This window comes from Blautia sp. KLE_1732_HM_1032 (assembly GCF_025147905.1).
Lineage (GTDB): Bacteria > Bacillota > Clostridia > Lachnospirales > Lachnospiraceae > Blautia_A > Blautia_A fusiformis.
In genome coordinates this window covers 152672-210342 of record NZ_CP102266.1, presented here as the reverse complement: position 1 = coordinate 210342, position 57671 = coordinate 152672, and the positions used below count along the sequence as shown (strand labels likewise).

Annotated in this window: 56 protein-coding genes, 1 rRNA gene, 5 pseudogenes and 1 riboswitch (2 of these 63 running past the window's edge); of the genes and pseudogenes, 15 read left to right on the top strand and 47 right to left on the bottom strand. The window is 43.3% G+C overall.

Annotated elements, in window-relative coordinates:
- Positions 1–794, bottom strand: a 16S ribosomal RNA gene (locus NQ489_RS00975) (it extends 736 nt beyond the left edge of the window).
- A 1499-nt stretch (positions 795–2293) separates the two neighbouring features.
- Between NQ489_RS00975 and NQ489_RS00970 the strand changes: the two genes are divergently transcribed.
- Positions 2294–2713 (top strand): PPC domain-containing DNA-binding protein, encoded by a 420-nt coding sequence (locus NQ489_RS00970; RefSeq protein WP_044962367.1) that lies wholly within the window; start codon positions 2294–2296, stop codon positions 2711–2713.
- Here the strand turns inward: NQ489_RS00970 and NQ489_RS00965 are convergent.
- Complete coding sequence (locus NQ489_RS00965) at positions 2703–3029, bottom strand: hypothetical protein (RefSeq protein ID WP_021652911.1); 327 nt, start codon at positions 3027–3029, stop codon at positions 2703–2705. The two genes, NQ489_RS00970 and NQ489_RS00965, sit on opposite strands and share 11 nt — an antisense overlap.
- 268 nt (positions 3030–3297) lie before the next feature.
- Here NQ489_RS00965 and NQ489_RS00960 point away from each other — a divergent pair, with 268 nt between their 5' ends.
- On the top strand, positions 3298–4377 hold the full coding sequence (locus NQ489_RS00960) for an NAD(P)H-dependent flavin oxidoreductase (RefSeq protein ID WP_021652910.1): 1080 nt from the start codon (positions 3298–3300) through the stop codon (positions 4375–4377).
- Between the two features lie 87 nt (positions 4378–4464).
- On the opposite strand, the gene queF is transcribed toward NQ489_RS00960, so the two are convergent.
- The 9 genes from queF to NQ489_RS00915 all read right to left on the bottom strand — a co-directional run bounded on the left by queF (position 4465) and on the right by NQ489_RS00915 (position 14092).
- The gene (gene queF / locus NQ489_RS00955; RefSeq protein WP_021652909.1) at positions 4465–4959 is read right to left on the bottom strand and encodes a preQ(1) synthase; all 495 of its coding nucleotides are present in this window, start codon (positions 4957–4959) and stop codon (positions 4465–4467) included.
- A gap of 42 nt (positions 4960–5001) precedes the next feature.
- Positions 5002–5685 (bottom strand): 7-cyano-7-deazaguanine synthase QueC, encoded by a 684-nt coding sequence (queC, locus tag NQ489_RS00950; RefSeq protein WP_021652908.1) that lies wholly within the window; start codon positions 5683–5685, stop codon positions 5002–5004.
- Positions 5686–5736: 51 nt separating this feature from the next.
- Entirely contained in the window at positions 5737–6405 is a 669-nt protein-coding gene (queE, locus tag NQ489_RS00945; RefSeq protein ID WP_044962365.1) for a putative 7-carboxy-7-deazaguanine synthase QueE, read from the bottom strand.
- Positions 6402–6851: a 6-carboxytetrahydropterin synthase QueD gene (gene queD, locus NQ489_RS00940; protein WP_021652906.1), complete on the bottom strand. Its 450-nt coding sequence runs from the start codon at positions 6849–6851 to the stop codon at positions 6402–6404. The genes queE and queD overlap by 4 nt, the downstream gene beginning before the upstream one ends.
- 338 nt (positions 6852–7189) lie before the next feature.
- Positions 7190–8845: a YecA family protein gene (locus tag NQ489_RS00935; RefSeq protein ID WP_021652905.1), complete on the bottom strand. Its 1656-nt coding sequence runs from the start codon at positions 8843–8845 to the stop codon at positions 7190–7192.
- A gap of 122 nt (positions 8846–8967) precedes the next feature.
- Positions 8968–10491 carry a glycoside hydrolase family 32 protein gene (locus NQ489_RS00930; RefSeq protein WP_021652904.1) on the bottom strand — a complete coding sequence of 508 codons (1524 nt, stop codon included), beginning with the start codon at positions 10489–10491 and terminating at the stop codon, positions 8968–8970.
- Positions 10492–10543: 52 nt separating this feature from the next.
- The gene (locus NQ489_RS00925) at positions 10544–12175 is read right to left on the bottom strand and encodes an ABC transporter substrate-binding protein (RefSeq protein ID WP_370817453.1); all 1632 of its coding nucleotides are present in this window, start codon (positions 12173–12175) and stop codon (positions 10544–10546) included.
- 70 nt (positions 12176–12245) lie between these two features.
- Positions 12246–13142, bottom strand: a complete 897-nt coding sequence (locus NQ489_RS00920; protein WP_015526648.1) for a carbohydrate ABC transporter permease — start codon at positions 13140–13142, stop codon at positions 12246–12248.
- 11 nt (positions 13143–13153) lie between these two features.
- Positions 13154–14092: an ABC transporter permease gene (locus tag NQ489_RS00915; RefSeq protein WP_015526649.1), complete on the bottom strand. Its 939-nt coding sequence runs from the start codon at positions 14090–14092 to the stop codon at positions 13154–13156.
- Positions 14093–14388: 296 nt separating this feature from the next.
- Here NQ489_RS00915 and NQ489_RS00910 point away from each other — a divergent pair, with 296 nt between their 5' ends.
- Complete coding sequence (locus NQ489_RS00910) at positions 14389–15417, top strand: LacI family DNA-binding transcriptional regulator (protein WP_015526650.1); 1029 nt, start codon at positions 14389–14391, stop codon at positions 15415–15417.
- A gap of 161 nt (positions 15418–15578) precedes the next feature.
- Positions 15579–17414, top strand: coding sequence for an amylosucrase (locus tag NQ489_RS00905; RefSeq protein ID WP_044962363.1), 1836 nt, complete (start codon positions 15579–15581; stop codon positions 17412–17414).
- Between the two features lie 101 nt (positions 17415–17515).
- Here the strand turns inward: NQ489_RS00905 and NQ489_RS00900 are convergent.
- Positions 17516–18670, bottom strand: a pseudogene (locus tag NQ489_RS00900) (FprA family A-type flavoprotein); the annotation flags it as partial.
- A gap of 238 nt (positions 18671–18908) precedes the next feature.
- Here NQ489_RS00900 and NQ489_RS00895 point away from each other — a divergent pair.
- Together NQ489_RS00895 and sstT are read left to right on the top strand one after the other, a co-directional pair.
- A complete protein-coding gene (locus NQ489_RS00895) occupies positions 18909–20264 on the top strand; it encodes an MATE family efflux transporter (RefSeq protein WP_021652900.1) in 1356 nt (451 codons plus the stop codon).
- A 234-nt stretch (positions 20265–20498) separates the two neighbouring features.
- A complete protein-coding gene (gene sstT / locus NQ489_RS00890; RefSeq protein WP_021652899.1) occupies positions 20499–21707 on the top strand; it encodes a serine/threonine transporter SstT in 1209 nt (402 codons plus the stop codon).
- On the opposite strand, the pseudogene NQ489_RS17785 reads toward sstT, so the two are convergent.
- Positions 21668–21913, bottom strand: a pseudogene (locus tag NQ489_RS17785) (DUF6783 domain-containing protein); the annotation flags it as partial. The gene sstT and the pseudogene NQ489_RS17785 overlap by 40 nt on opposite strands.
- On the opposite strand from NQ489_RS17785, the pseudogene NQ489_RS17780 reads away from it, so the two are divergent.
- Positions 21851–22039, top strand: a pseudogene (locus tag NQ489_RS17780) (DUF6783 domain-containing protein). The pseudogenes NQ489_RS17785 and NQ489_RS17780 sit on opposite strands and share 63 nt — an antisense overlap.
- A gap of 8 nt (positions 22040–22047) precedes the next feature.
- Here NQ489_RS17780 and NQ489_RS00885 read toward each other — a convergent pair.
- Together NQ489_RS00885 and malQ are read right to left on the bottom strand one after the other, a co-directional pair.
- Positions 22048–22677, bottom strand: a complete 630-nt coding sequence (locus NQ489_RS00885; RefSeq protein WP_021650232.1) for a metal-dependent hydrolase — start codon at positions 22675–22677, stop codon at positions 22048–22050.
- 276 nt (positions 22678–22953) lie between these two features.
- The gene (gene malQ, locus NQ489_RS00880) at positions 22954–24462 is read right to left on the bottom strand and encodes a 4-alpha-glucanotransferase (protein ID WP_021650234.1); all 1509 of its coding nucleotides are present in this window, start codon (positions 24460–24462) and stop codon (positions 22954–22956) included.
- Positions 24463–24855: 393 nt separating this feature from the next.
- On the opposite strand from malQ, the gene NQ489_RS00875 reads away from it, so the two are divergent.
- Entirely contained in the window at positions 24856–25875 is a 1020-nt protein-coding gene (locus tag NQ489_RS00875) for a LacI family DNA-binding transcriptional regulator (protein ID WP_044960522.1), read from the top strand.
- A 130-nt stretch (positions 25876–26005) separates the two neighbouring features.
- Here the strand turns inward: NQ489_RS00875 and NQ489_RS00870 are convergent, their stop codons facing one another.
- The 4 genes from NQ489_RS00870 to NQ489_RS00855 all read right to left on the bottom strand — a co-directional run bounded on the left by NQ489_RS00870 (position 26006) and on the right by NQ489_RS00855 (position 30165).
- Positions 26006–26488 carry a GNAT family N-acetyltransferase gene (locus tag NQ489_RS00870; RefSeq protein ID WP_021650238.1) on the bottom strand — a complete coding sequence of 161 codons (483 nt, stop codon included), beginning with the start codon at positions 26486–26488 and terminating at the stop codon, positions 26006–26008.
- 237 nt (positions 26489–26725) lie between these two features.
- Positions 26726–27730: a U32 family peptidase gene (locus NQ489_RS00865; protein ID WP_044960528.1), complete on the bottom strand. Its 1005-nt coding sequence runs from the start codon at positions 27728–27730 to the stop codon at positions 26726–26728.
- A 90-nt stretch (positions 27731–27820) separates the two neighbouring features.
- A complete protein-coding gene (locus tag NQ489_RS00860) occupies positions 27821–29203 on the bottom strand; it encodes a hypothetical protein (protein ID WP_021650241.1) in 1383 nt (460 codons plus the stop codon).
- A gap of 86 nt (positions 29204–29289) precedes the next feature.
- Complete coding sequence (locus NQ489_RS00855; RefSeq protein WP_021650242.1) at positions 29290–30165, bottom strand: NifB/NifX family molybdenum-iron cluster-binding protein; 876 nt, start codon at positions 30163–30165, stop codon at positions 29290–29292.
- 205 nt (positions 30166–30370) lie between these two features.
- Between NQ489_RS00855 and NQ489_RS00850 the strand changes: the two genes are divergently transcribed.
- Positions 30371–31144 carry an alpha/beta hydrolase gene (locus NQ489_RS00850; RefSeq protein WP_021650932.1) on the top strand — a complete coding sequence of 258 codons (774 nt, stop codon included), beginning with the start codon at positions 30371–30373 and terminating at the stop codon, positions 31142–31144.
- 11 nt (positions 31145–31155) lie between these two features.
- Here NQ489_RS00850 and NQ489_RS00845 read toward each other — a convergent pair whose 3' ends face one another.
- From NQ489_RS00845 to NQ489_RS00795, 11 genes are all read right to left on the bottom strand, one after another.
- Positions 31156–31902, bottom strand: a complete 747-nt coding sequence (locus tag NQ489_RS00845; RefSeq protein ID WP_021650931.1) for a class I SAM-dependent methyltransferase — start codon at positions 31900–31902, stop codon at positions 31156–31158.
- Position 31903: 1 nt separating this feature from the next.
- Positions 31904–32656 (bottom strand): class I SAM-dependent methyltransferase, encoded by a 753-nt coding sequence (locus NQ489_RS00840; RefSeq protein WP_021650930.1) that lies wholly within the window; start codon positions 32654–32656, stop codon positions 31904–31906.
- 3 nt (positions 32657–32659) lie between these two features.
- Positions 32660–34228, bottom strand: a complete 1569-nt coding sequence (locus NQ489_RS00835) for a nickel ABC transporter substrate-binding protein (protein ID WP_021650929.1) — start codon at positions 34226–34228, stop codon at positions 32660–32662.
- Between the two features lie 31 nt (positions 34229–34259).
- A complete protein-coding gene (locus NQ489_RS00830; protein WP_021650928.1) occupies positions 34260–35198 on the bottom strand; it encodes an oligopeptide/dipeptide ABC transporter ATP-binding protein in 939 nt (312 codons plus the stop codon).
- A gap of 9 nt (positions 35199–35207) precedes the next feature.
- Positions 35208–35999, bottom strand: a complete 792-nt coding sequence (locus NQ489_RS00825) for an ABC transporter ATP-binding protein (protein WP_021650927.1) — start codon at positions 35997–35999, stop codon at positions 35208–35210.
- Positions 35980–36843: a nickel transporter permease gene (gene nikC / locus NQ489_RS00820; protein ID WP_021650926.1), complete on the bottom strand. Its 864-nt coding sequence runs from the start codon at positions 36841–36843 to the stop codon at positions 35980–35982. The genes NQ489_RS00825 and nikC overlap by 20 nt, the downstream gene beginning before the upstream one ends.
- A gap of 15 nt (positions 36844–36858) precedes the next feature.
- Positions 36859–37788, bottom strand: coding sequence for an ABC transporter permease (locus NQ489_RS00815; protein ID WP_049946984.1), 930 nt, complete (start codon positions 37786–37788; stop codon positions 36859–36861).
- A gap of 136 nt (positions 37789–37924) precedes the next feature.
- A riboswitch (cobalamin riboswitch) is annotated at positions 37925–38098 on the bottom strand.
- Positions 38099–38166: 68 nt separating this feature from the next.
- Entirely contained in the window at positions 38167–39525 is a 1359-nt protein-coding gene (locus NQ489_RS00810; protein WP_021650923.1) for an MATE family efflux transporter, read from the bottom strand.
- Between the two features lie 155 nt (positions 39526–39680).
- Positions 39681–40355 carry an ABC-2 transporter permease gene (locus tag NQ489_RS00805; protein ID WP_021650922.1) on the bottom strand — a complete coding sequence of 225 codons (675 nt, stop codon included), beginning with the start codon at positions 40353–40355 and terminating at the stop codon, positions 39681–39683.
- Positions 40352–41200 carry an ABC transporter ATP-binding protein gene (locus NQ489_RS00800; RefSeq protein ID WP_044961130.1) on the bottom strand — a complete coding sequence of 283 codons (849 nt, stop codon included), beginning with the start codon at positions 41198–41200 and terminating at the stop codon, positions 40352–40354. The genes NQ489_RS00805 and NQ489_RS00800 overlap by 4 nt, the downstream gene beginning before the upstream one ends.
- Before the next feature lie 2 nt (positions 41201–41202).
- Positions 41203–41577 carry a GntR family transcriptional regulator gene (locus NQ489_RS00795; protein WP_015526677.1) on the bottom strand — a complete coding sequence of 125 codons (375 nt, stop codon included), beginning with the start codon at positions 41575–41577 and terminating at the stop codon, positions 41203–41205.
- A 226-nt stretch (positions 41578–41803) separates the two neighbouring features.
- Here NQ489_RS00795 and NQ489_RS00790 point away from each other — a divergent pair, with 226 nt between their 5' ends.
- Together NQ489_RS00790 and NQ489_RS00785 are read left to right on the top strand one after the other, a co-directional pair.
- The gene (locus tag NQ489_RS00790) at positions 41804–42454 is read left to right on the top strand and encodes a DUF3786 domain-containing protein (protein ID WP_156906908.1); all 651 of its coding nucleotides are present in this window, start codon (positions 41804–41806) and stop codon (positions 42452–42454) included.
- Positions 42441–43022 (top strand): TetR/AcrR family transcriptional regulator, encoded by a 582-nt coding sequence (locus NQ489_RS00785; protein WP_021650919.1) that lies wholly within the window; start codon positions 42441–42443, stop codon positions 43020–43022. Before NQ489_RS00790 ends, NQ489_RS00785 begins: the two co-directional genes overlap by 14 nt.
- 88 nt (positions 43023–43110) lie before the next feature.
- Here NQ489_RS00785 and NQ489_RS00780 read toward each other — a convergent pair whose 3' ends face one another.
- Both NQ489_RS00780 and NQ489_RS17925 read right to left on the bottom strand, forming a co-directional pair.
- Positions 43111–43380 carry a DUF6462 family protein gene (locus tag NQ489_RS00780; RefSeq protein ID WP_173758432.1) on the bottom strand — a complete coding sequence of 90 codons (270 nt, stop codon included), beginning with the start codon at positions 43378–43380 and terminating at the stop codon, positions 43111–43113.
- Positions 43381–43662: 282 nt separating this feature from the next.
- Positions 43663–43764 (bottom strand): annotated as a pseudogene (locus NQ489_RS17925) (methionine--tRNA ligase subunit beta); the annotation flags it as partial.
- Here NQ489_RS17925 and NQ489_RS00775 point away from each other — a divergent pair.
- The 4 genes from NQ489_RS00775 (at position 43738) to NQ489_RS00760 (ending at position 46699) form a co-directional block, all read left to right on the top strand.
- Positions 43738–44238 (top strand): S24 family peptidase, encoded by a 501-nt coding sequence (locus NQ489_RS00775; protein WP_114002689.1) that lies wholly within the window; start codon positions 43738–43740, stop codon positions 44236–44238. The pseudogene NQ489_RS17925 and the gene NQ489_RS00775 overlap by 27 nt on opposite strands.
- A gap of 84 nt (positions 44239–44322) precedes the next feature.
- Positions 44323–44523 (top strand): helix-turn-helix transcriptional regulator, encoded by a 201-nt coding sequence (locus NQ489_RS00770; protein WP_004611564.1) that lies wholly within the window; start codon positions 44323–44325, stop codon positions 44521–44523.
- A gap of 149 nt (positions 44524–44672) precedes the next feature.
- Positions 44673–45518 (top strand): MerR family transcriptional regulator, encoded by an 846-nt coding sequence (locus NQ489_RS00765; protein ID WP_021651169.1) that lies wholly within the window; start codon positions 44673–44675, stop codon positions 45516–45518.
- Positions 45519–46060: 542 nt separating this feature from the next.
- A complete protein-coding gene (locus tag NQ489_RS00760; RefSeq protein WP_044961330.1) occupies positions 46061–46699 on the top strand; it encodes a DUF1847 domain-containing protein in 639 nt (212 codons plus the stop codon).
- A gap of 124 nt (positions 46700–46823) precedes the next feature.
- Here the strand turns inward: NQ489_RS00760 and NQ489_RS00755 are convergent, their stop codons facing one another.
- The 15 genes and pseudogenes from NQ489_RS00755 to NQ489_RS00685 all read right to left on the bottom strand — a co-directional run.
- A complete protein-coding gene (locus NQ489_RS00755) occupies positions 46824–47846 on the bottom strand; it encodes a tyrosine-type recombinase/integrase (RefSeq protein ID WP_021651167.1) in 1023 nt (340 codons plus the stop codon).
- Positions 47847–48061: 215 nt separating this feature from the next.
- Positions 48062–48514, bottom strand: coding sequence for a VOC family protein (locus tag NQ489_RS00750; RefSeq protein ID WP_015517515.1), 453 nt, complete (start codon positions 48512–48514; stop codon positions 48062–48064).
- A 223-nt stretch (positions 48515–48737) separates the two neighbouring features.
- Positions 48738–49211, bottom strand: a pseudogene (locus NQ489_RS00745) (lysine--tRNA ligase); the annotation flags it as partial.
- A gap of 170 nt (positions 49212–49381) precedes the next feature.
- On the bottom strand, positions 49382–50617 hold the full coding sequence (locus tag NQ489_RS00740; protein WP_021651165.1) for a tyrosine-type recombinase/integrase: 1236 nt from the start codon (positions 50615–50617) through the stop codon (positions 49382–49384).
- A 35-nt stretch (positions 50618–50652) separates the two neighbouring features.
- Positions 50653–50823 carry a hypothetical protein gene (locus NQ489_RS00735; RefSeq protein ID WP_015526701.1) on the bottom strand — a complete coding sequence of 57 codons (171 nt, stop codon included), beginning with the start codon at positions 50821–50823 and terminating at the stop codon, positions 50653–50655.
- A 93-nt stretch (positions 50824–50916) separates the two neighbouring features.
- A complete protein-coding gene (locus NQ489_RS00730) occupies positions 50917–51126 on the bottom strand; it encodes a DUF6462 family protein (protein ID WP_005609464.1) in 210 nt (69 codons plus the stop codon).
- 92 nt (positions 51127–51218) lie between these two features.
- Positions 51219–51587 carry a hypothetical protein gene (locus tag NQ489_RS00725; RefSeq protein WP_015526702.1) on the bottom strand — a complete coding sequence of 123 codons (369 nt, stop codon included), beginning with the start codon at positions 51585–51587 and terminating at the stop codon, positions 51219–51221.
- Positions 51588–51599: 12 nt separating this feature from the next.
- Positions 51600–51839: a hypothetical protein gene (locus NQ489_RS00720; protein ID WP_005609451.1), complete on the bottom strand. Its 240-nt coding sequence runs from the start codon at positions 51837–51839 to the stop codon at positions 51600–51602.
- A 242-nt stretch (positions 51840–52081) separates the two neighbouring features.
- A complete protein-coding gene (locus NQ489_RS00715) occupies positions 52082–52456 on the bottom strand; it encodes a hypothetical protein (protein WP_044961323.1) in 375 nt (124 codons plus the stop codon).
- Entirely contained in the window at positions 52449–52916 is a 468-nt protein-coding gene (locus tag NQ489_RS00710; protein ID WP_044961321.1) for a helix-turn-helix domain-containing protein, read from the bottom strand. Before NQ489_RS00710 ends, NQ489_RS00715 begins: the two co-directional genes overlap by 8 nt.
- Positions 52917–53056: 140 nt before the next feature.
- Entirely contained in the window at positions 53057–54931 is a 1875-nt protein-coding gene (locus tag NQ489_RS00705; RefSeq protein ID WP_044961319.1) for an AAA family ATPase, read from the bottom strand.
- Between the two features lie 37 nt (positions 54932–54968).
- Entirely contained in the window at positions 54969–56612 is a 1644-nt protein-coding gene (mobQ, locus tag NQ489_RS00700; RefSeq protein WP_021651160.1) for a MobQ family relaxase, read from the bottom strand.
- A complete protein-coding gene (locus NQ489_RS00695) occupies positions 56612–56977 on the bottom strand; it encodes a DUF3847 domain-containing protein (protein ID WP_021651159.1) in 366 nt (121 codons plus the stop codon). Before NQ489_RS00695 ends, mobQ begins: the two co-directional genes overlap by 1 nt.
- Before the next feature lie 242 nt (positions 56978–57219).
- Entirely contained in the window at positions 57220–57447 is a 228-nt protein-coding gene (locus NQ489_RS00690) for a helix-turn-helix domain-containing protein (protein WP_021651158.1), read from the bottom strand.
- Between the two features lie 29 nt (positions 57448–57476).
- Positions 57477–57671, bottom strand: partial view of a single-stranded DNA-binding protein gene (locus NQ489_RS00685; RefSeq protein ID WP_015526710.1) — the end only. Its footprint extends 216 nt past the window's final position; 195 of the gene's 411 nt are visible here — the last part of the coding sequence; its start codon lies off the right edge, out of view — the gene reads right to left on this strand; the stop codon is at positions 57477–57479.

Genomic DNA, 57671 nt, shown 5'->3' with positions numbered 1-57671 from the left:
GGACTACCAGGGTATCTAATCCTGTTTGCTCCCCACGCTTTCGAGCCTCAACGTCAGTTACCGTCCAGTAAGCCGCCTTCGCCACTGGTGTTCCTCCTAATATCTACGCATTTCACCGCTACACTAGGAATTCCGCTTACCTCTCCGGCACTCAAGACGGGCAGTTTCCAATGCAGTCCCGGGGTTGAGCCCCAGCCTTTCACATCAGACTTGTCCATCCGTCTACGCTCCCTTTACACCCAGTAAATCCGGATAACGCTTGCCCCCTACGTATTACCGCGGCTGCTGGCACGTAGTTAGCCGGGGCTTCTTAGTCAGGTACCGTCATTTTCTTCCCTGCTGATAGAAGTTTACATACCGAGATACTTCTTCCTTCACGCGGCGTCGCTGCATCAGGGTTTCCCCCATTGTGCAATATTCCCCACTGCTGCCTCCCGTAGGAGTCTGGGCCGTGTCTCAGTCCCAATGTGGCCGTTCACCCTCTCAGGCCGGCTATGGATCGTCGCCTTGGTGGGCCGTTACCTCACCAACTAGCTAATCCAACGCGGGTCCATCTTATACCACCGGAGTTTTTCACACCGAGCCATGCAGCTCTGTGCGCTTATGCGGTATTAGCAGTCATTTCTGACTGTTATCCCCCTGTATAAGGCAGGTTACCCACGCGTTACTCACCCGTCCGCCACTAGAAACAATCTAAATCTGCCGAAGCTTCAATAAAAGGTTTCCCGTTCGACTTGCATGTGTTAAGCACGCCGCCAGCGTTCATCCTGAGCCAGGATCAAACTCTCTGATAAAATGTTTGATTCGTTTACTCAAGACAACCGTTTGGCTATCTCTCGTTTTTACTGCTTTTGGTTTGTTTAAACCGTTCTTTAAATGTAAAGAAATTTTCGAGAATCGTATGTGTTTCACTGTTTAGTTATCAAGGTTTGTTGTGTCTGTCTCTCAGACAGCTCGTTTATTTTATCTCATCTCTTTTTGTTTGTCAAGCACTTTTTTAAGTTTTTTTCAAACATTTTTGAGTTAAGATTTTGTTGTCGTTTCGTTGACGACTTGGATACTTTATCATATCTTCTGTCTTTTGTCAACTGTGAATTTCATTTTTCTGAAATTCTTTTTAATTGTTTGTTTTTTGAAAACAATTATTTGCGACAGCTCAGTTATAATACCACTGGGAGTTATGCTTGTCAACCATAAATTTCAATTTTTTTAGATTTTCCTGGAAGTTTATTTTTATAGGACAATTTCTTTTCTGCTATCATTCATCCATTATGCTATTATCTTCCTGTTTATTATTTTATATGTGTTGTTTTTTATAATAAGACTCTTCGCTGGATGGCGCTACGCCGGTCGCATTTTCAATGCGGGAATATGCAGGGGGAAGGCCATCTCAGAGTTCCGTAGCCCGAAGGCCCTCCCCCTGCACCCCCACCCTCTTGGGCACGGAAGGAGTTCTGCGTTGTTGTGTGTGCTGCGTTGTTGACTTTTGTCTGTATGCTGCGGTACTCAGAATGGAACGCTGTGCCGATCTGGTCCCTGTATTCTTCGGTACTTATAGTGGTACGCTGTGCCGATCTGGTCCCTGTATTCTTCGATACTTATAGGAATATTCTGTACCAGTCTGACATTTCAGGACAGGACGCCCAGTCCGCTTCCATCCCCCGCATGTTTTTTCCTGTCGGTTGGAAGCGTCAGCCAGAGGAAGGTGGCATCGGGCCGGGCTGCTGCGGAGGAGGGGTGATTACTACTTGGGCTGCGGGAGACGGCGTTATTGCGGCAGGGCCTGCTGTCTGAGCCGAAGGCGAGTTCTGGCCCTGCCGCAATGCTTTTAGCCGTCTCACGGAGCCCTAGTAGTATCCCCCGACGGAGTCCCTGCCCAGACCGATGCCACCTTCCTCTGGCGTCCCTCAACCACATCCACCTCTCAAAACCTCAAAAAAAATCCCCGACGGAGTCCCTGCCCGGAGCGATGCCTCCTTCCTCTGGCATCCCTCAACCACATCCACCTAACAAAACCTCAAAAACACCCCCAACTGCATCCACTCCCGGAGCAATGCCACCTTCCTCTGGCGTCCCTCGACCACATCCCCCCTAACGAAACCTCAAACGTATCCCCGCCTGCCTCCAATGCTAAGAGCAGACGTCAAAAAAATCTCTCGCACAGACATGAGACTCCGGCATTCTCTTTCCCAGGTCTTCCGAAAAAAAATAAAATGTATTATACTTATTGACAAGCGGATAAAAACATCCGCCTCTGTTTATGGCAAATATCACACAAAGGGAGGTTTTTATCATGGAATACAGACGTTTTGGAAACACGATCTATCTTCGTCTTGATCCGAAGGAAGAGATCCTGGAGGAGATCGGCAAGGTTGCAAAAAAAGAAAATATCCGCCTTGCACAGGTCACAGGCCTTGGCGCCATCAATGATTTCACTGCAGGCGTATACAACACAGTGACAAAGGAATACCACTCTATTCAGTTCCAGGGAGCGTTTGAAATCGTATCACTTACCGGTACCGTTACCCGCAAAGACGGTGACGTTTATCTTCATCTCCATATCGCAGCCGGTGACGAGGAAGGCCATGTACACGGCGGTCATCTGAACCGTGCCATCATCAGCGCTACTGCCGAGATCCAGATCCAGGTGATCGACGGAGAGATCGGCCGTGAGTTCAGTCAGGAGATCGGTCTGAATCTGTTTAAATTCTGATTTTGCCAGAGGGATTCCGGACACAGTCTACTGCTTTACAGTTTAAAAATTTCATCACACATAAAAAGGGTGAAACTACACAGCATAATGCTGTCAGCTCACCCTTTTCTTTAGCTTCAATATTGCCCTCTTCCGCAATATCTGCAATGCTGTCACTGCTGTCGCCAAACTCTTCCGCACTCTCTGTCACGGTTCCGGCTTCCGCCAGCGGCATTTCCTCCTGTGCATAGGCCGTCACGGTTCCCGCTGACAGAGATGTGACTGTCACGGACGCCGCAAGCAGCCAGGCCATGATGGTACTCGTCTTTTTTCGCATACCTGTTCCTCCCTTTTCCTCTAATTCACTTTACAGTTTTCTGTAAAGCTGATATCACTGTGAATTTGCCTGATATTTTCTGTTCTGTCAACAAAGTGGATTTTAACAGAATCTGGTCAAACAGCTATTCGCAATTGAAGCAGGGGACTTCCCTGATTCACCGACATTTACATTGACAAATTCCCCTGTTATGATATACTTTGATAATAAAACTATTTTATACTAAAATTATTTAGCGAAAGCAAATGAATGTGAGGATCTGATCATTATGAAGAATTTTAAAATCGGTGATAAACTTACGAGATTTCCCCTGATCCAGGGTGGAATGGGCGTTGGCATCAGCCTTGGCCGTCTGGCAGGCACCGTTGCAAAGGAAGGTGGGATCGGAATCATTTCCACCGCTCAGATCGGCTACCGGGAAAAGGATTTCGACCGGAATACCGAAGAAGCCAACCAGCGGGCTATCCTGTCCGAGATGAAAAAAGCACGCAGGATTTCTCCTGACGGTATCATCGGCTACAACATCATGGTTGCACTGAAGGAGTACGCATCTCATGTAAAAGCCGCTGTCCATGCCGGCGCTGACCTGATCATCTCCGGTGCAGGACTTCCTACAGAGCTCCCTGCTCTTGTCAGCGGAAGCAAAACAAAGATTGCCCCCATTGTCTCAACGGACAAATCTGCAAAGGTTATCCTGAAATACTGGGAAAGAAAGTACAAGCGCACTGCAGACCTTGTGGTGATCGAAGGTCCCCAGGCAGGCGGTCATCTGGGCTTCCACAAGGAAGAGCTGGATTCCTATACACCGGAAGCCTACGACAATGAGATCCGAAAGATCGTCCAGACTGTAAAAAGCTATGCCGCAAAATTCGGCACGGAAATCCCTGTAGTAGCTGCCGGCGGCATCGCCACGCACGAGGATGTAAAGCATGTCCTTGATCTTGGTGTGGACGGCGTTCAGGTCGCCACCCGTTTTATCCCAACGGAAGAATGTGACGCAGACATCCGGCTGAAAGAATCCCTGATCCACGCCGCAAAGGACGACATTGCCATTGTAAAAAGTCCGGTAGGTATGCCGGGACGTGCCATTATGAATCCCTTCATGCAGCACGTCATGGCCGGAGAAAAAATCCCGCACAGTCCCTGCCACCGCTGCCTTGCCAAATGTTCTCCCGGCGAGATCCCTTACTGCATTACAGACAAGCTGATCGCCGCCGTAAAGGGCGACGTGGAAAACGGCCTGCTGTTCTGCGGAGCAAAGGCTTATATGGCAGATAAGATCGAAACCGTGCACGATGTGATCGCTGATCTGTTTGGCACAGAATCGGAGTGCATCCGGCTGTCATAAAGATAAACCTGCGCGGTCAGGCACACCTAAACAAAAAGCCCCTGCTTTCATTGCTTTTCGCAGTGAAAACAGGGACTTTTTGTTTTTCTACCGGTTATCGATCTTTTCAGGGTACATGTCATGCTCTGTCAGACGTTTCCAGGCAATCTCCTCCCATCTGGTTCCGGTCTTTCCGTAATTGCAGTATGGATCAATGGAAATGCCGCCTCTCGGCGTAAATTTTCCCCAGACCTCAATGTATTTCGGGTCCATAAGCCGGATCAGATCCTTCATAATGATGTTCACGCAATCCTCATGAAAATCTCCGTGATTGCGGAAGCTGAAAAGGTACAGCTTCAGAGATTTGCTCTCCACCATTTTTTCACCGGGTACGTAGGATATCGTGATCGTTGCAAAATCCGGCTGTCCGGTAATGGGACAAAGGCTTGTAAATTCCGGGCAGTTAAATTTTACAAAATAATCGTTGTCCGGGTGCTTATTCAAAAATGTTTCCAGTACCTCCGGAGCATAATTGTCCGGATATTTTACTTTCTGATTTCCGAGAAGGGTGATCCCTTCTTTTTCCAGGTTTTCTCTGCTCATATTTTTTCCTTTCTATAGTCGGGCGGATATTTATGATCCGATCTATCTGTCAAGTGCCGGGTCCTTCACTCCATTGAGCCGGAATGCCTCTGCTCTGTCAATACAGGTTCCGCACACACCGCAGGGCTTTTCGCCGCCTTCGTAACAGCTCCAGGTCAGTTCATAAGGAACATTCAGCTCCAGGCCGGTTTTTACGACCTCTGCCTTTGTGCAGCTGACAAAAGGCGCCTCAACCTTCAGCTGGCCGCCGCTTCCCTGATAGATTGCCTCATTGATCGCATTGTGAAATGCACTGCTGCAGTCCGGATATGCATTTCCGGCAGCATCATCCGCATGTGCACCGTAATAGATCACACTACAGTTTTTTGACAGTGCAATACTTGCTGCCGAGGAAAGAAATAATCCGTTCCGGAACGGCACATAGGTTGAAACCGGTGAACCATCGGTTTCCTTCAGCTGCTCTGCATAGCTTTCGTGCGGGATCTCTCTGTCTGAATGCTTCAGAAGCGAACAGTCACTGTACCGGAAGATCGGCTCCAGATCCAGATAAAGATGCTCCACTCCGTAATATTCTGCTGTTTTTCTGGCAGCCTCGATTTCTTTTGTGTGCTTCTGTCCGTAAGCTACTGTTAATGCAATTACATTCTCTTTTCCATATTTGTTTACGGCAAGCCCCAGGCAGGTGGTGGAATCCACACCGCCGCTTGCAAGTACAAGTGCTTTCATAGCGTTCTCCTTTTCTGCGGTATTTCTGTTATATTGTGATATGTTTTCCTGTCATACTCCCCGCTTCTGCGGGTCCCAGATCACCTTATGAAGCTGGATCTGAAGCTTTACATCGTTGAGCTTTTTTTCCATAAGGAAATCCACGATCTCCACCGGCTGGATCCTGCCAAAAACAGGGCTGAAATAAACTGCCGTTTTTCCGACCAGTCTGTACTTTTCCAGGATTTCCAGGGCTTTTTCCATATCTCTGCGGCTGCTGACCACGAATTTCAGCGTATCCTCACTGCCCAGAAGCTCCAGATTGGAAAGGAGCATCTCTTTTTCCATGCCGCTGTCCGGTGTTTTGTAATCCATGGTAAAGGACGGACGTTTTTTTAATGTATGATAAGGTTTCAGATCCACACTTCCATTGGTCTCAATCTCCACCCGCTGGGATGGATCCTCCAGGATTGCCTCGATCAGCTCCTCCATGCCTTTCCGCAAAAGTGGTTCCCCGCCTGTAAGTGTCACATTTTTTACACCTGCCTCGCGGATCCAGGAAAGAATCTCTTCTTTTGTCAGCCTTTCACTCTCACACCCCGGCTCATTTGCCCAGCTGGTATCACAATAGCTGCACTGAAGATTGCAGCCCTTAAACCGGACAAAAGCGGCAAGCTCTCCTGCCCGTCTGCCCTCTCCGTTGATGCTGACAAATTTTTCTACAACCTGATAGGTACTCATAGCCATACCGCCTCCGTTTCTTCTTCCGTTTCCCGGTAAGCTGCACAGTTATTTGGTGTTTCGTAAACAACAGCTCTTTTTACAGGATAGCCCTTTTCTTCCATTTTTCTGAAAAAATACTCTGAAAAATTCTCTGCTGTAGGGCGAAAGGGAACCTTCACCAGATGAAAGCCTTCTTCATCCAGTGCTTCCAGCGTTTTCGGACGTAATGTATTTTCTTCATAGATCAGCGTGTGATCCATGGAATCTGCCAGCTCCCGAAGATCCTTTTTCAGGTCTCCGAAGTCTACCAGCATCCCGCGCTCCTGGCCGTTTTTCTCCAGCTTCCGGCTTTCGATCTCAATCTCCACATGCCAGCGATGACCATGGATATTGGAACATTTGCCGGTGTAACCGGACAGAAAGTGTGCCGAATCGAAATCTGCTTCTGTTTTTAACTGATACATAAATTTTTCCTCCTTCTGGATCTGTCACACCACCCGAATATTTCCATAAATAAAAAAAGCCGGGATTCCCGGCTGTGATCCAGTTAAAGTAAAAAAAGGGCAGCCCCGCCACGAGTCTGCCCTGATTCTCACATCTTCTTCAGCCCTGGTTTTATTTATAGACAGGATGGTACAAACGAACTGTCTTATATTTAATTTGTATGGTATTTCCGGAGATACTGCATCAAACGATAAATCGGACCAGATATCCGCGTTCGCTGCTCACTCATGAGCGCAGTCGCTCCGCAACGATCTATAGGAACTTTCAACTCCGGAATTACGGTAAATTTTCTGCAGAATTATCTTCTTCCGCAGCACTTCTTATATTTCTTACCGCTTCCGCACGGACACGGATCGTTCGGGTAGATTTTTCTTGCAGATGCCGGCTGCATCGGCATTGCTGTCGGCACAAAGCTGTTCGGCATTGCAGTGTGCGGCTTGCCTGTGGCAAACGGCCATACTGCTCCTGAGATCTCATTCGGTGTGTAACCGCGGAATTCCAGCATTCTTGTGTTATTGTTTGCCTCCATGATCAGCTTTGTAAATTTCTCAAGCTGCTCATCGTTAAACTGGATCCCCTTCTGGTTCAGGTTTTCCATGATCGCTGACATTCTGCCATCCATGGAGCATTCTTTGTAAATAAAGAACAGTACCTGATCCTTCACTGCATCGGAAACCTTCATCTCATCCAGCAGGAATCTGCCCAGTCTCTGGTAAGAAGCAGATTTTGTCGGATACCCGTTTTCGGAATAATCCAGGATCTCATCTACAGACGGAATATAGAATTTCCGTCCACCCTGACGTCTCTCGATATCCTTGTAGATGTTATTGACCAGTGCGGATTTCAGGATCAGCTGATCCCCCGCAAGCTCACAGATACAGGCCTTCTCCGGAATGGTATGATACAGCTCGATGAAGCTGTCATATCCGATGTCAAAGCCTTTTCTCTGCTTAAACATCTCATATACGGTCTTTGCCGGTGCAGATACATACAGATAGCTTACCATAATAAGGCAATCCTTCAGCCAGTTTACCTGGCTGCGAAGTGTCCGGAATTCCGGTGTATTGATTTGGTCGTAAACAGCTGCAACCTCTGCCGGAACTTCTGCGTAATCATCACTGTAGGAAACAAGGTAGCCCATATCGTTCAGCCACTCTAATGTATTCCACTCATCCTCTGCAACATGGAAGCATTTTCTCTGAATAGCCGCCTCAAAAGCCAGTACTTCCTGATCGTCTGCTACGAGGAAGCTTGCTTTCATAACCTCCGGTTTAAGAACCTCTGCGGCAACCTTTGCGGCGATCTCTTCCTGCTCCATTCCCCTGCAGTGAAGTCCAAGCTCACCTGCAATGCTGAGAAGGTCTTCTTTACGATAGGACATGAGGAAATCTTTTACTGTAGGATTTCTTCTGCTGCCTGTGGCTGCCTCATCTGCTTTTGCAGCTCTGGCTGCTGCCTCTACTGCTGCTACTGTTGCAGCAATGTCTTCCGATGCTTTGGCTGTTTCCGCCTCTGTCTCAACTGCTGCAGTGCATCCCAGCTCCGGTGCCTCTGTCCAGTACGGATCATCCTCACCCTTTACTTCTTTTATAATAGAAGGAGCTTCTGCTGTTCCCTCGTCTTTCTTCTCAATATCAACTCTGTATTCCGGAGCTTCCTTATCCGCGCCATACTGACGGAAGGTAAACCATTTCTCGGAATCCATAAGCTCTGCAGTCTCTGTCTCGCCTGCATTTAATAATGTGAAATTATTCTTCGCTTCTCCGTCACCGTTCTCACGGATCTGTACTTTTTTCTGAAAAAATTCAATCTCATATAGGCTGCCTGCCGGATACTGAACCAGTTTTTCAAGCATGGCTGCCATATTTGCAAATGTAATGTCAGCCGCAACAGTACAACGTCTCCATACCGGCGGTTTCGTTCCTTTTCTTGTGATTTTTAACTGATAAAACATTCCTGTGTTCCTCTCCTGTAAATATATGCCGGATCAGGAGATACGAATAACTCCTGATCCGGCGTAAGCAACTTCCCCTATGTTATACAAAAATAGAGAAATTGTCAATATTTGAGAGGCTTCTACAACACAATATCATATTTCTCAACCTGGATCACAGCATTTCCGTCACTGTGAAACAGGATCTCATCTGCTTCCACTGGTGTTGGGATCACGGTAGTCGCAGTTTTGCTTCCATCATTGATAAAAAGCTCTATGGAGCTTCGATCCAGGATAAAACGCAGCTTCAGATTTTGTCTGTCATCTGTGATCTGGAGCTTTCTTGTACATACAACATCACGCTGCACCCCGCTCCAGGTTCTGTCGATCTCCAGTATCTGTCTTTTTCGATCATAGGTAAAGACCGTTGTATATTCTTCATTGCGTGCAAGCTCGATCCGGAACTCATTATACACATCCAATGCTTCCTGATTTGGATTTCCGGAGTTCCTGCTTCCATCCATGATGCCATCTGCGTTCTGCAGTTCCACAGTCAGATCGATCATTCGGCCACGGACGCCTTCAAGGCTTAAGCTCTCACCCACTTTTACATTCTCATAACAGCAACGGTTTTTCCGATAATTCTCAATTTCTCGGACCGGCTTCTGCCAGATCTTTCCGTCACGATATTCCAGCTCTCTCGGAAGAGTCATCATTCCCTGCCATCTCTGCTTTTCCTTGATCACACAGCTATCCCAGGATTTCATCCAGGCGATCATCACTCTTCTTCCATCTGGAAGAAGGGTTGTCTGCGGCGCATAAAAATCAAGTCCGTAGTCCAGACTTACCGGTGCGTCTTTTTCAAATGTATGTTTTTCGCTGTCATAATCTCCCATAAAATACAGGGAATTATGTCCATTATGAAACTCATACCCTTTTGCACGCATATGCTGCGGAGAACAGATCAGCACATGTTTATCCCCGAGCGGAAAGAAATCGGGGCATTCCCACATAACACCGATTTCTCCTGTGGAGTTCTCCGCAAGAATTGTTTCAAATTTCCATTCTTTCAAATCTTTACTGGAAAACAGAACTACCTGTCCAGGAATTTCTTCGCTGCGGCATCCTACGAGCATATGGTATGTTCCGTTATCTTCCCATACCTTCGGATCACGGAAATCAACTCTGCTGCATTTCTCCGGAAGCATATCCCCGGTGACTACCGGATTTTTCTCTGCCTTTACATAATCTTTTCCGTCACCCCAGGCAATGCACTGATTCTGCCGGACTTCTTCTTTTCCATCCGGCAGCTTTTCTGTTGTAACTCCTGTGTAGATCAAAGCCTGTTTTCCATCCGCTTCAATAGCACTTCCGGAAAAGCATCCCTCTCGATCATATTCCTGATCCGGTGCAAGCGCTGCAGGAAGCTGCTCCCATCTGATCATATCCTCCGTCACACTGTGGCCCCAGTGCATAGGGCCCCAGTCACGGCTGTAAGGATGATACTGGTAAAAAAGATGTACCTTTCCTTTAAAAACAGAAAATCCATTGGGATCATTGATCCAGCCAACCGGTGCAGATACATGAAAGGCCGGTTTCTCTTCCTGCGGGATATTTTTTGCTTCCTCTATTTCATAAAGACGTGCTTTTTCAAGTTTTTCACTCATACTCTGCTCTCTCTTTCTTTTTTATGTTTCTGACCGGTATCTTTTTCTGTTTTTATTTCTCTGTCTCACTAAGAGACTTCTGATACTGGTCAAAATATTTCTGTTTGATTGCCAGATAATCAGACAGTCCATACTGCTCCATCTTTTTCAGATAGGAATCCCATTCTTTATCGATGCCGCCATTCAAGATCCAGTCTGCTTTTTTCTGTTCCGCATACTTCTTGATATCTGTGTCGTACTGAGATACCTTATTGGTATCATCAATACTCATAAATACATTCGGATACACATATTTACTGTTCATATCCTTAAGATATGTTTCATGCATATTGTCGAGACGCCATTTTGCATCTGCCGGCTCTGTTACATATACATCGTAATACTCGTTAAGTATTGCCAACGGTCCGTTTACAGACTGTGCTTCACGAACCTCTACCGGAGATGCATCTCCCAGATCCATATGTTTCAGCATCTGACCACCTTCTGCATTCTCGGACATCTCAAAGATATTAAATGAATCTTTTTCCCCGTAAGTACCCCAGTTATTCTGCGGAGACTGGATCGGTGCATACATCTGATCGATCCATGCTGCTGCCAGTGCCGTATTCCGACAGCTTGTAGTCAGAACGCAGCGTCCTCTGTCAAAGCCACTGGTTTCACTGTTATTCTGTCTTGTGATATTTACAAGACCATCCGGACCGGCCAGCGCCGGGAGCATTACATAATCTTCATTGTTATCAATATTTGCAATATCCCAGGTGAAACACAGACCATATCTGTGGTTTTTACCTTTTGCAACATAAGTTGACCATTCCTGGGTAAAAGCCTCCGGATCCACCAGCTTTTCTTCTACCAGCTGATGGAGCCACTGAATACCTTCTTTATAGCCTTCCTGTACAGTTGTATAAATAACGGTTCCATCATCTTTCACTGCAAAATGATCACCGGTGTCACCATATCCTTCTCCGAATCCGTTGATGAGAATTGCAGGATCCTGATCACCATTATTGATGATAAAGGACATCGGGATCACACCACCCTCAATGTTGAATTTCTTTTCCAGTTTATCTGCATTGTCGCGGAAAGCGATCAGAACCTGTTCCAGTTCCTCAGTTGTAGTCGGAACGTCCAGCTTCAGATAATCCAGCCATTTTTTATTAATGTAGGGAATATCTCCAATTGCCTGAATGGCTTCTTTCCCCGCACCAAGCTGCTCGATCCATGGGAAAGAATAAATATGTCCGTCCGGTGCTGTACACATTGTTCTGTATTCCGGGTATTTTTCAAATACAGCCTTAAGATTCGGCATGTATTTATCAATGAGATTTTCTACCGGAATAATGATTCCCTGTTTGGCATAACGAAGAAGATCATAATCACTCATCCCTGCGTTAAAAAGTCCATCCGGAAGATTTCCGAACTGTGCCAGCGCCAGATTTTTTTTGTCATCAAACTGATCCGATACAAAACAGGTCCAGTCAATGTGGACATTGGTCTGCTTTTCCAGTCTTTCAAAGATCGTTCTTTCATTAGGTTCCTGTGTAGATGTTGCAGGTGCACTGGTAATAAAAGACAGCTCTGCTTTTTCTTTCAGAGGAAAGGACACATCTTCCACCGGGGTATCCGGATCTGTTTCTGCTTTCATGTGTTCTTTTCCATTTCCACATCCGGCACTGCATACCATTATAATTGCAGAAAGCCCGATTGCCAATAATGCCTTCATTCTTTTTTTCATCATTATCAACCTCCTGTCATCAGCCTTTTACAGAACCAACCATAATGCCCTGGTCAAAATATTTCTGGAAGAATGGATACATGATCAGAAGCGGTAAACTTGATACAATGATCGTAGCATATTTCAGAAGTTCCGCTACCTTTGCCATCTGTGCAGTACTCTGGATATCTGCGATCATTCCGGGCTGCGGTGTATTCTGTACAAGGATGGAACGAAGTACCAGCTGCAATGGCTGCAGTTTCGCATCATTCAAATAAATCATAGCGTCAAAATAACTGTTCCACATTCCTACAAAGGACCACAGTGCAAGCACTGCGATGATCGGTTTGCATACCGGCATCATAATCTTGAAAAAATGCTCGATTTCCGTGGCACCGTCAATGGCAGATGCCTCTCTGAGTTCCTTGGGGATAGACTGATAATAGGTTCTGGCAAGGATCATGTTCCAGACATTAAACGCACCCGGAAGCAGGATTGCCCAGATTGTATTTACCAGATGCAACTGATTGATCAGGATAAAAGTCGGGATCATTCCTCCACCGAAAAACATGGTAATGAGAAAAATAACATTGAAGAAATTTCTTCCCACAAATTCTTTCTTGGACATTGGATATGCTGCCAGCAGAGTTACCAGAACTGAAATAATGGTAAACACCAGGGAATAAAAAAATGAGTTTGCAAAGCCTCTCCAGATCATATTATTTTCAAGAACTCTGCGGTACGCATCGATCGTCCACTTCCGCACATCAAAGCTGATTCCCTGGCTGTTCAGCACATTCGGATCCATAAAGGATGCGATCACAACATATAAAAGCGGAACCAGAATGGAAAGTACAAATGCACCCAGAAGTACGTATCCGATTCCTAAAATGGCTTTATCAGATGCCGAATATTTCTTTTTCTTTGCTTTTGCCATAACAGCACCTCCTATAATCCCTCTCCGTCATTCAGTTTCTTGACTACCCAGTTTACAAAGATCAAAAGAATTACATTGATCACTGAATTAAACAGCCCCACTGCTGTAGAATATCCATAATCTCCATTCAGAAGACCGATTCTGTATACATAAGTAGAAAGAATCTCAGATGCAGGAAGGTTCATATCTGTCTGCAGTGCATATGCTTTTTCAAAACCAATGCTCATAATATTTCCGGCCTGAAGGATAAACTGGATCACAATGATGTTTTTAATAGCCGGAAGCTGTACATACCAGATCTGCTGCAGGATATTTGCACCATCCACCACTGCTGCCTCTTCCAGATCCTTACTTGCATTGGCAAGTGCTGCAGTATACATAATGGATGCCCATCCGGCTGTCTGCCAGATTCCGCTGGCTATGTAAATGGTACGAAATGCTGCCGGCATAGTCATCCAGTTGGCATCGGAACCGATCAGTTTATTCAGCGGACCTACCGGTGAAAGAAACATACGAACCATACCACAGAGTACGATAACGGAAATAAAATTCGGCGCATAGATCAGAAGCTGAATTTTTTTCCTGATCCCAGCTCTCCGGATCTGATTCAGAAGAAGTGCCAGGATGATCGGAATCGGAAATCCCCACAGTAGTCCGTAAATACTCAGTTTCAGAGTGTTCACAAGATAATTCATAAAATCCGGTGATGCCAGAAATCTCCGGAAGTATTCCAGTCCTACCCATTTGCTTCCAAATACACCATCAATGACATTGTAGTCCTCAAAAGCGATCAGTACGCCACCCATGGGCACGTATTTGAAGATGATCGTCAGAAGAAGTGCAGGCAGCAGAAAAAACACATACAGCTGCCAGTTCTTTTTCACATACTGAAGCTTTTCTGCAGCAGTTCTTTTTCCTGCCGGAACAGCTTTCGCAGAACCTTTTTTCATTCTCTTTTCCTCCCTTTTTTGTTCTTTCGTTCTTGTTTAGTAACCGGTAAAGTAACCGGTTACTTTATAATTTGATACTACTATATGACATAGCTTCTGTCAACCTTTTTTGTTAATTTATTCAAGAAAAGTTACCGGTAACTTAACTGGTTATTTTTTTATTGCTATTTAACGTCTGTATTGTTATACTTATTATATCAATCCAATCATCCTGTACGGTCTGCAGCTTTCTCTTATATGATCACATCTGCATTCCGTATCATAACTTTCTGCTGTTAAAAGGAGAATATTTTTTTATGGCTAAAAAACAGGTAACATTTGCCGATATTGCAGAATACACTGGTTTTTCCAAGACTACGATCTCCAGATATTTCAATCATCCGGATTCTCTGACCCTGGAAAATCAGGAAAAGATCGCAAAAGCCCTTGATGAGCTCGGCTACAGAAAAAACAAGCTTGCCAGGGTTCTTGCCAATGGAAAAAGCGAATTTGTAGGGATCATTGTCCCGAACCTTTATCTTCATTATTATTCCGAAATGCTGACACAGCTTCTTCGAAGTTACTCCGATTATCATTACAAATTTCTGGTTTTTGTCAGTGATGGCGGCCCGGAGAAAGAAATGCAGTATCTGGACGAGCTGATGGCTTATAAGATTGAAGGACTTATTGTTCTCAGCCATACTCTTTCCTCTGAAAAACTGGCTTCCTATAATATTCCTGTGATCGCCATTGAACGTGAAGCAGAACATATATGCAGCGTTACAACAGACAATTACATGGGCAGCATGCAGGCTACTTCTCTGCTGATACGTAATCAGTGTGATGTACTGATCCACATCAATGTCCATGTACCTGAGAATATTCCGGCTTATGACCGTATCCGTGCCTTTGAGGAAACATGCCGGGAATATCATGTTCCTTATGAACTGAACCTTAATGTTTCCGGTGATTCCTATCAGGAGCTTTTTGAACAGATGCGTGTGATCTTTCAGGATATTGACAGTAAATATTCCGGTCAGAAAAAAGGCATATTTTTATCCAATGATACTTACGCAAATATATTTCTCAATCTGATCTTCCAGAAATACAACTGTCTGCCGGATGAATATCAGATCATCGGATTCGATAATTCACCCATTGCTGCGGAGTCCATCATCCCGATCACTACTATTGGACAGCAGATTGATGTGATCGCACAGACTACCATGGAACTGCTTGTGGAACAGATGAACGAAATGAAGAAAAGAAAACCGGCACCGCTTCAAAAACCGATCCACAAAAAGATCACTCCGGTTCTGATACGACGACAGACAACCGGAGACTGAAAATACTTACAACATTTTTCCATATTCCATAACAACCCGTATATTCATGTACTGGAAACTTCATGCTATAATTCTGTGGAAAAATGTCAGATAACCATTACCGCCGGGAAATATTTTACAGGTTTCCCGACATCTATAAATATCTATTCAGGGAGGAAATCATGAAAAAAGATCAGGAAATTTTTCAGGAACGTTTAAACCATCATCACGACGAACTTCGATGGCTGTACACAGAGCTTTATCACAATGACGATATGTTTGCAGAGCTCTGCGACCAGATGTACCAGTATTTTACAGCACGCCGCCGCGCGCTCAAAAACCGCGACCTGGAAAGAGAAAAAAATCCGGACTGGTTCCGCCAGAAGGATATGCTGGGCATGATGCTCTACATTGACAATTTTGCCGGCAACATCAAGGGAGTTTCTGCCAAGCTTCCATATCTTAAGGAATGCAACGTGAACTGCCTGCATCTGATGCCGTTCCTTGATACCCCGAAGGGCCGTTCCGACGGTGGTTACGCAGTAGCCGACTTCCGCAAAGTCCGCCCGGACCTTGGTTCCATGAAGGATCTGGCTGCCCTTGCAGATAAATGCCACAAAAACGGAATGAACCTGTGTATGGATTTTGTTATGAACCACACTTCCGAGGATCATGAGTGGGCCAAAAAAGCACGCCAGGGTGACGGCGAATATATGAGCCGTTACTTCTTCTACAACAACCGTGAGATCCCGGACGAGTACGAAAAGACCGTACCACAGGTATTCCCAACCACTGCTCCGGGGAACTTTACCTGGCTTCCGGATATCGGTCACTATGTCATGACTACCTTTTATCCGTACCAGTGGGATCTGAACTACGGCAATCCCCGTGTTTTCAATGAGATGATGTACAACTTCCTCTTCCTTGCAAACCAGGGAATGGACGTGATCCGTATCGATGCGGTTCCGTATATCTGGAAGGAACTGGGAACTCCCTGCCGTAACCTGAAGCAGGTGCATACGATCGTTCGTATGATGCGTATGATTGCCGAGATCGTCTGCCCAAGTGTCGTACTTCTGGGTGAGGTCGTTATGGAGCCGGAGAAGGTTGTTCCCTATTTCGGAACCGTAGAGAAGCCGGAATGCCATATGCTTTACAATGTAACAACCATGGCTACAACCTGGAACAGCATTGCCACTCGTGATATCCGCCTTCTGAAAAAACAGATGGATATTGTAAACAGCCTTCCGAAGCAGTACACCTTCCTGAATTATCTCCGCTGCCATGACGATATCGGCTGGGGACTTGATTTCGCCACCCTGAAAGAATGGGACATGGATGAGCCATCCCATAAGCGTTACCTGAATGATTTCTTTACAGGAAAGCATCCGGGAAGCGACAGCCGCGGAGAGCTCTATAATGATGACCCGGTAACTCAGGATGCCCGTTTCTGCGGAACTACTGCTTCCATGTGCGGGATCGAGGCTGCTCTTTTTGAAAAAGATGACGAGAAGCTGAAAAGGGGTATCCGCGAGGATCTGATGCTTCACGCATATATGCTTACCCAGTCCGGGATCCCGATGCTTTACAGCTCCGATGAAATCGGACGTCTCAATGATTATTCCTATAAAGAGGATCCGGATAAGGCTGCAGATTCCCGCTATATCCACCGTGGTGCTTTCCAGTGGGAGCTTGCCGAAAAAAGAAACTCCAAATCCTCCGTTGAGGGACAGATCTTCCAGACTCTTAGCCGCATGGAGCAGATCCGCAGCCAGGAATCTGTTTTTGATAAGGACTGTGATGTATATACATACGATGTTCATGATGACAGCATTCTCTGCATCCTCCGCCAGAAAGGAAACGAACGTTTCATCGGAATCTTCAATTTCAGTGACAGTGAAAAAACTGCCTGGATGCAGGAGGAAGGAACCTTCCGCGATCTGATCACTGACCAGACACTGGAGCTTAAGGACGTGGAGCTTCCGGCTTATGGATTTATGTGGTGTAAGAGGATGTAACTATTACTTGGTAAATAAAAAAGACGTGGCCTTACGGATCCACGTCTTTTTATTATGTTATATCTTTATTTTTTATAAGCTGTTCTGGTATTCAGAAATTACTTGCAGAGCTCCTCTGCCATTGCATCGATCTCTGCCACATTCTCATCGCTGAGGGAGGACATGATCTTTACATTGTTCTCAAGCCATGTGATATTTTTACTCTTCTCGAACATTCCTTTCATGACTTTAGCTGCAGTCGGTGCCCAGCTTCCGTTCTCAATGAGGCCGATGGTGCGGTTCTGGTAATTACGCTCTGTCAGGTTCTCGATGAATGTACGCATAAACGGGAATGCTTCTCCGTTGTATGTAATGCTGGCCAGTACCAGCTTGCCGTAGCGGAAAGCATCCTCCACTGCCTCTGCCATGTCTTCTCTTGCAAGATCGCAGACAACAACCTTCGGGCAGCCCTTTTCCTCCAGCTTCTGTGCAAGAAGCTCTGCTGCTTTCTTTGTATGTCCGTATACAGATGTGTAGGCGATCATTACTCCTTCACTCTCTACTTTATAAGAAGACCAGATATCATATTTCTCCAGATAATGTCCAAGATTTTCGGTAAGGATCGGTCCGTGAAGCGGGCAGATGGTCTGAATATCAAGAGTTGCTGCTGCCTTGAGAAGCTTCTGTACCTGCGGACCGTATTTTCCGACGATTCCGATATAGTAGCGACGTGCTTCGCAGTCCCAGTCCTCTTCTACATCAAGAGCTCCGAATTTGCCAAAGCCGTCTGCGGAAAACAGAACTTTGTCTGTGCTGTCATATGTAACCATAACCTCCGGCCAGTGAACCATCGGTGCAAATACGAAAGTAAGGACGTGTTTTCCAAGTGTCAGGGTGTCACCGTTGGCTACAATATGTTTCTTTCCTTCCAGATCCATTCCACGGAAGAAATTCTCCATCATGGTAAAGGTCTTTGTGTTGGCAACAACAGTTGTATCCGGGTATGCTTTCATGAAATTCTCAATATTTGCTGCATGGTCCGGCTCCATATGCTGGACTACAAGATAATCCGGTTTCGCACCATCCAGAACCTCTGCAACTTTTCCCAGCCACTCTTCTGTGAAGCCGGCATCTACAGTGTCCATAACTGCGATCTTCTCATCTTTGATCACATAGGAGTTGTAGGACATTCCGTTTGGCACTACATACTGTCCCTCAAACAGGTCTACCTGATGATCGTTTACTCCTACATAATAAATATCATTTCCGATTTTCATTGTATTGAGTTCCTCCTTAGTCTGCTGTATTTTATATTTCCAATATTTCTGAAAATACTTTCTTATTGCTCTCATTTATTATATCATTGTTCGTACTGAAATCAATGTAGAATCTATAAATAAAAACAAACCTCTGCGCCTGGTAAAAGAGCTATTTTCCCCTCTTTACAAACCTATTCCAACATAGTATTGTATACCTTGGATGAAGGAATTTTTTATAATTTTTATGAGGTAAACTATGTGTGAAAATGAAAAAAAGAAAACGTCTTCCATTGAGATGACCTCCGGCTCTCTCTGGAAAAATATCCTCCTCTTTAGCCTTCCCCTGATGGGGTCCCAGGTGTTGGAGGTTCTTTTTAATTTAAGTGATGTTGCGGTTGTAGGGCGATTTGCAGATTACATGGCACTTGGAGCTGTGGGTTCCACAACTCTGCTGGTCACTTTATTTACCGGAATCCTGATCGGCATGGGCGCCGGAGTCAATGTTCGTGTAGCACACGAGCTTGGTGCCGAAAACAGAAAAGGTACCGAAGAAACGATCCATACATCTCTTCTTCTCTGTGCCATCGCAGGACTTCTGGTCTGTGTCGTCTGTCTTCTGTTTTCCGGACAGATGCTGTCCATGATGAATACGAAACCGGAGCTGATGGACCAGGCTGTTTTATATATGAAGATTTATGCTCTGGGTATGCCGGCCATGGCTGTATACAATTTCGGTAACGGCGTATTAAGTGCCCGCGGCGATACGAAGCGACCACTGATCTATCTTTCCATTGCCGGAGTGATCAACGTTCTTCTGAACCTGTTTTTCGTTATCGTCTGTCATATGGCCGCCGCAGGTGTGGCAACTGCCAGCGCGATCGCACTGTATATCTCCGCAGCGCTGGTAATGATCCACCTCCTTCGGAGAAAAGACGAATGCAGGGTATCCCTGCGTAAGCTCCGTCTTCACCCGAAGGCCTGTAAAGCAGTACTGCTTCTTGGTATTCCCACAGGTCTGCAGAACGGAATTTTTGCCATTGCAAATCTGTTCGTACAGACCGGTGTCAACTCCTTCGATGCAGTCACGGTTTCCGGAAATGCCGCTGCCGCAAATGCAGACTCTCTGATCTACAACGTCATGTTTGCTTTCTATACTGCATGCGCAAGCTTCATCGGTCAGAACTGGGGTGCCGGAAATAAAAAACGTATGCTAAAAACTTATGGGATCAGCCTTACCTATGCCTTCATCGCAGGTGCGATCCTTGGTGGACTGCTTCTTGTTTTCGGTCCGCAGTTTCTGTCACTGTTTGCCACAGAACCGGCAGTCATCGATGCCGGCATGGAGAGGATCCGAATCATGGGCTTCAGCTATGCCTTCAGCTGTTTTATGGATTGCAGTATCGCCGCTTCCCGTGGCATCGGAAAAAGTATCCCACCGACCATCATCATCATTCTGGGATCCTGTGTATTCCGTGTCATCTGGTTCTATACGGTGTTTGCACACTTCCAGACCATTTCCTCACTTTATCTCCTGTATATTTTCTCATGGGGAATTACAGGCTTTGCGGAGGTTCTGTTCTTTGCTGTAAGCTTCCGGAAAATTCGGACCTGATACTTCAAATATATAGCGCCAGACGAAGCATTGATCTGGCGCTTTTTATATCTTTCTCGCGTTTTATGTACATTTGTCTTTACAAGGCGGACATAATTGTATATAATTATCCTGTTGTGCTTTTACGCGATGCAGTAATACCGGCTTAGAACGATCCGCCCTTTACACTGGATCGTTGCTTTGCGGCTCAGCATTTTTTAGCACACTCACACAATAGGAAAGAGGAAACTAGTTATGAAAAACCTGATTCAAAAATGGAACAGCATCAACCTGATCAAGCGTATCATCTGTGGTCTGATCGTTGGTATCATTCTCGGACTTGCAATCCCTCAGGCATCTGTGATCTCCATTCTCGGTGATCTGTTCGTCGGTGCTCTTCGTGGAATTGCTCCGCTTCTGGTGTTCTTCCTAGTAATGAGCTCTCTGTGCCACATGGGAAAAGGCCAGAAAACAAACATGAAATTCGTTGTTGTACTTTATCTTCTGGGAAATATACTCTCAGCACTGGCAGCTGTGATCTCCAGCCGCCTGTTCCCGATCATGCTGACTTTTTCCGAAAGTACAAATACTTCCGACGTCACTCCGCCAAGCGGTGTTGCAGAGGTCCTCAAAAACCTTCTGATGAACATTGTTTCCAACCCGGTTGACGCACTTGTCAACGCCAACTATATCGGTATCCTTGCATGGGCCATCATCTTCGGTATCGCACTGAAGGCCGCAAGTGAAACTACCAAGACTGTCATCGAAAACATTTCCGATGCAACCTCCACAGCCGTAAGATGGATCATCAGCCTTGCTCCATTTGGTATCATGGGCCTGATCTTCACAACCATCTCCGAGCAGGGGCTTGGCGTACTGTTAAGCTATGGCCGTCTGATCTGTATACTGGTGGGAACCATGCTCTTTGTTGCACTGGTGATCAACCCGATCATTACTTTCATCTGCACACGCCAGAATCCGTATCCGCTGGTTCTGCGCTGCCTGAAGGACAGTGGTATCACAGCATTCTTCACAAGAAGCTCTGCCGCCAACATTCCGGTAAACATGGAGCTGTGCAAGGATCTCGGACTTGATGAGGATACCTACTCCATCTCCATCCCTCTTGGTGCGACCATCAACATGGGTGGTGCAGCGATCACCATTTCCATCATGGCTCTGGCAGCTGCACATACACTCGGTATCAGCGTAGACTTCCCGACCGCTCTGATCCTCTGCATCCTGGCTGCTGCAAGCGCGGCTGGTGCTTCCGGAGTTGCCGGCGGTTCTCTTCTTCTGATCCCGATGGCCTGCAGCCTTTTCGGAATCCCCAATGATGTTGCCATGCAGGTAGTTGGTGTCGGTTTCATCGTAGGCGTGATCCAGGATTCCTGTGAGACAGCACTGAACTCTTCCACAGACGTACTTTACACAGCATGCGCCTGCAGGATCAGAAAGAATAAATGATCACACTTATAAACCGTCAGGCGGATATTCGTAATTGAAACAGGGAACTCCCTTGATTCGGTTAAAAGGAGCAGATCTTCCGTATTTGGAAAATCTGCTCCTTTTTTTGGCTTAGAGCGTGTTTGAAAAAGGCTTTCTGCAAGATGTGCGTCACAATTTGTGGGAGATTTTGTCCGGATGAGGGCGCCGTAGCGGGCTACGGCAACTGAATTCGGGTAAAATATACCGCAAAATGGGGCGTGCAGATTACGGGAATGATTTTTCAAACACGCTCTAACCTTCAGTTCCTGCAATATCTGCCCCATATAAAATTATCCGTAATCGGTAAATAAAACATCCTCTACATTCGAAAAAGCTTCCAGTTCTCTCCCATCTGCACAGCCAGATATACGATCTCAAAGATCACAGCTACAGATCCAAGCTTAAAAAGCAGGGAATCCACAAAGCCTCCTGCCTTACAGAAATCCAGCGCAATGCCTCCCGGCAGCGGATACAGGATCCGTACCCGTTTCCGGTTAAAGCAGTCCAGCACCAGATGTGATGCGAATCCAACCACAAAATAAAGGACCAGCTTCACGGACACCATGGATATGGCTGCACTTAAAATGGCCATAGCCATGATCGAATGCATAAATGACCGGTGCGGCTGATTTTTTCCAAAGGCGCAGACTGCAATAAAAATAATAACTCCCATGGCAACCGGCGCCATAGACTGGTTATTGCGGATCTTTTCCCAGATAGAAAAATCATAAAAATAATTCAATGCGATCTCTGCTGCCACAAGCAGTACCGCGATCAGCGTGATCCGGTTCGCATCCTTATGGGATTTGGAGGTTCCTACATCAATATCGCTGATCAATGCTCCAAGCATTCCTGTTCCTGCCGCAAGTACCAGACCGGAAACCGTAGAGGGCTGTGTAACTGCCAGCACTGTTCCGAGTCCGACTGCCGCGTGTGTTTTTCCTGTCATAATTCTCCCCTTATTGTAAAAAATCTTCCGTTATTCAGGATTATCCACTGCTACAGATCAGACACTCTCTTCTGATCTTCTGCATATATAAATGTATCACTTTATCATTTACCGCAGATCTGAAAATACAATAAGGCAGCTGTCAGCCTTACCTTTTACTGACAGCTGCCTCCACGAAACAGCATTATATCACATAAAAAATCACGATTCTATCTAAAATCTTTCTACTTTCTTTCACGTCCCGTTTAAATGGAATATGTCTCTTGGATCTCTCTTTTAATCAGACCAGTTCATACGTCCGTAGCGAAGTGCAAGACCTTGGATCTCTTTCTGAAGCTTCACAGTCAGCTCCCTTTTGCGGATCCTCCACTTCCAGTTCTTTCCTACTGTGGAAGGCTGGTTCATTCTGCAGCTGTTATCCAGGCCCATATAATCCTGCATAGGGATCACACAGAGCTTTGCACTGCTTCTCATAACCAGGCTGATAAAGCATTTATGCAGCTCTTTATCCGGTGTATAGTTATCACAGAGATAATCCCTGGCAAGCTTACGCTCTTTTGCCATAATGCTCTTCCACCATCCGGCGATGGTCTCATTATCATGGGTTCCTGTGTATGCCACACTGTTCTCCGGATAGTTGTGTGGAAGATAATCATTGGCACAGCCGGAATCTCTGGAATCAAACGCAAACTCCAGGACCTTCATTCCCGGGAATCCACTGTCATGGACAAGCTGACGCACAGAATCTGTCACATAGCCAAGATCCTCCGCAATGACCTGCTTCCAGCCAAGGGCCTGCTCCACTTTACGGAACAGATCGATCCCGGGACCTTTTTCCCAGTGACCGCCAATGGCATTTTCTGCACCGTACGGAATGGAAAAATACTCGTCAAAGCCACGGAAATGATCGATCCTTACCACGTCATAAAGGCGGAATACGTAGCTCAGTCTGGAGATCCACCACTGATATCCTGTATTTCTGTGGTAATCCCAGCGGTACAGTGGATTTCCCCAAAGCTGTCCTGTTGCGGAAAAACCGTCCGGCGGGCATCCGGCTACAGCCACCGGCACATTCTCCTCATCCAGCTGGAAAAGTTCCGGATGAGCCCAGGTATCTGCACTGTCCATAGCTACATAGATCGGGATATCTCCGATGATCTGAATGCCTTTTTCGTTGGCATATTTTTTCAGTTTCATCCACTGCTCATAGAATTTGAACTGCATATACTGCTGGAATTCAATATCAAAATATAATTCTCTGCGATAGTAGTCCATGGCATTTGCCCAGCGAAGGCGGATATCCTCTGCCCATTTTGTCCACTCAACACCGCCGAACTGATCCTTTACTGCCATAAAAAGTGCATAGTCGGAAAGCCACCAGCTGTTTTCTGCAACAAATTTCTGATAATCCGGATTCTCGCTGATGTTGCTGTTTTCGTAAGCTTTGCGGAGAAGCTTGTAACGGCCTTTGTAGATTTTTTCATAGTCTACGCTGTCTGCTCTTCTTCCCCAGCTGACCTTATCACAGTCCTCCTTTGTAAGGACGCCTTCCTCCACCAGTGCCTTCAGGCTGATAAAATACGGATTTCCCGCAAAAGTGGAGAAGGACTGGTACGGAGAATCTCCGTAACTGGTAGGTCCCAGTGGAAGGATCTGCCAGTAGCTCTGTCCCGCTTCCTTCAGCCAGTCCACAAAATCATAGGCACTCTTTGAAAAACATCCAATGCCGTACTCTGACGGCAGGCTTGTGATCGGCATCAGAATGCCAGCTGCTCTTTTATCCATATCTTTTCTCTCCTTATGTTGAGCCCTGCATCTCAGAGCATCTTATCTATTATCCTCTCACGGATGCATATTCATATAATCTACGCAACCGTTTGCGTAAATTATACGTCCATTTTGCATGAAGTGCAATGCGTTTTTGTCTTTTCTACCTTTCTTACAATTTTTACATCCTGATTTTGTGCAGTTTTTCATTATGTCAAACAGAATCTATCTGCATCTCACTACCTGATTTTCTGTGCATCTGTTTTTACGCAATTTCATGCAATTTTCCGTGCAATATGTTTGACAGTATCCTTGTTATGAACTACAATATCTCTATCAGACTGAGATAAAAAAAGCCGGATCAGAGGCATACTTCCGCTTTGATCCGGCATATCCGTGAGGAGGCAATTTATGGCAGTAACCATCAAAGATGTGGCAGCTCTGGCCGGGGTGTCCCCGTCCACCGTTTCCAGAACCTGCAAAAATAATCCATCTATCAGTAAAGAAACCAAGGAACGTGTACGCAGAGCCATGGCGGAGCTTGGCTATGAGCCGAATTTCCAGGCCAGCAACCTGGCAGCACAGATTTCCCGCTCCATCGGTATCATCCTGCCTCCGTCCCCAAAGGAGACATACGAGAATTCCTTTTACCTTGAGACGATCCGGGGGATCAGCCACTACTGTAACGCACATCAGTATATCAGCACCATTGTTACCGGTCAGAATGAAGAAGAGATCCTTAACGCAGTACGTTCCATGTCCAGAAGCGGTAAGGTTGACGGATTTATTGTTCTTTATTCCCGTGTGAATGATCCTGTTATTGATTTTCTTTTCAGTGAAGGACTTCTCTATATCCTGATCGGAAAACCGGCACAATACACCAATCATACAATCTATATCGATAATGACAACCTTCTGGCCGGACAGGAGGCAACGGAGTATCTTTATGCTCTGGGCCACCGGAAGATCGCTTATCTGGGTGTAGATAATTCCCTGGTCTTTTCCGCAGACCGCAAAACCGGCTATATGACTGCGCTGATCAGCCACGGATTAACCGTACAGCCCGAATACTGTATAGAGGTTCCTGCCGCTTCCCAGAATGAGTTTCAGGAGCTTCGAAAGCTGCTTTTAAGTGAGGAGCGCCCTACAGCTGTGCTTGTCAGTGATGATATTCTGGCACTTTCCCTGGAGCGGATCTGTATAGAAGCAGATATCTCCATACCGGAGGATCTGTCCATTCTTTCCTTTAACAACTCACTTTTTGCCAGACTGACTTCGCCTCAGCTGACCTCCATTGATATTAACTCCGGGCAGCTTGGAATGGAAGCAGCCACGCAGATGATCAGTCATATCGAAAATCCGAGCCTTCCGGCCACAAAGATCATTGTACCTCACCAGCTGATCGAAAGGAACAGCTGCCGGAGGATCTGATCTGCTTTCAAACAAAAAACAGGTATCTTCTCTGCTGACTGTGTATTGACCACCACTTATCGATCTGACATTGGTGGTCGATCTACCGCCCGGCAAAAAGATATCTGTTTTTCATTTTTTATAATACTTTTTATAATGCTTTCTCATAACACCAGTACATATGTCCCCAGAGTTCACACTCTCCCACGTTCTCAAAATTCAGCTTATCATAAGAACGGAGTGCTTTTACATTGTCCTTCGCAACAAGAAGATGTACAGCTTTATAGCCCCGCTTCTTCAGCTCTTCCATCACACCCTTAAGAAGTTTCCCGGCAATCCCCTGATTCTGGAATTCCTGACATACTCCCACCCGGGAGACCTCCGCTGACGGCACCATGGTTTCTGACCAGCATGTGAGACATTCCACATTTGGATCATCATCAATGGAGATCACACCTGCGATATTTCCCGCATCGTCCCGCATACAGAACAGCGCATCTCTGGAAAGATCAAATTCCACTTCTTTTTCTGAAGGATACTCCTCTGTCCACACACAATAGGGCGTCCCCAGCAATGAACGGTACAGCTTCAGAACTGTATCTGCTTCTTCTCTTTTTACACGCTCGAAATTCATTTTATATCCTTTCTCCTGAAAATACATTCTTTTTCCGCCCGGATCTCGCCAGTATCAGGATCACAGCAAATGTAATGATCTCTGAACTCAGGAAGGACACACGCCATTGATCCCAAATAATCCGGAAATAGCTTTTTCCCAGGACCGTCAAATCTGCAATCTGCACCATGTCTTTTCCTGATTCTGGTTTTCATCCCATTTATCATTTATTCTAACTCAAAAAAGCTTCCCTTTTTGTTACTGATAATAACATCTTCCGCTACACCCCGCCGGAAACACTGTCCGTTTTAATGTATACTGAAATTCCCTCTCATTTTCTGCAGCGTCCAGAATTTCCAACGCTTTTCGCAAATTCCGGATATCTTTTTCCATGTGATCCACATAGTTTCCCCGGCCAACCAGCTTCAGATGCGTGATCCCTGCCTGCTTCAGCTGATACAGTGCACACAGTCCACAGCCTGTCTCACCACAAAGATATCCGGATTCATCATATGCTTTCAGATCCGGTTCCTGATTCCACGCCTGCTCCTGAAGAGCCATTATTTTTTCCGGAACAGCATCACCATTCCGTACAGTTCCAAGCCAATAGGACACCCTGCAAAGATATCCCATCTCATCACAGTGAAGAGAATTACAGAATGCTCCCGTAAACTGGCACATTTCATTCAACACAAAGGCCTCGAACTCCATTTCCGCCTCCGGTCGGATCCCGGCCTGTTTTTCCACTTCTCTCTGAGATGCAATAACAGACTGCATATCCCGGAACGTGTTTTTCCGATGAAAGATCAATCTCTTCAGAGGAAAGCGCCGGAACATCTTCAGCATTTCGCTGTTCACTTCCCCTGTCTCTCCGCTGAGATGGATCTCACAGGAAATCCCCCTGTTTTTCAGATAAACAAGAAGCGCCGGATCTGCAATGATATAGCTTCGAAATCCAATTCCCATGCACTTTTCTATGATATCTCCGATCTCCGGATACTGTTCCGGAAGATAATACAGGGAATTGAAGGTGAGATGCACCGGCTTTTTATATTTTTTTACCATCCGGGAAAGAATTTCCAGCTCACTGTATGCTCCAAGCTGAACATTACAGCAGAGAACCTCCCTGCGATTTAACGGCATTACTGTGCCGTATTTTTCCGCCCAGGAAAAGGGTACATAGCCACAGAAAAATTCATCTGCTCCTGCCTGCACAAAACGTTCATATTCATCTATGGAGCCTAACCCGGCTGTTATTTTCATACTGTTCTCCATGTCCTGTTCCTTTTTTCCGCAATGTATTCTTGTCAAACAGATATTCGTACTCCACCTTCGAAGCCTGCTCATCACATGTCATATATTAACAACAATGCGATCCGGCTTTGTGCCTTTTATATTTTTCCACATTTCCGTTGACTCCGGAAGTGTTTTATCCACACCAAACAGGGAGTTATACCGCCCTGCCATGTGTAAATGTTCCGGATAAAGCAGTGCGTATTTTTCACAGAATTTCGGACAGTGCTCCGCAAGCTGCTGTGTACCGCGATCTCCGGTGGTGCACAAAGCATACAATGGGCAGTACTGCGAAGTGTTTGTCTGATAAAAAGGCAAATGCAGACTGTTTTTCCCCGGCGGAAACTCCTGTGGATATCCGCAGGACTCCCATTCGTATCTGTGGATATGAAATTCTTCAGCCAGAAAATCTCGATAAAACCCCGCATTCAGGCTGTTTTGCTGAAATAATAAAGTATCACCGGATTTATATTTCATTCGCGGATCCTTTTTTCGTTTATTGAGCAATGTGCCCAGAACAGAATGCAGGCGGGATGTTTTTCCACAGAGCATTTCCACCATGGCCCAGTCATTGACTACGATTTCCACATTCACCCCATGAATACAGCACCAGTTATCCACCTTTTCCAGAAGCTTTCCCACAAACGAAAGCATAAATTCCCGGATATAAGAAAATACCAGTGTGATCTCCGATCCCTCCGAATACATTTTATCCATGATAGAAAAAAGCTGCTCTTCTATCGGAAACAGGTTATGGCAGAACTGATTTCCAATATAAAATCTGTCCGGTATCCGGCCTGCAAAATAACTGTGAGTGAGATAATTCTTCTGCCAGTAAGACGCCAGAAAAGCCTGCAGCGGCTGGCACAGATATTCTTCATACAGGGAAGTGCAGTTTAATTCCAGGGCAAACTCTGCATTATCCAAAAGCCTTAATTCTTCTGCACCCATTGTATCCTGTGGATTTCCGGAAGCCTTTTCATTTTCTCTGAAAAACCACCGCTTCTTCTGTTCCTCCAGACTCCTGCAGTGCATCTCATCCAGCTCCGCAGGATAACCGGTCAGTGATTTCGCCAGCTCTCCATCGTCTCCTTCCAGCTTCAGACGGATATATCGGTTGTACTCTCCGGCCAGACGCCGAACCTCCTGTACATAATCCTTCTGTTCCACTCTCACAGAATATTCCCTGTAAAAATATTTTCCGGTTTTCTTTTCAACTGGCTGTTGATCCTGCAGGCATTGCTCCTCTGCTGCACTCATCCCAAACCTCCGGATCTCCACTCTCCTGTACCCGGCTTTTTTCATATCATAAAAACAGATCAGAAACTGCTCCGGTTCCGGGCATTCCTCTGCCAGCCGAAATCGAAATCCATCTTCACCCAGCTCTGTGATCCGGATTTCTTTGCCGTCCATAAAACCGGATAGTAATCCAAATGGTATCATAGAGATCCTCATCAGGAAAGCTTCCTCCCTTCAGACAAAAAAGGAGATGCCATATGCTCCCATACAGCACCTCCCACTGTTCCTTCTTATTTCACTTCTACTAATTCAATTCTGAAATTCAGCTCTTTACCTGCCATCTCATGATTAGCATCGAAAGTAATGGTTTTTTCATCTTTTGCGTTAACTTTAACCGGGAACGGCTGACCATACTGATTGGAGAGGTATACCTGCTGTCCTACAGTAAGATCCTCAGCACCCGGAAGCTGTTCGATCTCAAGTGTAAAAATCGCATCCGGATTCGGCATACCGTAAGCTTCCTCAGGCATCAGATGAACATCTACCACCTGGCCAACCTCCATGTTCGCAACTGCCGCATCAAAGCCTTTGATCATCTGGCCTGCTCCGCAGATGAATTCCAGTGGCTCGCCACGGTCATAGGAAGAATCGAACTGTGTTCCGTCATTAAAGGTTCCTCTGTAATGTGTACGGCAGGTTTTTCCGACATTAGGACCTGTGATAGATGGCTGGGAACCACATCCTCCGCCACAGCCTCCGCAGGAATGTCCGTCTTCATGACCGCCGCAGGAGTGTCCATCCTCATGGCTTCCGCAGGAATGTCCATCCTCATGATGGTGATGATCACAATTCACACCTGTGGATACCAGCTCGCCCTTCAGATAAGCATCCACAGCTGCATCTACGTCACCCTGTGCTCCGGAACATAACTCAACACCAGCCTCAGCAAGTGCTGTCTGAGCGCCGCCGCCGATTCCGCCACAGATCAGAACGCTGATTCCCTGATCTGCAAGAAGTCCGGCAAGTGCACCATGTCCGGTGCCATTGGAGCTGATCACTTCACTGGAAACAACCTTGTTATCCTCCACCTCATATACCTTGAAAAACTCTGTTTTTCCAAAGTGCTGAAAAATGTTTCCATTATCGTATGTTGCTGCAATTTTCATTTGTAAAACCCTCCATTAGTCAGATATGTATTATATTAGTATATCGTGCAGGCAGGATAAAAGCAAGGTTTAACTTCGCTCACAAAAAACACCTCGCGGGACATTGCCAGTGAACAGTAACCTCTTGCTGTCATTCAATGAATCCAGTATAATAGAAGAATCTGTAAAAATAAACGATTTTTTAAATAAGAGGGTTTGAATTAAAATGAAATCATACGAAGAATTACTTTCAGATATTGAAGAAGACATGGAACTCATGGGTTCCTCACACATTGTTTATTCCATGGAAGAGGACGGCATTGTTACCGATTATGATTATCTTCCATCCGATTCCTGTACGATCTCCATTACCTTAAAGGAGCTTCAGGAAAAGCTTCAGCTGCAGATGCTCTATGCAAAAGTTTCCTCTCATACAGCCGGAGCAGATAAAAATGCCCCGAAATTAGCTGTTGTTTTTCCGGGCATCGGATACACGGCTGACAAGCCGCTTCTGTACTATACCGGCCGCCTTGCCAGCAAGCACGGCTACCAGATCCGCACTGTATCCTATGACAACCTTCCGGAAAATGTCAAAGGAGACCCCGAAAAAATGAAACAGGCCTTTGACCTCGCCCTGGAACAGACAGAACGCTCCTTAAGCAGCATCGACTGGAATTCCTATGGCAGCATTCTGTTTATTTCCAAAAGCATTGGTACAGTCATCTCCTCTGCCTATACTTCCCGCCACGATCTGACTGTAAAAAGTATCCTGTTTACACCTCTTGCAGAGACCTTTTCCTTCCCACTTGCCGGAAGCATCGCCTTCCACGGCACCGCAGATCCCTGGGCCGAAACCGATTCCATCCGGGAACTGGCAGCGCAGAAAGATGTACCTCTCTTTCTCACCCAAAACGCCAACCATTCTCTGGAAACCGGTGATGTACTGACGGATATCTTTATTCTAAAAACCACAATGGAGCGGGTCCAGCGTTTTATTTAACGCCGGTCCGCTTATTTTTCTCCACCCACTAAAAACTGAGGTGTCAGCTTATTCAGCTCACGATCCATGGAAGTTCTGGAAATATCACTGATGTCCTTCAGGGCAAACACTTTGGAAAAGCCGATCTCCATCATGTGATCCAGATCCCATGCCGGACGCTTTTTATCACTCATAAACAGCTTACTGCTGAGCTCTTTCCCTGTTTCCGCATCTTCATGAGCATGGATACCTCTTCCGTATTTTTCCCACATGGCAGCATCATGTGCCTCATAAATCTTTTTCTTTTCTTCATCATAAAGATGCAGATACCAGCAGGCGTCCGATACCAGAAGGCGTCCGCCTTTTTTCAGTACACGCAGCCATTCCTTGTAAGCCTTCTGTGGATCATCCAGCGTCCATGTGATATTTCTGCAGATAATCATATCAAATGTCTCATCCGGGAAATTTAGATTGTGGCAGTCCATAGTCATCAGATCTGCGGATAAACCTGCTGCCTTTACATTTTCCTTTGCTTCATGGATCATATTTTCAGTAATATCGATCCCGGTCACATGATGTCCTTCTTTTCCCAGCATAATTTCAAAAAATCCCGGCCCGCAGCCTACATCCAGTACTTCCAGATGTTCTTTTTCCGGCGCATACTCCAGAATCAGATTCTTCCAGTTTTCTGCTGTTTCACTTTTCAATTCTGCCTTGATCCCTTCGCTGTAAATGCCAGCTTCTCCTTCCCAGTACTCTTTGATCTTATCATTTTGCATGTCACTTCTCCTTCTTTGTGGCTACTACAATAAATTTTTTTCCCTGATATCCGTATTTCCAGAAATCCATCGTCCATGGTCTGTTTAGCCAGCGGTTCTCTCTGATCTGAATCCTGGCAAAGCGTACCTTTTTTAATATCTGAAAGTCCGCTTCCGGACGCTTCTGCGATGTAAATGGCAGCTTTTCATAAATTCCGCTGTTTTCCTTCACGTCAGATCCATATGTTTTTCTTTCTGTAACATAAATAAGAAAATCAGCAATTTTCATATGGATCTTATTTTTTAATGTGGGTTCGACGGTCCGATAGTCCCCATCAAAATAAATGATCCTTCCACCTGGTTTTAATACAGCCTTCCAGCGCCTGAAAGCTTTTTCCGGATCATACAACGTCCATACCGCATCTCTGGAAAGTATCACATCATAGCTTTGTTCCTGTTCCAATGGCAAAGTTACACCATCTTCCTCACAGATTTCCACCTGCTGATGATACTGCCGCATATTCCTTCTGGCTTTTTCTACCATTCCTGATGAACCATCGATCGCTTTTACATCATGTCCCAGACGCGCTGCTATGATGCTCATAAAACCCGGGCCGCAGCCCACTTCTAAAATACGAAGGGGCTCAGGTCCAAGAAGTCTTTTTAATTCTTTTGTCCAGTGAGATACCGTTCTTTTGTTGCTCAATTGTTTTTGGATCATATCATCATAATCACCGGAATCTTCTGTCCATTTATTCTCGATCTTTTCAAACATTTTTTACTCCACTACATCCAGTGTTGCCCAGTTAATGCCTTCATAGGCAGTCGGTGCAAGCTCTACATTGGTCAGTCTGGTATTATTATAGATATAATCACGGTTCGGATAATACAGCGGCACTGTTACTGCCTGATCATTGATACGTGTAAGGATCTTATCGTATAATTCCGTACGTTTTTCTTCATCCTGTGTTTTTAATACTTCTCCGAGATCTTTGTTCAGCTCCTCATCGTACCAGTTTACTGCCTTTGCTCCATCTTCCGCATAGAACATTGATTTCAGGAAACCATGAGGCATCCAGGAGTCTTCATAGCTGCGGTAAATACACAGATCGTAGTCTCTGGTGTTCCAGATTTCATCATAGTAAGCTGCAGATTCTTTTTCTACCAGTTCAATACCCACACCAACCTTCTCATATTCAGATTTCAGATATTCACACAGTGACTTCCAGGAAGCATATTCTTCAGTCTGGAATACCAGTCTGAGGCTCAGTGGTTCTCCGTCTTTTTCTACAATACCATCTCCGTCTGTATCCTCATATCCTGCTTCCTTTAACAGTTCCTTTGCTTTATCCGGATCATATGGATAGCCCTTGCTGTTTTCTTCTGTTACATAAGGAACTGTCGGAGACATAAGGCCGGTTGCCGGATTGCCGTAACCATCCAGCAGATCATTTACAATGCTTTCTTTATTTGTTGCATAGTTCAGTGCCTGACGTACGTTTATATCCTGAAGCGCCGGTGTATCATAATTTTCGATCAGATAGTAAGAAAGTGTGGAAACCTGCTGTTCTGTCGATAAATTTTTATCTGCCTGGATAATACTGAAGCTTTCGGATGGAATATCCTGAAGATTCAGATCTGCCTCTCCACTCTGAAGTGCCATCACTCTGGCATCACCATCTACCACCTGTTTCAGAACTACTTTATCAATATTTGGTTTCTCACCGTAATAATTAGGATTTGGTACCAGGACAACCTCCTGACCGCTTTCATAACTGTCGATCATCCACATTCCGGTACCCACTTCCTGACAAAATTCTCCGTCTTCATCCAGTGCACTTTCACAGGTGAAACGGAATGGTCTTGGATAGCTGAATTCGATCAGCAGTGTATAGCATGGTTCTGCGAACTTAAATTCTACAGTATAATCATCTACCTTTGTAACATTTTCCAGTTTGGCTGAAAAGTTACCGATCACATCCTGTTCCACCCATCTGTTATAATTCCACATCACATTGTCTGCATTAAACTCTGTGCCGTCCGAGAATTTCACATCTTTTCTTAAATGGAACGTATAGGTTGTGCCATCTTCGCTGATATCCCAGGATTCTGCCAATGCCGGTTTGATTTCTCCATTTTCTCCGTAACGTACCAGAGGATCATAGATCATTTCATAAAGACGAAAATCCGGACCACTTTTTACCGGGTCACAAAGTTCAGGCGTCAGATCAATGGAGGTCATTGCCGTAACTACTTTTTCCTCTTTTGCCTGTACATTAACACCTGTCAGCAAAGTTGCCGCCACCATGCTCAATGCTACCAGTTTTGCTACACGTCTTTTTTTCATTTCTTCCTCTCCTTTGTGTTTGTTTTATATTTTACAGCATATGACATGCCGCAAAATGTCCTGTCTCAATTTCTGTCAATTCCGGGATGTGCTCTCTGCATATATTTGTGCATCCTCTGCATCGGTTCTGATATGGACATCCCTGTTCCGGGATGGTATCTGAAAATATTTTCTTTTCCTGTGATCCGATTCTTCGCATTTTCGGTTCTTTTACCGGAATAGAATCAAACAGATCTTTTGTATAAGGATGTACGGCAGTCTCCTTTAAACTGTCCGTATGATCGATAAACTCGACCACGCGTCCCTGATACATAATAGCCACCTCTTTGCAGAGATATGGAACATTGGACAGATCGTGAGTGATCAGCAAATAAGTCATCTCATATTTTTCCTGCAGCTCATTTAACAGATGCAGGATCTGCTTTCGTATGGAATAATCCAGACTGGATACCGGTTCATCACAGATCACAAGTTCCGGTCTTAATACTAATGCTCTCGCAATATTAGCTCTCTGACACTGACCTCCTGAAATCTGTCCAACATAACGGTTGCGAATATCCGGATCAAGACCCGTCTGGATCAAAGCCTCCTTTACTCGCTCTTCATACTCACCCTCTTGCAGTTTTTCATGTAATTTCAAAATTTCCAGAATATTTTCTCCAATGGTATAACCGGGATCAAATACCCCGCTGCTGCTTTGAAAGACCATCTGAAGATTCTTGCGATATGGACGAAACTGCTTTTCAGACAAATCCTGCATTTCCTGTCCCTGAAACCAGAATTTTCCATCTGTAGGTTTCTCCAGGCCGGCGATCAGCTTTCCGAATGTAGTTTTACCACTTCCACTTTCACCGATCAGAGCCATGGATGATCCTGCGTGGATTTCCAGACTTACATCATCCACTGCCTTCACAATTTTTTTCTTGCCATAATATTTTTTTAAATGTTCTGTCTTTAGTAACGTACTCATACTTTTCCCCTATAAAACTGCATCCAACAGTTTTTTTGTATATGAATGCTGCGGATGATAAAAGATCTCTTCAACCGTTCCGTTTTCCACTATTTCGCCGTCTTTCATGATCGAAACATCATCTGCGATCTCTGCCACCACACCCAGATCATGCGTAATAAATAACACGCCCAGATTTTCTTTCCTGGATAGCTGATAGATTTCTTCCAGGATCTGCTTCTGTACGGTTACATCCAAGGCTGTCGTCGGCTCATCTGCGATCAGATAATCCGGTTTCATGGACATGGCAATGGCGATCATAACACGTTGGCACATACCACCAGACAATTCGTAAGGTTTTTTCTTCATCAGTTCTTCCGGATCACGCAGATTCATCATCCGCAGACTTTCCAACGCTGCTTCCCTTGCCTGTTTTTTGCTCATTCTGCGATGTTTTCTCAGTCCTTCCAGAAGCAGTTGTTCAACTGTAAAGAGCGGATCGAGAGCAGCGGTCGGATCCTGAAAGATCATTCCGATCCTGTCTCCGTATAACTGTCGTTTTTCTTTTCCTGATAACTTCAGAAGACTCTTTTCGTTCAGTGTCACATCTCCGGATATCACCTTTCCATTTCCTGCAAGCAGATTCATGATCGTCAGAGAGGTAACTGACTTGCCGCTTCCGCTTTCTCCCACCAGAGCATGGATCCTTCCGCGTTTTACTTCCAGGCTGACATCTTTTACTGCATGAACCATTCCGTGAGAAGTCTGAAACTCCACATGTAGTCTTTTTACCTTTAGAACATCATTTTTGGGCTGTTCCATTCTGTATTCCCTCCCCCAGATAATTAAATGCCAGAACAATGATCATGATCAGTATGCCCGGATAAAACATCAGTCTTGGATAAGTCTGAATATAACTTCTACTGTCACTGAGCATGATCCCCCATTCCGGTGTCGGTGCCTGCACACCAAGGCCGATAAAGGAAAAACCGGCAATTGACAGAATGATCGAACCGATTTCCATTGTTGCCAGTGCGATCACAGATGGCAGGATATTTCTCAATACATGCCTAAATATGATCCTTGCGTGGCCGCAGCCGCCGGCTTTTAGTGCGGTCATATAATTTTTATTTTTTTCCTGAAGTGTCAATGCTCGGGCAAGCCTTGCATATTCTGCCCAGGATACGACCGATAAGGACAGAATCAGATGAGCGCCGCTGGCTCCTACGGTTCCTGCAATGGCAAGTGCCACAATAAAGACCGGCATAGCCATAAATACATCAATGATCCTCATAATTATGGAATCGATTTTTCCACCTACATATCCGGCAAACAATCCGATCGGCACCCCGACACATACGGTGATCAGAAGCACCGTAAAGCTATAGCTCAGTGAATACCGGCTGCCCCAGAGAAGTCTTGATAAAATACATCGTCCCAGCTGATCAGTACCTAAAGGATATGCCGCCGACGGATTCTTTAATTTTATCGAAACATCCACAAGCAGTGGATCATGCGGCGCCAGTACAGGTGCAAAAATAGCTGCCAATGCAAAAATTATGACCACCATCAATCCTATTTTTGTTTTCGGTGACCGGAATACCTGTTTCCAGTACAGATTCTGGATCATGCTTTTTTCTGTTTTCTGCTTTCTTCTGCTTCCCATTCTATGATCTCTCCTTTACTTTAACTGGATTCGCCGGTCAATCGCAGAATAGGCGATATCCACAAGAAAATTTAATACTACAATGCCAACAGCCAGAATAAAGATAAAACATTGCAGCACCGGAGTGTCTTTTGAGATCACGGATTTCAATGCCAGATTTCCGATTCCCTGAATTGAAAAAATACTTTCTATCACAGCTGAGCCACAGAAAAAACCGATCACAATTGATACCAGACGTGTAAGCACAGGAATCAGAATATTTTTCAGACCATGACGCAAAATTACATTTACAGATGACAATCCCTTAGCTCTGCTGGCACGTATGTAATCCTGCTTCAGCACCTGTATCATATTGGTACGGATCAATCTCGTCATAATTCCAAAGAAACTGATATCCATGGCAAATGCCGCAAGAATCGGGATGCCTCCGGCATCTCCTCCGATCACGGAAATCACTTTTAGCTTTACTCCAAATATATAGAGCAGCATCAGACCGATCCAGAAAGACGGCATAGATACACTGAGGGATGACAAAATGCGAATGACTTTATCCAGAACTCTGTTTTCATAAATTGCCGACAAAATCCCGAGAGGGATTGATACGATCATCAACAATAAAAACGAAGTAACTGCCAGTTTAAATGTCTGTGGGAAATATCTTTTTAATTCGTCAAAAGCCGGTTTTCTGGTAGAATATGATTTTCCAAAATCGCCATGAAGTGCCTGATCCAGCCATTTCCCGTATTGTACCAGCACCGGCTGATCCAGTCCTTCCTCATGCCGTACTTCTTCTACCTGCTCCGGTGACGGATGCTCATATTTTTTCTCCGCCAGCACTCTGGCAGCATCACCTGCCGATATAAAACTCAGCATAAAAATAATAAATGTAACCGCCAGCACTACCGGAATCATAAATATAAAACGCTTTGCAATTACTTTTCCCATCTTCATCTCTCCTCATTTTTCATCTGTTTATTCGGTTAAAATAAAAAAAGCTGATATGATCCAGCATCATATCAGCACAAAAAACAAACCTCTACCTCAGGCAGAGCTTATTCCTTCTGTATCCCATCCGAATCAGAATTCTTCTGTCAAAAAGGCAAGTCTCCTGACTCCAGTTCTTCCTACTTACCATCTTCCCGGATCTCTCCAGTGATATTTTGGTTTTCGTCCCTGTCACAGTAGCGGTGGCTGTTCTGGCATTTCACCAGATTCCTTATTAAGTACTTTGTACACCCTTCTGACTATTCAATTTTCATAGTTGTAAGTATCATAATATCATACTTTTCTTTTTATATAAATAGTTTTTTGTCAAATATAACATTATGTATGAACGGTGACTTCTTTATATTTCCGTATAATGATCATATAACTTACGAATAATAAAACAGCTGCACTGCTCCATGCACAGATCTCTGCATAGTATATTCCATCTTCACCGATCAGTTTTGGCAGCAGCAGCGCAACACTGACACGCATTATAAATTCTGCAATGCCACTGGCAAGCGGAATCAAAGTATTACCCAGGCCCTGGATAGCGGAACGATACACATACAGCAGATACAGCACCCACAAAAAGACAGCCATAATAAACAAATACTTATATGCTATATCCAATACCTGTCGGGTCTGATCCGGTTCACCGGATACAAACAAGGACAGTACATTACGTCCAAACAGTACTATCATGCCGGAAATGAAAGCCGAAGTGAGCACTGCCATATAAGTGCCGCTGCGCACGCCTTTTCGAATCCTCTGGTATTTTTTTGCACCAAGATTCTGGCCCACATAGGTTGTAATAGCATATCCATATGAAACGGCAGCCATCTCCAAAACCCCATACAGCTTGTTCGATGCCGTAAATCCCGCCACAAACAGAAAACCAAATCCATTGATCACATACTGTACCACAAGTCCTCCCACGGAGATGATCACATTCTGTATTGCAAGAGGAACCGCCAGTTCCAAAAGCCGCAAACTCATAGAGGGCTGCCTGTAAAAGTCCTTCTTTTCCAGGCGGATATCCGGGATTTTACGTAATACGATCAAACAGTACAAGGCAGAAAATCCCTGCGCGATAACAGTCGCCACTGCTGCTCCGGCTATACCCCAGCCAAAAACCGCCACAAACAACAGATCCAGTCCCACATTGATCACTGCTGCCACTGTCATTGCGATCAACGGAGATCTGCTGTTTCCAAGTGCCCGAAGGATCGCTGCAAATATATTATAAGCAGCTATGATCGGGATTCCCGCAAAGATCAGCCGCAAATATAGCATTGTCAGATCAATGACATTATCCGGTGTCTGTAAAAATAAAAGAACATGATAAACTGTACCTTCACTTACTGCGAGTACGACCACAGACAGTAATGCTGTCATGATATAGCTTTTCGCTACTGCACATTTCAGATTTTCCTTTTCCCTTGCTCCATAATACTGAGATACAAGAATAGAAAAACCCTGTGTGATACCTGTCATGATCCCCAACACCAGCCATACCAGCCAATCTCCGGCACCTACTGCCGCCAGTGCTTCAACTCCTACCACTTGTCCGACAATCATGGTGTCTGCCATTGTATAAAACTGCTGAAAAATATTTCCAAGCATCATTGGTATGGCAAAAGTTATGATCAGTTTTCCGGGAGATCCGGCAGTCATATCTTTTTCATTGGTTCCCATAAGAATCTCCTTTTCTTTTCATCCTTGTCCGCTATTTTACAAGGGACTCTTACGAAACACAAGCCTATTTTTTCACAAAGTTTTTCTCATATTTTTGGTAGCTATTACATCTTTATAATCATTATTTTTAATGGATCATTTTTGCCACGCCTATCTTAAAACTCTTTCTTCTTCATGGTGCTCATACTATACTTATACGAAGCAAACCATATAAGCAGACTTAGCACAATGAGGGCAATCCCGATTTCAAAATCCCCTATTCCCCCTATCATATGCAGAATACTTTCTTTTAATCCCAAGTTAGTCTTCACAAAAGATCTAATTGTATAACAAATCGCAAAAATAATTAAAATTGCGATTGGCAGCACAATTCGCCCTTTCTCTCCTTCGAACCTTATCCTGATCGCGATCATAATTCCCGCAATTGCCTGAAACACAAAAAATGTGATCAACTCCATTGCCAGCATTTCCAGATCAAACACCTCTTCAGGATTTATGAGTACCATAATTCCTGCACAGATCATTCCAATGCACCATCCACATGCTGTCATGATAAAGGAAAAAATATATTTTTCTCTGACATATATTTTTTTATTTACGGGTAAAGAAAATAAATATGTGTAACCATGGCCATTTTCATCATAACTGATCGTATTACCTGAATATATCGCCAGAACAGATGGGATATACATTGCAATGAAAGCAGCTGCCGTTTTTCCTGTAAGTATAAAAAACAATGCTACAAACACTAACACCAAAAAAAGATTACCACCCTGTCGAAAAAACAATCGAAAATCCTTTTCCAAAAGCCCTCTGATTCCTTTCATCATCTTTCGCCCCCTGTCAACATCAGGATCACCTGATCGAGTGATCCGCTCTCTACTACGATTTCCGGATAATTTTCTATATAATACTGCTTCTCGTTCGTCAGACAGGCAACTCCAAAAAACTCTTTTTTCTCTTTCAAAAGATACCTTTTATCCACTGCCTGATATTGTTCCTCACTGACCTTCAACACTGCATATTTTTCAAGAATCGTATCCATCGCTTCATGAAGTATGATCTTTCCTTTATGTATCACATAAATGTCATCACACAGATGTTCTAAGTCCGAAGAAATATGTGAACTGATCAGGATACTTCTCTCCGGCTCTTCTTCCATATACTCTCTTAAAATATCCAGCATCCTTTCCCTCGCTCCGACATCAAGCCCTGCTGTCGGCTCATCCAGCATCAGGAATTCTGCCTGATGTGTCAATGCAATGATCAGATTCAGCTTTGCTTTCATTCCTGTTGAGTACTCTTTTATAAATTTATCCAACGGAATCTGATATTCTTCACACATCTGATGAAATTTTTCTGCTTCAAACTTTGGATACAATTTGGCAAGGACTGCCTCAACATCTTTCCCTTTCAAGTATCCACTGAATCCGGTTTCTGCCAGGACAACTCCCAGCTCTTCTTTCTCTTTTTCACTTAACTCTTCCGGTATTTTTCCCAGGATCTTTATCTCACCGGCATCATAAGAAATGAGTCCGAGCATTGCCTTGAACAAAGTACTCTTACCGGCTCCGTTCTCTCCAACCAGACCGGTGATTCTTCCTTTTTCTACATTTAACGAACAGTCTAACTGAAATTCACCGTAGCTTTTCTTTACTCCTTTGATCTCCAACATAATCATTCATCCTCCATGATGAGTTCAAACAACGAACGGATCTCTTCCTCCTTCATTCCGCAGCGCCTTCCCTTCTGAATTGCTGCTTCCAGATCCGCCTCAACCTCTTTCCTGCGCTCTTCTTCCATCAGCTGTGTATTCGAAGCCGCTACATACGTTCCTTTCCCATGAACTGTGACTGTCATGCCCTCTGCTTCCAGATTGTCATATGCTTTCTTCACAGTAAGTGCACTGATCTTCAGTTCCTTTGCCATTGTTCTCACGGACGGCAATATATCATTTTCTTTTAACTCTCCGGAGATGATCTGCGCCTTGATCTGCTCCATGATCTGCTCATAAATTGGTACCATCGATGTATTATTGATTATAATCTTCATATGTCCCTCCTGTTACAAACAGTATATAACAGTGTAATACTGTTGTCAACTGTTATATACTGTTTTGCAGTAGTTGACTGCCGGGATTCTGTCATCTGCCATTAGAAGGTATGGGACGTCTTAGTCATTTACTTTTCATGATCATTAATTTTTATTTGTTACGCAAAATGTATTGACTTTATAGACCGATTAGTCTATTTTGTAAATAACTACAACAAAAATATTCTTGGAGAAATATATGACGAAAGCTATCAATAATTATGATAAAACAAAAATTTCAATGGCACATGTTTTCCTGCAATATGATCAGGCTACAATGATACATAAATATTCATTAGATTACAATTCTGACTGGTTATATATTACTTTTATTAACCGTACCTATCGTATTAACCGAAAAACGGGAAGTGTTCAGTGGTCAGATAATGATTTTGAAATAGTTCATGAAGCCAATCATAATGAAGCAATGACTATTTATGATGTTTTATGTTATTCAAAGGATAGATGCCATCTGTCACATGAATTTGTAAATATAAACAGCCTTTCCTCTGTCCGAACAGGAAATCTCTCGCCGAACAGAGGATTTTTTCAGAATACCGCTGACTTTTTTAACGGAAAAACCGTTGAATTGCGTAATGCCTGTATATCACTTTCCGGAAAGGAACTGGAAAAAGGAGATGTTGCTTTTAAATTAAATCTTTTTCCTTTTTTGCCGATTATCATCCGTTTCTGGGAAGCTGATGACGAGTTCCCGGCAAGTCTTCAAATTCTTGCAGATAGGAATACTTTAGATTACATGCATTATGAAACGCTTATGTTTGCACTTACACATCTGTTTTCCAGACTGAAGGAGGAAATGCGAATTGAAAAAAGGTGAAGAATCCAGACAACGCCTGATCGAGTGTGCTGCTGAATTATTTTGGAAAAATGGGTATTCTGCTACTGGAATCAGCGAAATTCTCAAACAAACAGACCTTCCAAAAGGATCTTTTTATTTTTATTTCAAAAGCAAGGATGACCTGGCAACAGCGGTAACGGAATACTATCAAAAAATCTTACTGGAACAATTTCAAAATAGTTCTCAGGGAAATGACTGGGAAAGTTTTATTGAAGAAATCTTTGATTTTTTATCTGAAAGGACAAATGGACAAACATTTGCAGGCTGCCCGTATGCGGTGATGGGCATGGAAACAGCACTTAGCAAGCCTGCAGTTGCATCTGTATTTATGGAAGGACTGAAAAAATTTGAGCAGATTTTTCAGGAAGTATTGTTATGCTCCGGATTGTCTCCAGATCATGCAAAAATTCTTTCGCAGCGCATGCTTTCTATCTATCAGGGATATTTTCTTCTTGGACGAATCAGCGCCGATACTTCTTATTTGAAAAATGCAAAAAAAAATATGATTGAAATGTACCGGGAATACCGGGCATTTCATGGAATCTGAGAGGAACTTCAGTCCAATGCTGTAAAGCTCTGCCCCTTCCTGATAGCGTACAAATTTCTTTGCCATTTTCTTTGTTTTCTCTACATCTTTACGTGCATATCCCATACACCACCTTATCCTTTCCTGTCGCCAGTTCATGGAATTGTTCCAGATAGGCATCAAAAATATCCCAGTTGATCAATACGGTTCCATCTATTCTGTAAATCGCACCTGCATCACTGGCAAGTTCAAATAATTTCTTATGAGAAATACTGTAAATAATCTCTGCCTGTTGATAACGCAGATACTGTCGGCGCAATTTTCTAAGCTGCTCCGATACTTCCTTCATACTTGTGATTGGTTTATAATTTTTATCCATGATATTTTCGCGTAATTCACTGTTTTACAGAAGTTGACTGCCGGGATATATTTTTTAGTGCGAAAAAAAAGCACCTCTCAGATTAACTCTAAGAAGTGCTCTTGTTGTCATGCATATCAATCATTGATCCAGTGAATCAATTTTGATTTCATTCTCAAACCTGTGCCCTTTCACCTGAAATTCGTCATGCTTCATAACGATTCATTATTATCCCAAATTTTGTTGTCAAATTGTTGTCAACTGTGGTCTGACATCATGGTTTTAGATATTTTATATTTAATTTTAGTACAGCTTAGCACATGCCGGAATATGGTTATCAACCATCAGAAGATGAAGCTTTTCTTCGCCTTCTTCTTCATGAATAGCACTGAGGAGCATACCGCAAAAGCTATGGATTATATCAATCTGCTCCACGCATCCGGAATGTATGAAAAGCAGACTGCTAAGATAATTCCATTCCGTAGCATTGATATTTTTGAAAATGCCGTATCAGCCGGAACCGGTAACTTCCTTGTAGACGGACCGAAAGAGACTGTACGCATAGATGAATCTATCCTGCCGGAAGATACTACTTTCGGTGTCCGTATTAGTGGTGACAGTATGGAACCTGAATTCCATGATGGTCAGATTGCATGGGTATTACAACAGGAATCTGTTGCTAATGGAGAAATCGGCATCTTCGCTCTTAACGGAGAAGCCTATATTAAGAAATTACAAAACGATAAAGACGGAATTTTCCTTATCTCTCTTAATGAAAAGTATGCACCTATCAAGGTTAGTGAAAATGACCGCTTAGACATATTTGGAAAAGTTCTTGGAAAATCTGATGCTTCTGCTATTACAGGACATTGCCGATAAAATTGCAAGTCCTTTTTATTGGACACATTATTTTGCATAATTGACAAAAAGAAAATATCTATAGAACTGAAAGAAGGGATTTTTATGGCGGTTACCAATAATATCAGAGAAATCCGGGAACAGCGTGGCATTTACCAGGATGACCTTGCCGCTGCTATCGGATACAGCACCAAAACTGTTGGCAGGATAGAACGTGGGGACAGCACCCCATCTGCCGAATTTATGCTGCGGATATCAAAATACTTTAATATGCTGGTGGAAGATGTATTCCACGTGGAAGATTGAGTCGGAGCAGCAATCCGGTTCACCTTCTATTTTGGACAGCTTTTCATGTCCTTATCAACAACTATAGTTTTTTGATAAATGCTTGACTGTAAACCTTGTTTATAGCTTATTATTAAGTAAAATAGAGTTGCTCGAAAGGAGGGCATAATATGACTATAAAAGACGTAGAAGAGCGAACAGGTTTATCCCGTTCTAATATCCGTTTTTATGAAAAGGAAAAACTTATTGAGCCTTCGAGAAATGAAAGTAATGGTTATAGAGATTATTCTGAAAATGATGTGGAAAATATAAAGAAGATTGCATATCTACGTACATTGGGAATTTCTATTGAAGATATACGAAGTATTATATCCGAAAAAGTAACATTGCAGGAAATGCTTGAGAAGCAAAGGGAAGTATTAAAAAATCAGATTACTGATTTGAATAAGGCGAAACTCATGTGCGAAAAAATGCTGGATGAAGAAAGTATTAGTTATGAAAAATTACAGGTAGAACAATATGTAACAGATTTGCATGACTATTGGAAAGATAATCGAACTGTTTTCAAACTGGATTCCGTCAGCTTTTTGTATATATGGGGAAGTATGCTTACCTGGACTATGATTACCGCACTATGCTTGATTATTGGGGCTTTGTCTTATTCTAAGTTGCCGACAGAAATTCCAGTACAATGGAGTAAAGGAGTGGCAACATCCCTAGTTAATAAAAACTGGATTTTTATTTGTCCTGTTATATGTATCATAATCCGTTATTTATTAAAACCTTTTATCTATGCGAAATTGCAGATGAACAATTATTATGGAGAAATTATAACAGAGTATTTGACAAATTATATGTGTTTTATTGTGTTGTCAGTGGAAATCTTCTCCATACTTTTTACTTTCGGAGTGGTAAAAAGTGTTGTTGTACTGTTATTTGTGGACACGGCAATTTTTATTGGATTGTTAGTAGTTGGTTTGGTAAAAATGGATTTGAGAGGGAAAGAAGTTTTATGATTCAAATTTTATATTTCAGAAATAACAATAAGATACTATTTTTCCCACGCCTACTATGAGAACGGCGGCTATGAGATAGAAATTGCATATACTGGCGAATAAAAGAACCGCTGTTGCATGGTTTATTGGCTTCCATGTAGCTGGTATTCGGCTGAGGTATTGAAAGAGCTGGGATTGAAATGAGGGAAGTGGATAAATGTTTTGATTGACGAAATAACCTATACATGATAGTATAAATCCAAAGATGATGGTCTATCAGAGAGACTGTTATATATCTTCAAGTTTAAAAAGATAATTTTCAATAATTTTTCAAAAATCAGAATCGACAATTCATGACAAATCAACCCTGAATCGGGGAACGTTTCTCATAGAAAAGAACTACAAAAAATAAGAAAATAAAAACGGAAAACCATTGTCTGTAGTATAAGTATTTGTTATTATGAAGTAAATAGAGGATATTTTACAAAGTAAAGCTTAATCTAGAGAATCTGCCAGTGGCAGGCCTCTGTAGATACCAAGGTATACAAAAGGAGAGTGAAAAAATGAAAAAAGAAGCCATGTCCTGTATCGACTGCGCAGTAAAAAGCTGCAACAAAATGGATAAAACCTATCCGGATTTCTGTCTGACAACACACATGGATGAAGAAGTTCTAAATGAAGCTATGGAATGCTACAATGAAGACGAGAACCGCAAAGTAACAATCGCTGCAGCTGAAGTAGAGTATGAGAATTACTGCAAACATACCCGTGTCGAAGAAATCATGGATTTTGCAAAGAAGATTAATGCGAAAAAGATCGGGATCGCAACCTGTGTCGGATTGTTGAAAGAAAGCCGTATCCTGGCAGATATCCTGCGCAGACATGGCTTTGAGGTGTATGGTGTCGGCTGTAAAGCCGGAACACAGAAGAAGACATCGGTCGGCATCCCGGAATGCTGCGAAGGTGTCGGTGTGAATATGTGTAATCCGATCCTGCAGGCAAAGCTTCTGAACAAGGCGAAGACGGACCTGAATGTTGTGGTCGGACTTTGTGTGGGGCATGACAGTCTGTTTTACAAATATTCCGAGGCACTGACTACGACAGCAGTGACGAAAGACCGTGTATTGGGGCATAATCCGGTGGCGGCGCTTTATACTGCGGATAGTTATTATTCGAAGTTGAAGAAGAGTGAAGAAGAGTAATATTTCTAATTTGGGCGTTTAAAGATACATAAAGATATCCCATTCAAGCATTTCTCTTTTTATCCAACGAAAAAAAGAACACACAACACTCTGTATGTTCTCTTTCTGTATGTGAAGTCCAATATTATACTTTGAAGTAGCTATCCAATCCTTTGAACTCTTCCGCTTTCATTTCTTTTGTAACATCAGCATAGATGTTCAGTGTAGTTGAAATATCTGAATGTCCGAGTGCGTCTTGAATGACCTTTATATTTACTCCAGCTTCACACATTCTTGTTGTAAATGTATGTCTAAGCGAGTGGCAGCTAAAATGAGAAAGTAACACATCAGGTTCATCACTGTGCAAAAACTGCTCATCATTGCAATCACGGATAATTCTTCGGATTGCTTTGTTGAGTGTGGCTTGGTGCTGTGCCTGACCAAAACGATTGATGAAAATAAAATCTGTATATCCGTCAATCGTGACCTCGCAATGAAGTCCTAAATCTTCCTGCTTCTGTTTCTCATGTTCAAATGCTTCTTTCACAAAACCGAGCATTGGAACCTGCCTCATACTCGCCGGAGTCTTCGCTGTATTTACATTGAAATAACAGCCACTTTTACTTCCCTCGGTTCTGTGGTCATAATATACAAAAGTATGATTAACATCAATCATTCCACTTTCCATATCAATATCACACCATCTCAATCCAGTTACTTCCCCCACACGAAGTCCAGTTCCTATCATTACTGCAAAGACCGGATACCAGTGTTCATATACAGGGTGGGTTTTCAGGAAATTCAGAAATAGCTCCTGCTCCGGTTTCGTCAACGCTCTACGCTTTTCCGACTGAAAACAATGTGCTTTTTTCAATTCTCTCAACACATTATCTGACGGGTTATTTCTGATAAAGTCATCATCGACAGCAATCTGTAAAACCTGATGAAGAACCGTATGTATATTATCAATCGTTGAAGGCTTCAAATTTCTTTCATCAACAAGATAATTGTAGTATTTCTTAATATCCGATTTCTTCAGCGTTGATATTCTTTTACTTCCAATCACTGGTCGCACAAAAGTATTGTACATATATTTGTAATTTTCAAAGGTATTATTCTTCAGCCCTCTTTTCATATTTGCCCAAGCGGTAAGTTTTTCTCTGACCACTCCGAAACAAGTTCCGGATGTACTTCTGCTAAACTGTTATTCATAGCCAAACCGGGGCCTCCTTGTGCTTAGAGTATATGAAGTTTTAGCTTTGTCTTGTAGTTTGCGAATATCCGTATAAATAGAAAAAGCCCTTTGAGAAAAGGATTTCTCCTCTCTCAAAGGGCAACCTGACAAACTGAAAGTTGCCGCTTTCCTGTACTTACCATTTTTCATTAAAGCGGCTGCATCATCTCAAGAATGATTCCATCCGGGTCTCTAAAATAAAAAGCTCTACTTTCCCCAAATCCATCTGCTCTAAAATCGAAATACTGCGGTTCAGACAAGCACTCCACATTATTATCTACGAGATGTTTGTAAGCAGAATCAATATCATCTGTGTAGAAACATACTTCCGAGATAGATGTTGTAAACAAATCAGAGGGAACTTTCTTTACTTCGTTGTTTACAAACTGAATCAGCTCAACTGGCGGTGCTTCAACAGCCTTGGAGCCATTCAAATAAGCGACCCTTGCTTTGCAATTTACTCTACGAAACATTTTATCTGTTTCTTCGCCTTCCATAAAAATCTCTCCTTGAAACTCAAGCCCAAGGACATCTCTGTAGAATGCAATTGAGCGTTCCAAATCAGAAACCGTTAGTCCTACATGATAAATTCTTCCAACCATATATATTTCTCCTGTAAATTTCGATATGTATTTTTGTTTGTTTAAAAAATGGGCAATCCCGATTGGAATTGCCCACTCATTGTACTAATTATGCGATTTTTTCTTGCTTGCACCGATTTCTGCATCAAATGATGTAAGTTTGATGTAAATCGCTGTTTTTTTAGTTTTTATCAAATGAAGTACGTCCCGTCTATTCGGTAAAACGGTACATCTTTACATCATCTTAATAGAGCTTTGCACCTGCTGGAATATGGTCATCAACCATCAGAAGATGGAGCTTTTCTTCGCCTTCTTCTTCGTGGATAGCACTGAGGAGCATACCGCAAGAGTCAATGCCCATCATAGCTCTCGGTGGAAGATTTGTGATAGCGATAAGCGTCTTTCCAACCAGTTCTTCAGGCTCATAAAAGCTATGAATACCGCTTAAAATGGTTCTGTCTGTGCCTGTTCCGTCATCAAGCGTAAACTGTAACAGTTTCTTTGACTTCGGTACTGCAACACACTCTTTAACCTTTACTGCACGAAAATCTGACTTGCTGAATGTGTCAAAATCAACTGCTTCCTCAAACAAAGGCTCAATCTTTACCTTAGAAAAATCAATCTTTTCAGGCTCAGCTTTCACTTCTGTAGCTGCCGGAGCTGCTTCGGAAGTCTTGGAAGCTTTCTTATCAGCGTCCAGGGACTTCATTGTCGGGAATTTTTTTAGCATTTCTTCGTTATTCTTCATAACGCTTCGCTGGGCTGTTTCTATTAAATTGTCTTCTCTTCATCATTATTCATGATGAACCATTGTCAAATTATATTTGTTGTCAATTTGATGTCATTTGGTTCTTTCTGTTGTCAGATGGAAGTCTTCATAAGCCCTTCTTAAAATACATCCATTGTTGCAGCCAAATGTTCAAATGTTTCCTGTTTTTTCTCCTCGGTCGCTTCCGCATAGATATCCATAGTAGTCTGAATATCCTTATGCCCCATGATCGACTGGATAACCTTCAGATTGGTTTCTCTTTCACAAAGTCTTGTACAAAAAGTGTGTCTCAGATTGTGTGCCGAAAAGTTGGGGAGCAGCACTGGCTCTCGATGCTCTTTTCTTGCTTCTACTTCTTCCGTCGCATTGTAGGAAGAAGATATCCTCTTGATTGCCCGATTGACTGACTGTGCATTCATTATATTTCCATAACGGTTACAGAAAATAAATCCTGTCATTCCATCAATCTCTGCATCCGTCCAACCTTTCTCTTTCTGTTCTTCCCAGATCATTTCAAAAGCATCTTTTACCGCATCCAGCATAGGAATCGTCCGCATCCCAGCTTCTGTTTTCGGTGTTGAAATGTGATTTTCTGAGGCACGATCCTCACCTACCGGATAATACGTCAGATTATGATTAACGCAGATAATCCGCTTCTCATAATTGATGTCTTCCCATCTCAATCCCAACACTTCACCGATACGACAGCCAGTTCCAAGAAAAACGGTAAAGATTGGCCACCAGTGATAATAAATCGGATGCGTGGCAATATATTCAATAAATGCTCTCTGCTGTGGAATTGTCAGTGCATGTCTCACACCGGTTTTCATACCCAAATTTTTCTTTAACTCTGCCATGACACCATCCGAAGGATTTTTTCTGATAATGTCATCCCTCACTGCCAGTTGAAAAGTCGGATGCAGTAACGTATGAACTGTTTCCAGTGTATTGATCTGCAATTCTTGTTTCTCAACCAGGTAATTATAGAATTGCACTACATCTGAATACTTGATCTCTGCTATATTCCGCTTTCCAAATGTATCTCGCACAAAGCGGTCATACATATACAGATAATTGCTCTTGGTCGTCGGTTTCAGATTGTTTTTGAGACTCATGTAACGGTCAAATACAAAATTTACAGTAGCCTTTCCGGCAACATAGATATCCAGACCGTCCATCTGATCTTTCAAGAGTTGTGCTTCTTTTTCCCGAAGCGTTACAAGGTCTTGTGCATAAACATATTTACGTCTTCCAAGTGGGTCCGTATAAGTATATACATACCTCTCATCGGAACGTCTCTGTGATTCACCTTTCCGCAGGACTCTGCCCCGCAGATCTTTTCTTGTCTGTGCCATATAAATCCTCCTTCAAATAAAGGAAGGACTCCATATTATTCAGGTCTGTTCAAAACTTTCTCCAGTCCCTGCAAGACAACTTCTGTCACAGTCATTTTGTGTTTTCCGGCATAATCACAGATACGCTTATACATAGAATCTTCCACCCGGATACTCAATACTTTCTTTTTTACATTTTCCGATTTTGGTCTCCCTGTTCTCGCCATATCTGTTCTTATTCCTCCACATCCACATTATAATTTTCGTATGACAAAAAGTCAATCCCTGTTTTTCGTCCTTCCGCAAGTTTCTTCTGTTTTCTACGCAATCCGAAATGTCTCCAGATATTTCTCAAAGATCTCACAATTTACAAGCGCAACTTTATCAATCTTGTACACTGCTTTCGCCTCTTTTGCCAGCTCTTGGAATTTTGTCAGCCCAATGCTGTAAAGTTCTGCCCCTTCCTGATAACGGACAAATTTCTTGGCTATTTTCTTTGTCTTTTCTACATCTTTACGTGCATATCCCATACACGACACCTCCTTTTGGGCATGAAAAAAGCAGCTACCCTATTTTTTTCATAGACTAACTGCTCGTGTTAAGTTCCATATTCAGTTTTATTCTATAAATCCGACAGTGAAATTCGGTCATATGCGCCATTTTTCTTATCTTCCGGGTGTGGTTCCAGTCCGATAATCGTAATGTCTTTCTGGTCTGGTCCATAAACCCAGTACATTCTCATTGCGCCACTGGTTTTGTTTTCCAGATAAGACTGCCACACTTTCATTCCATAACGTCTGGACAATGGCTCTATCTCATGGGTTTGAAGACTTGGATACCCTGGATCTGCCGATAACAGCTTTAAAGCCTTTCCCCATTTTTTATACAACTGTTCTTCCTTCTTTTTTATATTCCCAGAACGATATTTCTCCTGCAGATCTAGCCAAAGTTCCTGCATTTCAGGGATTCCCATTCGTATATTAAAGTTCATTCTTTGTTCCTTTTAAAAATCTGACAGGTCAATAGCCGGAGAAACATCTCCTCTTTTAAAGTTACTTACTGCACGATCCATATCTGCCAGGGTTCTGGCTGAAATGCTCTCTGGCACTGCCAGTTCCCGAGGTTCCAGAATAATGCAGCCATTTCCATATTCTTTTACATTATAATACTGATAAGCAGCTCCTCTGAGGGTAATCCTTTTTTTATTGTCCAGATGAGCAACATAATCTTTCATTGCTTCCATTATCAACACCTCCTACGCAAGCATTTGTGTGGGAAATCCCACCTCTTGCTATTATAATACGCTTTTCTATATTTTCTGTCAATCCAAATTTACTTATTCCTATACACTTAAAAATATCCATACGCCGGCAGGTGGCAGACGGCAGATAAGGTATCTATAAAACGCTGTACCTTCTTAATCTGTCTGCCACCATCCGTTTTTTAATCAGATATTCCTGTTTATTCTTCATTCGGTCTCTTACATCACACATTATCTGCCTGAATGTTTTCTGCTTTTTCACTTTCTTTAGTACACTCATAATCTTCAATGCTTTCCGTCAGTTCATTCTCTATTCCCTGTTTTAATCCATTAAGAATTTTCTCACCTTTTTCTTTATGAACTTTTTTCATTGAATAAAGTTTTTTTGCTCCAACTATTAGTCCTACCCCAGCAAGAGTTGCTGTTGCACCAAGCAATGCGCCTTTTCTCATACCGTTTTCTTCAAAAAAATCTACCATAATTTTCATTCCCTCTTTCATATCCCCATCACCGATATTTTTCAGACCATGCGTCATATCCGGTGCAGCTTTACATTCATTAGACAATAACTCTGTTATTTTTTTACTAAGATCACTCATTTGCATCCCCCTTTACATTCTCAATGTTTTTCAATAAATATTCCAGGCTTTTTACCTTTGTTTCTTCATCAACTATTTCCTGTTCAAGCTGGGCAATAGCCTTCTTCTTATTTTTTATATTTGCATTAACCGTTACAAGATTCTCTTTCAATATCTTTTTTATTTCCTCCGAATCAACAGTAGAATTCTTTATTGCTTCACCTTTTTCAATATTCTTTGCTACAAAAGTTCCTAACAACAATGTCGAGGCAGCAACAATTCCTCCTATCGGATTAGCCAATGCAGCAGCATATTTAGGCGTATTCCTTGTGAATTCTCTCAACATTGCATCAGTGATAACACTCCCCTTCTTCCGCGAATCCATATTAGCCTTTAATTTCCCTGAGCGAATCCATCTTCTAACAGTTTCTTCAGACGTATTCATCATTTTGGCAACTTCTTTTACTGTGTACGTGTCCAAAGAATCTCACCTCCTAAAATCAAGTATACATTTTAATGCTACATTTGTCAATTTTTATAGCATTAAAATGTAGTATTAAATTCAACGATCTATACAATTGTTAAACGGTTCTGATTGGTTGGATTATTCTTTAATATTAATCACACTTTTAACCGAATACAGTTTTCCTGCTTCTCATTTATCCAATACTCCAGTTCATTCTTCATCCGGCTTCTTACATCACGCATTGTCCTCCCGGATATTCCCTGTTCCTTTGCTTTGTCGTCTAATTCCCTGATTGAAATTTCGTTTTTATCAACAAGCAGTTCCTGAATCAGCTTTGCTCCTCGTTCCAGCTTTGTTTCGGTTGCTTTTCCTTCTTTTCCATCTAACAATTCATCTGCCGAAATTTCATAAGCTCCCACCCATCGGAAACCTTCTTCATCTCCCAGTTTAAAAGCCATTGTCTCCCCTGGCGGTGCAAGAGAACTTTTTTCATGAATCAACACTCTCGTTGTCGGATCTTTTTTCACTTTTCCAATAAAAATCAAGCTTCTTACTGCTGCCATGATATCAATAGAGCCAAGCCCCCGGTAAGTACTCTGTGTCCCAGAAGATTTGTTCAAATGACCAATCAGCACGATAGCACAACTGGTTTTCTCTGCAATCATACCCAATTTGCGAAATACCGGACGAACTTCATTTGCCCGGTTCATGTCCACATCTGCTCCGATAAATGCCTGTACCGGATCAATGATTACAAGCCGGACATGATTCTGTCTGACCGCTTTTTCAATCCGATCATCGGATAAGGTCAATACTTCTTCCGAATCATCAATTACCATAACCCGGCTCAGATCTGCTCCTGCTTCCACCAGTCTTGGCTTAATAGTATCGCCCATGCCATCCTCTGCTGTCTGGTAAATCACATTGAATGGCTCAATATCTTCCATGTTTGGAAACAACTTACGGTTCGTGCACGCTGCTGTCAGCATCATGGCAAAATAGGTTTTTCCCTCTCCCGGATTACCCTGAATGATTGTTAGTTTTCCAAATGGAATATAAGGGAACCACAGCCATTCCACACTGGTCTGTTCAATATCTTTATAACATAACATCGGCACCAGTGCTTCTTTCTCCTGCATTTTCATTGTAACGGTTTCCTGTATCACTTTCTTTCTGTCAGCATTTTCGTCACAGAGAATTTCATTCCAGTCTTTTCTGGCAGGTTTCAACCGGATCACACGATATCCATCCGGAATTTCTCCTGCCAATTTTTCACAAGCTTCATTTCCTGCGTGATCATTATCCAGGCACAGGAAAACCGAAGTAATCTGAGGGCGTTCAGAAAGAAAAGTCATCAGTGCCACACTGGAGACTCCGCCCAGGCTCAGGTAGCTACGTTTCTTCCAGTCTTTTGGAAATAACTGGATAAATGACAGCAGATCAATGGCTGCTTCAAATACAAACAGTTGATTATCCTCTCCTCTGTGACAGAATCCATAAGATTTATCCGAACCAGCTACATCTCCCCGATATTTTATCCCGCCAGTTCCCCCGCAGTGCGCATATCTCGGAATACCGTCTGCATCTCTGCCGACAAATACAACATTATGGTGTTTCTTTTCTTCGTAAATATTCCCACCGGCAATCCATTCCTCCACCAGATCTTTCTCAAGCCTCCTGATTTCTGTCAGATATTTTATGACCGTCTCATTCGTTTCACTTTTCTCCGATAACCGGAAGTCAGGTGACGGGGCGAGGCAGGACTTCTGCCTGCCTTCGCCTTCTTCATCGATCAACATCTTCACCGCTTCCGGAAATGTGGCATGATAAAATTCCATCACAAAATCCACCGGATAGCCACCCTTATTCTGGCTATGACGATACCAGCGATTTCCTGATACCGTTACACTGTCATGCTTTTTCCAACGGTATTCTCTGCCACTTTTTACCAACTGTTCTCCCCGTGCATTCAGAAAAGAAACAAGATCTGTCTGGTTTGCTCTTGCGATCTGTTCTTCTGTATACTGCATTTTCATCATCCTTTCCCGTCTGTCCTGCAACAGATTTTTATAAACTTATCTCATTACTTCGTTTTTTCTTCATTTGTCGATTTTTCACTTTTTCTTCCTCAATCAGTTTCTGGTTCTCCGCCAGTCTGCCATGAATAGAAGATTTCTGTTTCGATTCCTGCTCCGGCATTTCTCTTTTTTCTTCTGAAAGCCCGGAAGTATCTGTTTCTGGCATTTCACGATCTCGCCTGGCAATATCAGCACATCTCTGTACCTTTTTCACAAAGGCAAGCTCATCCTGATAGGGCTGATTATCAGCTTTTAATTCTTCAATCATTATACGGAGATCTTCTTTTTCTTTTTTCCATCTGGATTCTGGCAGCCGTCCCTTTTTATCCCGGTATGGTTTTAGTTCACGCTCACATTTACGATAATAATTGATCGCTTTTTTATGCTCCGTATAAAACTTTTCCCGTCTTTTCTGGAAAAAGAAGTGGTTGTATTCATCTATCAACGGCTGATTCTGCTTCAATACCTGCATCTTCTTTTCCAAATCTTCCAGGTTTTTCAGTTGTTCTCTCTTTTCACTGATTTCAGCTTTGCTGGCAGAAATAATTCCATTCAGTTCCTGAATTCGTGTTTGTAAATCGTCCATTGTCTCAATGTTGTGTACCTGAAGATAATTGATGGATTTTGCAAACTCCTGTAAGTTTGAAATTTTCTTTCCCCTTCGTTCCATCTCCGCATAAAAATTTGAAAGTTTCGGGCTATTCTGCGTTTTTTTATCATAATAATCTTGCAGACTCTCCAAAAGCGTCGGGTTCTGCTGCCTTCGATCCAGTTCCATTTTCATTTCTTCATAGGCTGTTTTCATCCACTGGATAGATTTTTTTAAGGAAATGAACATCTGATTGAATTGCCGGATCGCCCGATTCAACTCTCCAATGATTGTTTTGATTCCCTTCTTCTCCATTGCTCTGACTTCGTACCCTTCATGAATTGTCGGGATCAGATCAATTCCCTGTTCTTTATAGGAACGATGGTCGATTCTTGCTGCCATATGACACTCCCGGAATTTATCATTCACTTTCTCGGTCCATGCCTTTCTCCATTCCTTTAAAAGTTCAGGATCGTTCCAACCGGTAGTAGAAACAGCATTGAAGACATACTTTCCTTTGGCATCTTTTATCCTGTTTCCTTCTTCGTCTAAAACATATTCCCGTTTCTGTTTATTTCCCCAAATTCCTTCTTCTGTAAAAGGACGAATTGGAGCAAGTACATGAAAATGAGGATTATCCGGTTCATCTCCATTTTTTGATTTTCCCTCATGAACTGCCAGATCCACAATCATGCCACGTGCCACAAATTGTTCCTGGCAAAATTCTCTCGCCAGTTGGATATTCTCCTCTAACGTCAGTTCATTCTGCAATGCAATGTCAAAAGAATAGGCAAGCTGTGCCCGCTTGCCCTTTTCTGCTCTCTCTACCTCGTTCCATAATGTTTCCCTGTCTGATAATCGTTCCGGCACATAATCCGGTTTGAGGATTTCTGTAAACATCACACCGGATTTCCTCGTGTAATCATGGACTTGTCCATAATAATCGTTATACAATTTTTGCCCGGAAATATACGCAGCCGAATTCACCACTGTCTGCCCTTTTCCTCTGGATACCTGCTTTACAGAAAAATGATAAAGTGCCATCAGCTATCATCTCCCTTCGTGGTTTTCTTTACTTCTTCAGCAATCTGCTGTCGTTCCTTTCTTCCTGCCTCCAGATATCTATCCCGGACTGTATCTCTGTTGTATTTAAGAACTTTCATTTCATTCATTACTTTCTGGAAATCCTCCTGCTCAAGATCTTTGGACATAGGAAACGCTTTTTCAAACTCAGCACCTTTAACCACCAATCGGTGTGATCGTTCTTTCCTCTCGATCAGCTTTTTTCTCTGTTCCAGAATATTCTTATTGTGCATTGCCTGTTCAAGTTCCTTTTTACTTTTTTCCATGTTGGCTTTCAATTCTTCCAGTGACATGGATTCATATTTGGGGTTCTTCTCTCTGGTCATTGTCTGTCTCTCCTTATTTTCACAAACAAAAAGAACCAGCTTTCTCTCATAAATGCTGATTCCCTGATATAAATGAGATAGGCACCTGTGCCGCAAGGGGAGCTATCCCCTTGTCCGAAATCTATGATTTCGCTACATTCCCGGATTAAGATTTCTCAAATCCGGGAACAGCACCGCAGGTCGCACGATACAGGCAGATGTAATTGCCTGTATAGAAGTGCGCTCTTAGCTTGCTAAGAGAATTATGCCGTATCCGGCGTGCTATTTTCATCATCCGTAAATTCCATCATCTCATCAATGGTACAGTCCATTTTTTTACAGATCTTCTCAACTGTCTCCATGGACACATACTTGTTTTTTCCCATCCGGGCAAGAATATTTCCGCTGATTCCGGCGAGGTATTGTATCTCTACTCGCTTCATATTTTTATCAATGAGCATTTTCCATAATCTGCTATAACTCACACCCATAATCCACACCTCCAACCACTTATTCCAGATTAGTCAAATGGGATCTCACCTTCTGCTGCTTCCATAAATCCGTCCTTATCTGTTTTCGGTGTACCAGTTGAGTTTTCACCACCGCTGTTGTCCTTGTTCTGAGCAAATTCATGCTCTTCCACAATTACATCCGTGGTATAAATCATCTTTCCATCCTTGTCCTTATAATTACCAGTACTGATACGACCACCGAT

Bases quoted from the DNA above. Each gene is read 5' to 3' on its own strand.
- NQ489_RS00970 (WP_044962367.1), top strand. From the start codon at position 2,294: ATGGAATACAGACGTTTTGGAAACACGATCTATCTTCGTCTTGATCCG.
- NQ489_RS00965 (WP_021652911.1), bottom strand. From the start codon at position 3,029: ATGCGAAAAAAGACGAGTACCATCATGGCCTGGCTGCTTGCGGCGTCC.
- NQ489_RS00960 (WP_021652910.1), top strand. From the start codon at position 3,298: ATGAAGAATTTTAAAATCGGTGATAAACTTACGAGATTTCCCCTGATC.
- queF (WP_021652909.1), bottom strand. From the start codon at position 4,959: ATGAGCAGAGAAAACCTGGAAAAAGAAGGGATCACCCTTCTCGGAAAT.
- queC (WP_021652908.1), bottom strand. From the start codon at position 5,685: ATGAAAGCACTTGTACTTGCAAGCGGCGGTGTGGATTCCACCACCTGC.
- queE (WP_044962365.1), bottom strand. From the start codon at position 6,405: ATGAGTACCTATCAGGTTGTAGAAAAATTTGTCAGCATCAACGGAGAG.
- queD (WP_021652906.1), bottom strand. From the start codon at position 6,851: ATGTATCAGTTAAAAACAGAAGCAGATTTCGATTCGGCACACTTTCTG.
- NQ489_RS00935 (WP_021652905.1), bottom strand. From the start codon at position 8,845: ATGTTTTATCAGTTAAAAATCACAAGAAAAGGAACGAAACCGCCGGTA.
- NQ489_RS00930 (WP_021652904.1), bottom strand. From the start codon at position 10,491: ATGAGTGAAAAACTTGAAAAAGCACGTCTTTATGAAATAGAGGAAGCA.
- NQ489_RS00925 (WP_370817453.1), bottom strand. From the start codon at position 12,175: ATGGTATGCAGTGCCGGATGTGGAAATGGAAAAGAACACATGAAAGCA.
- NQ489_RS00920 (WP_015526648.1), bottom strand. From the start codon at position 13,142: ATGGCAAAAGCAAAGAAAAAGAAATATTCGGCATCTGATAAAGCCATT.
- NQ489_RS00915 (WP_015526649.1), bottom strand. From the start codon at position 14,092: ATGAAAAAAGGTTCTGCGAAAGCTGTTCCGGCAGGAAAAAGAACTGCT.
- NQ489_RS00910 (WP_015526650.1), top strand. From the start codon at position 14,389: ATGGCTAAAAAACAGGTAACATTTGCCGATATTGCAGAATACACTGGT.
- NQ489_RS00905 (WP_044962363.1), top strand. From the start codon at position 15,579: ATGAAAAAAGATCAGGAAATTTTTCAGGAACGTTTAAACCATCATCAC.
- NQ489_RS00895 (WP_021652900.1), top strand. From the start codon at position 18,909: ATGTGTGAAAATGAAAAAAAGAAAACGTCTTCCATTGAGATGACCTCC.
- sstT (WP_021652899.1), top strand. From the start codon at position 20,499: ATGAAAAACCTGATTCAAAAATGGAACAGCATCAACCTGATCAAGCGT.
- NQ489_RS00885 (WP_021650232.1), bottom strand. From the start codon at position 22,677: ATGACAGGAAAAACACACGCGGCAGTCGGACTCGGAACAGTGCTGGCA.
- malQ (WP_021650234.1), bottom strand. From the start codon at position 24,462: ATGGATAAAAGAGCAGCTGGCATTCTGATGCCGATCACAAGCCTGCCG.
- NQ489_RS00875 (WP_044960522.1), top strand. From the start codon at position 24,856: ATGGCAGTAACCATCAAAGATGTGGCAGCTCTGGCCGGGGTGTCCCCG.
- NQ489_RS00870 (WP_021650238.1), bottom strand. From the start codon at position 26,488: ATGAATTTCGAGCGTGTAAAAAGAGAAGAAGCAGATACAGTTCTGAAG.
- NQ489_RS00865 (WP_044960528.1), bottom strand. From the start codon at position 27,730: ATGAAAATAACAGCCGGGTTAGGCTCCATAGATGAATATGAACGTTTT.
- NQ489_RS00860 (WP_021650241.1), bottom strand. From the start codon at position 29,203: ATGATACCATTTGGATTACTATCCGGTTTTATGGACGGCAAAGAAATC.
- NQ489_RS00855 (WP_021650242.1), bottom strand. From the start codon at position 30,165: ATGAAAATTGCAGCAACATACGATAATGGAAACATTTTTCAGCACTTT.
- NQ489_RS00850 (WP_021650932.1), top strand. From the start codon at position 30,371: ATGAAATCATACGAAGAATTACTTTCAGATATTGAAGAAGACATGGAA.
- NQ489_RS00845 (WP_021650931.1), bottom strand. From the start codon at position 31,902: ATGCAAAATGATAAGATCAAAGAGTACTGGGAAGGAGAAGCTGGCATT.
- NQ489_RS00840 (WP_021650930.1), bottom strand. From the start codon at position 32,656: ATGTTTGAAAAGATCGAGAATAAATGGACAGAAGATTCCGGTGATTAT.
- NQ489_RS00835 (WP_021650929.1), bottom strand. From the start codon at position 34,228: ATGAAAAAAAGACGTGTAGCAAAACTGGTAGCATTGAGCATGGTGGCG.
- NQ489_RS00830 (WP_021650928.1), bottom strand. From the start codon at position 35,198: ATGAGTACGTTACTAAAGACAGAACATTTAAAAAAATATTATGGCAAG.
- NQ489_RS00825 (WP_021650927.1), bottom strand. From the start codon at position 35,999: ATGGAACAGCCCAAAAATGATGTTCTAAAGGTAAAAAGACTACATGTG.
- nikC (WP_021650926.1), bottom strand. From the start codon at position 36,843: ATGGGAAGCAGAAGAAAGCAGAAAACAGAAAAAAGCATGATCCAGAAT.
- NQ489_RS00815 (WP_049946984.1), bottom strand. From the start codon at position 37,788: ATGGGAAAAGTAATTGCAAAGCGTTTTATATTTATGATTCCGGTAGTG.
- NQ489_RS00810 (WP_021650923.1), bottom strand. From the start codon at position 39,525: ATGGGAACCAATGAAAAAGATATGACTGCCGGATCTCCCGGAAAACTG.
- NQ489_RS00805 (WP_021650922.1), bottom strand. From the start codon at position 40,355: ATGATGAAAGGAATCAGAGGGCTTTTGGAAAAGGATTTTCGATTGTTT.
- NQ489_RS00800 (WP_044961130.1), bottom strand. From the start codon at position 41,200: ATGTTGGAGATCAAAGGAGTAAAGAAAAGCTACGGTGAATTTCAGTTA.
- NQ489_RS00795 (WP_015526677.1), bottom strand. From the start codon at position 41,577: ATGAAGATTATAATCAATAATACATCGATGGTACCAATTTATGAGCAG.
- NQ489_RS00780 (WP_173758432.1), bottom strand. From the start codon at position 43,380: ATGGATAAAAATTATAAACCAATCACAAGTATGAAGGAAGTATCGGAG.
- NQ489_RS00775 (WP_114002689.1), top strand. From the start codon at position 43,738: ATGAATAGCACTGAGGAGCATACCGCAAAAGCTATGGATTATATCAAT.
- NQ489_RS00770 (WP_004611564.1), top strand. From the start codon at position 44,323: ATGGCGGTTACCAATAATATCAGAGAAATCCGGGAACAGCGTGGCATT.
- NQ489_RS00765 (WP_021651169.1), top strand. From the start codon at position 44,673: ATGACTATAAAAGACGTAGAAGAGCGAACAGGTTTATCCCGTTCTAAT.
- NQ489_RS00760 (WP_044961330.1), top strand. From the start codon at position 46,061: ATGAAAAAAGAAGCCATGTCCTGTATCGACTGCGCAGTAAAAAGCTGC.
- NQ489_RS00750 (WP_015517515.1), bottom strand. From the start codon at position 48,514: ATGGTTGGAAGAATTTATCATGTAGGACTAACGGTTTCTGATTTGGAA.
- NQ489_RS00740 (WP_021651165.1), bottom strand. From the start codon at position 50,617: ATGGCACAGACAAGAAAAGATCTGCGGGGCAGAGTCCTGCGGAAAGGT.
- NQ489_RS00735 (WP_015526701.1), bottom strand. From the start codon at position 50,823: ATGGCGAGAACAGGGAGACCAAAATCGGAAAATGTAAAAAAGAAAGTA.
- NQ489_RS00730 (WP_005609464.1), bottom strand. From the start codon at position 51,126: ATGGGATATGCACGTAAAGATGTAGAAAAGACAAAGAAAATAGCCAAG.
- NQ489_RS00725 (WP_015526702.1), bottom strand. From the start codon at position 51,587: ATGAACTTTAATATACGAATGGGAATCCCTGAAATGCAGGAACTTTGG.
- NQ489_RS00720 (WP_005609451.1), bottom strand. From the start codon at position 51,839: ATGGAAGCAATGAAAGATTATGTTGCTCATCTGGACAATAAAAAAAGG.
- NQ489_RS00715 (WP_044961323.1), bottom strand. From the start codon at position 52,456: ATGAGTGATCTTAGTAAAAAAATAACAGAGTTATTGTCTAATGAATGT.
- NQ489_RS00705 (WP_044961319.1), bottom strand. From the start codon at position 54,931: ATGCAGTATACAGAAGAACAGATCGCAAGAGCAAACCAGACAGATCTT.
- mobQ (WP_021651160.1), bottom strand. From the start codon at position 56,612: ATGGCACTTTATCATTTTTCTGTAAAGCAGGTATCCAGAGGAAAAGGG.
- NQ489_RS00695 (WP_021651159.1), bottom strand. From the start codon at position 56,977: ATGACCAGAGAGAAGAACCCCAAATATGAATCCATGTCACTGGAAGAA.
- NQ489_RS00690 (WP_021651158.1), bottom strand. From the start codon at position 57,447: ATGGGTGTGAGTTATAGCAGATTATGGAAAATGCTCATTGATAAAAAT.